The sequence below is a fragment of the Micromonospora sp. NPDC049102 genome (assembly GCF_043197485.1).
Lineage (GTDB): Bacteria > Actinomycetota > Actinomycetes > Mycobacteriales > Micromonosporaceae > Micromonospora.
On sequence record NZ_JBICTE010000020.1, the window covers coordinates 56,817 to 112,794 of the forward strand.

The following is a 55,978-nucleotide window of genomic DNA, read 5'->3' on the forward strand; positions in this document are numbered from 1 at the left end:
GGAGTACGACAGCGCCGACGAGCGGTACGTGGTGCGGGCCACCACCGGCGGGTCCGAGACCGTCGAGTACCGGGGCCGGCACCTGGTGCTCGGCACCGGCACGCCGCCGCACCTGCCGGCCGCCGTCGCCGGGCTGCCCGGGGACGCCGTGCACAACTCGCGCTACCTGGAGCACCGGGACGCGCTGCGGGCCAAGCGCAGCATCACCGTCGTGGGCAGCGGGCAGAGCGCCGCCGAGATCTACCACGACCTGCTCGGCGACATCGACAGGTACGGCTACCAGCTCAACTGGGTCACCCGCTCGCCCCGGTTCTTCCCGCTGGAATACACCAAGCTGACGCTGGAAATGACCTCACCGGACTACGTGGACTACTTCCACGCGCTACCGGAGGAGACCCGCTACCGGCTGGAATCCGAGCAGAAGGGCCTGTTCAAGGGGATCAACGCCGACCTGATCAACGACATCTTCGACCTGCTCTACGCGCACAGCGTCCACGGCCCGGTGAACACCCGGCTGATCACCAACACCGAACTGGTCAACGCCGCGCACCGCGACGGCGAGTACACGCTCGGGTTGCGACACGTCGAGCAGGAGCGGGACTTCACCCTGCGCACCGAGGGTCTGGTCCTGGCCACCGGTTACCACTACCGGGTGCCGACGTTCCTCGAACCGGTCCGCGACCGCATCCGCTGGGACGCGCACGGCCGCTTCGACGTGGCCCGAAACTACAGCATCGACCACGACGGGCGCGGCATCTTCCTGCAGAACGCGGGCACCCACACGCACAGCATCACCTCGCCCGACCTGGGCATGGGCGCGTACCGCAACTCCTGGATCATCCGCGAACTGCTCGGCCGGGAGCACTACCCGATCGAGAAGAGCATCACCTTCCAGGAGTTCGGAGTGGTCTCGTGAGCGTCGTCTTCACCCGCGTCGACGACGGGCTCGGTGAGTTCGCCCTGCGTACCCTCGATCCGGAGGCCGACGCCGCGCTCCTGCGCCGCTGGGTGACCCACCCGAGGTCGGCGTTCTGGCTGATGCAGGACGCCGACGAGGCGCAGGTCGTCGAGGAGTACCGGCGCATCGCCGCGCACCCGCACCACGACGCGTACCTCGGTCTGTGGCGGGGGAGCCCGGCCTTCCTGGCCGAGCGCTACGACCCGGCCCACGTCGAACTGGTCGGCCTCTACGACCACCAGCCCGGTGACGTCGGCATGCACTTCCTCTGCGCGCCCGCGGGCACTCCCGTGCACGGCTTCACCCGCGCGGTGATCCGTACCGTCATGGCGTGGCTCTTCGCCGACCCGGCCACCGCGCGCGTGATGGTCGAGCCGGACGTGCGCAACACCGCCGTGCACGCGCTGAACGCCGTTGTCGGCTTCGAGGTCGTCGGCCCGGTCACCAAGCGGGAGAAGGAGGCGCTGCTCAGCGCCTGCACCCGCGCCCAGTTCCTGGCCGCCACCGAGCCGGCCGCCGCCACCGCAGAAGAAGGAGCCCTGGCGTGACCACCACCGCCGTCCCCACCTCGCCGACCGTCGCCGGCCCGGCCATCCCGGGCGACCCCGTCGCGCACCTCACCCCGCAGCGCTGGGTGCGGGCCAACCGGATGCTGGTCCGCAAGGCGCTCGCCGAGTTCACCCACGAGCGGCTGCTCACCCCGGTGCCCGTGCCGGGCCACGACGACCGCCAGTGGTACGAGGTCCGCAGCGACGACGGCACCGTCACCTACCGGTTCGCCGCCCGGGTGCTCGCCCTGGCCCACTGGCAGATCGACGCCGACAGCATCACCCGACACCGCGACGGCACGTCGGTGCCACCCGACGCGGTGGACCTGATCGTCGAGCTGCGCGACACCCTCGGGCTGTCCGCGCGGGTGCTCTCGGTCTACCTGGAGGAGATCACCTCCACCCTAGCCGGTACGGCGTACAAGCTGTCCCAGGGTGCGCCGAGCGCCGCCGACCTGGCCGGGGCCGACTTCCAGACCATCGAGACATCCATGACCGAGGGCCACCCCTGCTTCGTGGCCAACAACGGCCGGCTCGGCTTCGGCGTCGACGAGTACCACCGCTACGCCCCGGAGACCGCCACTCCGGTACGTCTGGAGTGGCTGGCCGCGCACCGTGACCACTCGACGTTCAGCAGCGCCGCCGACCTCGACTACGACACCCTCGTCGAGAGCGAGCTGGACGCCGAGACCCGAGCCCGGTTCGCCGCCACGATGGCCGACCTCGGCCTCGACCTCGCCGACTACCACCTCATCCCGGCGCACCCGTGGCAGTGGTGGAACAAGCTGGCCGTCACGTTCGCAGGGGAGTTGGCCGAGCGCCGGCTGGTGCACCTCGGCCCCGGTCCCGACTCGTACCTGGCGCAGCAGTCCATCCGTACCTTCTTCAACGTCACCGAGCCCGGCCGGCACTACGTCAAGACCGCGCTGTCGGTGCTGAACATGGGCTTCATGCGCGGGCTGTCGGCCGCGTACATGGCCGCCACCCCGGCCATCAACGACTGGCTGGCCGATCTGATCGCCGGCGACGAGGTGTTGACCGGCACGGGCCTGACCGTCATCCGGGAGCGGGCCGCGGTCGGTTACCGACACCGGCAGTACGAGGCGGCCACCGAGCGGACCTCCCCGTACCGCAAGATGCTCGCCGCGCTGTGGCGGGAGAGCCCGGTGCCGAATCTGGCCCCGGGGGAGCGACTGTCCACGATGGCCGCGCTGCTGCACGTCGACGACGACGGCGGCTCGCTGGCGGCGGCGCTGATCGACCGATCGGGCCTCGCGCCCGAGGTGTGGCTGCGCCGCTACCTGGACGCCTACCTGACTCCGCTGCTGCACAGCTTCTACGCCCACGACCTGGCCTTCATGCCGCACGGCGAGAACGTCATCCTGGTCCTCGACGAGCACCACACCGTCCAGCGGGTGATCTTCAAGGACATCGCCGAGGAGATCGCGGTGTTGAGCGCCGACGTCGAGTTGCCGGCCGAGGTGGAGCGCGTCCGCGTGGACGTGCCCGACGACACCAAGCTGCTGACGATCTTCACCGACGTGGTCGACTGCTTCCTGCGCCACCTCAACGCCGTCCTCGTCGAGGCCGGGGTGCTCACCGAGGCTGCCTTCTGGGGCACTGTCGCGGTCTGCTCCGCTGACTATTTCGAGCGGGTGCCGCACCTCGCCGAGCGCGTACGCCACTACGACCTGTTCGCCCCCGAGTTCGCGCTGTCCTGCCTCAACCGCCTTCAGCTCCGCGACAACCAGCAGATGATCGACCTGGCCGACCCGTCGGCGGCTCTGCAGTTCGTCGGCACCATCACGAATCCGCTCGCCGCGTACGCCCCGGCCCGCTGAAGCGGCGGATGTACGCGTGCCCGCGCGGTGGACGCCGCCGCGCGGGCCTCGCCGGCCCTCCCGGTAGTCGGCGCAGATCCGGCGCTGCACGCCGTCGACGGTTACCGGGCCGCCGTGCGGGAGGATCCACTGCGGCCTGGTGTGGCCGAACGGAACGCCGACGCAGACGACCGCCTCGGGGTTGTAGCGGTGCACCGCGTCGACGGCGGCCAGGAGACCGCGTTCACCCAGCGCGCGGATGATCCAGCCGACCTCGCGCGCCGGCAGGAGCTCCTCCGACGTCTCGATGATCAGCACGCCGCCGTGCAGGATCTCCGGCCCGAACGGGAAACGTCCCGCCGTGAGGATCCACTGGAGGACCTCCAGGCAGCCACCCCAGGTGGGACCGGTGACCGCGCGGCGCGGGCCGTGCCAACTCCACGGCTCGGTCGGCTCGCGTTCCCCGTACGACTGCAACGCCCGCGGGTCGGCCCAGTCGACCCCGATGTCCTCGGACTCTCCGGGGTCGGTGATCTCCAACCGCTCGCCGGTGAGCAGCGCGGCCCGCAACGACCGGGCGTGGATGTCGTCCACGGCGGGGCCGGGGCCGAGGTGCACCTGGGACGACCCGCCGTAGAAGCTCGCGATGCCGAGCCCCCAGAGCCACTGGTGCAGGTTGGTGTTGTCGCTGGTGCCCAGGAACGGCTTCGGGTCGGCGCGGGCCAGGTCGGCGTCCAGATCGGGGATGACCGTGATCTGGTCCTCGCCGCCGATGACGGCGAGGATGGCGCGTACCCGGGGGTCGGCGAAGGCCGCGTTGATGTCCGCCGCGCGCGCCTGCGCGGTCGCGCCGACCGTGCGGGTGGTGGGGTACTCGACCGGGACGAGGCCGGTCACGTCGGCGAGCCGCCGCATGGCCTGCTCGTGGATCTCGGGAAAGGCGCCGGCCGCGGCGAAGGACGGCGACAGGACCGCGATCCGGTCGCCGGGACGCGCCTTCGGGGGACGAACAAGATCGTGCTTCATCCCGGGATTCCACCAGCGACACCCGTCGGCGCGCACCCCGTTTCGGGGGCCGGTGTTATCGATAACACGAGGCGACCAGCCATCCCACCCTCTCCTCGTCGCACCTGATCTCCCTGATCAGAACAGGTGCACAGCGAGCTGTAATAGTTAGAACCTTGAATTCGTGCGCCATCGAGCCGTAACATGCCGAACACGGATGTGAACGCTAACGTTCGGACCCCTGCATCCTGCCGAGCCCGTCCCGCCCGGTTGTCGTCCCATCGCCGGTAGCGCTCATTTGGAGGTCCCATGTCGTCCCTGCCCCTCAGCCGACGCCGCGTGTTGCAGGCCGCCGGCGCCACCGCCGTGCTCTCCGCGACCGGCGCCACGACGCTCGGCGCGGGTCCCGCCGCCGCCGCGGTGGTGCCGCCAGCGCGGGCGGACATCGGCGTCGCCGCCTACGCCTTCGACCCCGGTCAGGTGCGACTGACCAGCGGCCGTTGGTTCGACAACCAGAACCGTACGTTGAACTACCTGCGCTTCGTCGACGTCGACCGCATGCTCTACAACTTCCGCGCCAACCACCGGCTGTCCACGAACGGCGCCGCCACCAACGGCGGGTGGGACGCGCCGAACTTCCCGTTCCGCACCCACATGCAGGGGCACTTCCTCACCGCGTGGGCGCACGCGTACGCCGTGCTGGGCGACACCACCTGCCGGGACAAGGCGAACTACATGGTCGCCGAGATGGCCAAGTGCCAGGCGAACAACGGCGCGGCCGGCTTCTCGGCCGGCTATCTGTCCGGCTTCCCGGAGTCGGACTTCGCCGCGCTCGAGGCGCGGACGCTGTCCAACGGCAACGTGCCCTACTACTGCATCCACAAGACGCTCGCCGGCCTGCTGGACGTGTGGCGTTACACCGGGAACACCCAGGCCCGTACGGTGCTGCTGGCCCTCGCCGGCTGGGTCGACACCCGCACGTCCCGGCTCAGCTCCAGCCAGATGCAGTCGATGCTGGGCACCGAGTTCGGCGGCATGAACGACGTGCTGACGGACATCTACCAGATGACCGGCGACAGCCGTTGGCTCACGACGGCCCAGCGGTTCGACCACGCCGCGGTGTTCAACCCCCTGGCCAACAACCAGGACCAGCTCAACGGTCTGCACGCCAACACGCAGGTGCCCAAGTGGATCGGCGCCGCCCGCGAGTTCAAGGCGACGGGGACCACCCGCTACCGGGACATCGCCAGCAACGCGTGGAACATCACCGTGGGCGCGCACTCCTACGTGATCGGCGGCAACAGCCAGGCCGAGCACTTCCGGGCGCCCAACGCGATCGCCGGGTACCTGAGCAACGACACCTGCGAGCAGTGCAACACCTACAACATGCTCAAGCTGACCCGCGAGCTGTGGCTGCTCGACCCGAACCGGGTCGACTACTTCGACTTCTACGAGCGCGCGATGATCAACCACCTGATCGGCGCGCAGAACCCGGCCGACAGTCGCGGTCACATCACCTACTTCACCCCGCTCAAGCCCGGCGGACGGCGGGGCGTGGGCCCGGCGTGGGGCGGCGGCACCTGGAGCACCGACTACAACTCGTTCTGGTGCTGCCAGGGCACCGGCCTGGAGATCAACACGAAGTTGATGGACTCGGTCTACTTCTACAACGGCACGACCCTGACGGTGAACCTCTTCGTGCCGTCGGAGCTGAACTGGTCGCAGCGCGGCATCACGGTCACCCAGAGCACCACGTACCCCGTGAGCGACACCACCACCCTCACGCTCTCCGGCACGATGAGTGGCTCGTGGAGCATCCGGGTGCGCATCCCGGCGTGGACGAGCGGCGCGACCATCAGCGTCAACGGTGTGGCGGAGTCCGTCACCACGACACCGGGCAGCTACGCCACCATCACCCGCACCTGGGCCGCCGGCGACACCGTCACCGTTCGACTGCCGATGCGGGTGGTCATGCGGGCCGCGAACGACAATCCCAGCGTCGCCGCCGCCACGTACGGCCCGAGTGTGCTCTGCGGCAACTACGGCAACACGACGCTCAACGCGTTGCCGTCCCTCGTGGTCTCGTCGGTCGCGCGGACGAGCACCAGCTCGCTCGCGTTCACCGCCACCGCGAACGGTTCCACCGTCAACCTCGCGCCGTTCCAGGACGCCCACGGCTACAACTACACGGTCTACTGGAACACCAGCGGTAGCAGCGGTGGAGGCAGCTACCGGCTGGTCAACGTCGGCAGCGGGATGGTCCTGGGCATCCAGAACATGTCGACCGCCGACGGTGGGCTGGCTCTGCAGTGGGACGACAGCGGCACCGCCGACCACAACTGGGTCATGATCACCGACGGCAACGCCGTCCGGTTCCGCAACGTCAACAGCGGCAAGGTCCTCGGTGTGGAGAACATGTCCACGGCCGACAACGCCCGCGTCCTGCAGTGGTCGGACAACGGCACCGCCGACCACCGGTGGACCCTCGTCGACAACGGCGACGGCACCTACAAGATCCGCAACGTCAACAGCGGCAAGCTGCTCGGCATCCTGAACAACTCGACCGCTCGGGGCGCGCAGGCCGTGCAGGACCCGGACAACGGCAGCGCGGACAACCGCTGGCGGTTGGTGGCTAACGCCTAGACGGCGGGACTGGCCCACCCTGCCACCATGTCGAGGAGCGGTATACCTCAGCGGAATATACATATTCCGCTGAGGTATACCGCTCACCACCGCGTCCGCCCCCGAACGAGGTGACCGACGGTGACCGCGCTCAGTCGGCTGCTCCCGCGCGCCGGAACGCGCGGGCCAGCTCGGTCAGGTCGAGGCCCTCGAAGTGGCGCAGGAACCGCCGACGTACGGCCGCCAGGTGGCTGGGCCAGGACTCCTGAAGGCGGGTGAAGCCCGCGTCGGTGAGCACCGCGTTCCAGCCGCGGGCGTCCTCCTCGCACCGTTCCCGCTTGACCAGCCCCTGGCTCTCCAGCCGGATGATCGTCCGGGTCATGCCGCTCAGCGAGAGATAGCAGGCCGTGGCGAGTTCGTGCATCCGCATCCGCCGGTCCGGGGCCTCGGAGAGGTTCATCAGGGCGGTGTATTCGGTCAACGGCAGCTGGCGATCGCCGACCATGTCGGCGTCGATCGTGCGTGGCACCACGTACATCACCTGGCCCAGGGCGCGGACCAGCGCCTCCTCGTCGGGTTCGAGGGGTAGCAGAGCCTCGGGGCGGGGATCGGGCATCTTGCAAGCATAGTTGCTTGATTGAGCAATTGCTTACTCAGCGTGTGAGCACGGTTATGGGAAGCCCATTTGCTTGACGAAGCAAGGAGGGGCTAGCGTTCCCGCGTCAGGTTCGGACAACAACCGAAAGGCGCAGCCATGACCAGGATCGGGATCATCCTCGGAAGCACCCGCCCGGGGCGCAACGGCGAAGCCGTCGCCCGCTGGGTCCACGAAATCGCCCAGCAGCGCACCGACGCGCAGTTCGAGCTGATCGACCTGCTCGACTACAAGCTGCCGCACCTCGACGAGGCGATGCCGCCGGCGATGGGCCAGTACAGCCAGCCGCACACGCAGCGCTGGGCCGAGACCATCGCGTCGTTTGACGGTTTCGTGATGGTGACGCCGGAGTACAACCACTCGACCTCGGGCGTCCTGAAGAACGCCATCGACTTCCTCTACAACGAGTGGAACAACAAGGCCGTCGGGTTCGTCAGCTACGGCTCCCTCGGTGGCGCCCGCGCCGTGGAGCACCTGCGCCTGATCGCCGGTGAGCTGCAGATGGCCGACGTGCGCTCGCAGGTCGCGCTCTCGCTCTACACCGACTTCGAGAACTTCAGCACCTTCAAGCCCGGCGACCAGCACCTGCAGGCGCTGACCACCACCCTCGACCAGGTCGTGGCCTGGAGCGCCGCTCTCGCGCCGCTGCGCCAGGGCTGACCCTTCTCGGTACGCCTCGAGACGGCCGCGGGACTCGCTCCCGCGGCCGTCGGCGTACCCACCGCCGGCGCCGCGCACGATAGCCTCGGCGGGATGAGCAACGCGCCCCGGCTGGGCCGGGCCCCGCTGTGGCGGGACCGCTCCTTCGGCACGTACTGGATCGCGCAGTCGCTCTCCGCGGCGGGCGACGCGTTCGCCTACCTGGCGGTGCCACTGCTGGTGTTGCAGGCGACCGGATCGGTGGCGCAGATGGGCCTGCTCACCGCCGTCGCGGGCGCGGCGTCCGTGGCGGCCGGCGTCTTCGGCGGGGTGCTGGTCGACAGGTACGACCGCCGTACGCTGATGATCGTCGCGGACCTGGTCCGGCTGGTCCTCTACGGTCTCGTGCCCCTCGTCTGGCTCGCCGGCCCGCGCGTCTGGCTCCTCTTCGTCGTGCTGCCGATCTGCGAGGCGGCCGGCATGCTGTTCCAGGTCGCGGCGGTGACCGCCGTCCGCAATCTCGTCGACGCCGACCGGATCACCGAGGCCAACGGCCGGCTCCAGGCGACGTTCGCGGCCACCGCCGTCCTCGGGCCGCTGCTCGCCGGAGTGGTGTCGGCCCGCTTCGGCCCGGCCACCGCCATCGCCGTCAACGCGGCGAGCTTCGCGCTCTCGGCTGCCGGCCTGCGGCTGGTCCGGCTGCGCGCCGCCCGGCCAGCCGACGCCCCGGAGGTGCCCCGGGGCAGCCCGCTTGTCGAGTTCCTGGCCGGAGCGCGCTTCCTGTGGCGACAGCCCGTGCTCCGCGCGCTGACCGTCCTGCTGTCGGTGTTCGTCTTCCTGGTCTACGGCTTCACCGACGTGCTGATCTACCACGTGACACACGACCTCGGCGGGAGCGAGGGGACGGTCGGCACCGTACTCGGCCTGGCGGCGCTGGGCACGGTCGCCGGGGCGCTGCTGGTGGCCCCGCTGCGTCGTCGGCGCGGCTTCGGCACGACGTGGATCGGCGCGCACGCCGTCTGCGGGTTCGCGGTGGCGGGCGTCGGCGCGGCGACGACGGTGCCGGCGGTCACCGCCCTGACCGCCGTGTACCTGTGCTGCCTCAGCATCGGTGGGATCTGCTCGATGTCCCTACGCCAGGAGATCACTCCCGACCATCTGCTCGGCCGGGTCACCTCGGCGTTCTGGAGTACGCACTACGCTCTCGGGCCGGCCGGCGCGGCGATCCTGACCTGGACGGCCGGCCGGTACGGCGTACCGGCGGTGGCGCTCGTCGCCGGAGCGGGTTGCCTGCTGGTGGCGGTCGGCGGGCTGTTCACCCCGATCCGCCGCGCGGGCGCCGAGCCGGCCGCCGACCCACGCGGGCTCGGACCGACACCGGCCGTCGGCACGACCGGCGGCTGAGGCGCGTTGTCGGCGGGGAGTCAGAACTCCAGGTACATGACGTGCAGGCCGACCCGGCCGAGGGTCCGGTGGCGGAACGCGCCCGGCACGGTGCCAACCACGTCGAAGCCCTCGCGCCGGTACAGCTCGACCGCCGTCCGGTTCGTCTCCACCACGGCGTTGAACTGCATGCCGGCGTACCCCTGGTCGCGCGCCCAGGTCAGGGCGTCGCGGCACAGCGCGGTGCCCACGCCCCGGCCACGCGCGTCGGCGGCGACCAGGAAGCTGGCGGTGGAGACGTGCGCTCCGGGCCCGGGCCGGTTGGCGCCCATCTTCGCGCTGCCGAGCACCCGCCCGCCGTCCACCGCGACGACGGTCCGCCCGGGCGGGGTCTCCACCCAGATGTCGTACGCCTCGTCAGCGGTCATCCGGGGGTCGTAGGTGAAGGTCTCCTGTGCCCGGATGACGTCCCCGACGATCGGCCACACCTGCGACCAGTCCTGTTCGGTGAACGTACGGATCAACACGGGCGCAGGCTACGCAGGACGGGCTGGCGGAGCAACGGGTTTGCGCGGCCCAGGTCGGCCGGCCCCGTCACGAGGCGGTGCCGGCTCGCCGGGCGCGGGGTGTCGACGTCGCCGTGTCGCGCGGTCGGCCCGCCACCGGCCCGGAGGTGTCCCGGCGGATCAGCTCGGCGGGGAGCACCTCGATCCGGGGCGTCGGCGCAGCCGTCCCGAGCACCAGCGACATCGCCCGCACTCCCATGTCGACGAGGGGGAGCCGCACCGTCGTCAACGCGGGCGTGACGTCGCGGGCGATCGGCATGTCGTCGAAGCCGACGACGGAGATCCGCCCCGGTACGGCGAGCGAGCGGGCCCGCAGGGTGGCGAGCGCGCCGATGGCCATCGAGTCGTTGAGCGCCACGATCGCGGTCAGCTCCGGATCGGCGTCGAGCAGCCGGGCGGTGGCCTCCGCGCCGCCGTCGCGGTCGAACTCGGCGTACCGGACCCGCCGTTCGGGCAGGTCGAGGCCGTACGCGGTGAGGGCCTGCCGGAGCCCGGCCAGCCGATCGGTGGTGGTGGTGAGGATGCGCGGGCCGGCGACCACGCCGATCGCCCGGTGGCCCAGCTCGCAGAGTTCGCGGCCGGCGAGGTGGCCGCCGGCCCGGTTGTCGGGCATGACGGCGTCGCCGGAGTGCTCGTGGCGGCCGATGACCGCGACCCGCCCGCCGGTCGCCTCGTACGCCGCCAGCTTCTCGTTGAGCTGTCGGGTGAAGGCATCGTCGTGGTAGCCGGACCCGGCGAGGATCAGCGCCGCCACCTGGTGACCGCGCAGCAGTTCCACGTACTCCAGCTCGCGATCCGGGTCGCGGTAGCTGTTGCAGATCATCAGCAGCCGGCCCTGGTCGGTCGCGACCCTCTGCAGGCCGCGCGTTATCTCGGCGAAGTACGGGTCGGAGACGTCGTGCACGATCACGCCGACCGCGCTGCGGTGCGAGCGGGCCAGCAACTGGGCGTGCGCGTTCGGCACGTACTGCAACTCGGCCACGGCCGCGAGGACGCGCTCGCGCAGCTCGTCGGTGACGGGCTTGCTGCTGCCGTTGATGACGCGTGAGGCCGTGGCGGGTGAGACGCCCGCGCGCCGCGCCACGTCGGACAGGGTCGCCATGGCCCGCCCCCTCGGTCTGTTGACGGCGTTTCGCCGCGCCCGCTAGCGTCACCGTACCGTAGAGAAAGCCCTTTCCCGCAGGGAGGCCGGCCATGTTGGATCGCTTCGCGGCACTGCCCGGCGGGATCGGTGTCTCCCGGCTGCGCGTCTACGACACGGCTGCGCCGGACGGCGTGGTCGGTGGTACGCCGCACGTGCACCTCTGCTGCACCGAGGGGTACGTGGTGACCGGGGGCGAGGGTGCGGTGCAGACCCTGACCAGCGCCGACGGCTTCTCCGAGACCCCGCTGCGTCCGGGCGCGGTGGTCTGGTTCGAGCCGGGCACCGTGCACCGTCTGGTCAACGGCGGTGGTCTGACCATTGTGGTGCTCATGCAGAACAGTGGCCTGCCCGAGGCCGGTGACGCGGTGCTGACCTTCCCGCCGGAGGTGCTCGCCGACCCCGAGGCGTACGTCGCGGCGGCGGCGCTACCGGACGGGGGAGCGCCGGGGACGGACGTGCGGGCCGCGTACCGCCGTAGGGATCTGGCGGTGACCGGCTTCGCGGCGCTGCGGTCCGGTGGTCCGGCGGCGCTGGCGGCCTTCCACGCGGCGGCGGCGGCGCTGCGCCAGCCGCTGCTGGCGGCCTGGCGGCGGCGGTGGGCCGCCGGCGCGGGTCGGGCCGCCGCCGGCACCGGCGCCCAGTTGGACGCCCTGGAGCGGGGCGACTGCGGACATCTGGGCGAGGCTGGCGTGTACGCGGTGGACGCACCCGCGGAGCGCGGCCGACTGGGCATGTGCGGCCTGCTCGACACCTACCCGGCTGCCGGCTGACGCCGCGAGCCCCGCGTGGTCCGGTGCGGACCTTGAGGGTGGTGCTCGCCTCGGGTTCAGGGAAGTCGCGGTGTCCGAGGGCGAGGAAAGGCCCCCGGTTTCCAGGAGGCCGGATTCCACCTCGGGCGACGCCTTCACCTGGCGGCCCGGCTGGCGTCGAATAGATCGAGGAAAGGCCTTGCCTGCCGTCTGGACGCCGCCTACGCTCCAGGAAAGCGTTTGCCTGACCCGCCGACTGGCCCGGCTCCCGGGTGCCGCGCCGGGCCCCGAGGAGGTTCGCGTGACGGAGAACTCTTTGGACACCGCGGGCCGGCGCGCCGCTGCTGACCAGGCGAGCGGTGAGCGGGAAGGCGATTCAGCCGCCACGGCTCAGTCCTCGCCCGGATCGGCCGAAGCTCCGGATCGCACCGACCGCGCACCCCGATCCACAGTGGTCGCCTCGCCGGTCGGCGGCGGTGGCCGATCACCCCGACCCACGCTCGGCCGCCGCGCGGCGTCGGTTGCCGACTCGATGTGGCGCCCAGCGCTCGTGCTGGCGGCCTTCGTCCTCGCCTGGTGGTTCGTCGCCGCCCGGGAGTACGTGCCGAACTACCTCGTGCCCACCCCCGGCCAGGTCTGGACCACGATGACCGACCAGTGGTCCGAGTTGGCGCGACACACCCTGGTCACCCTCTACGAGACCGTGCTCGGCTTCGTCCTGGCCGCCGCGCTGGGACTGGCCACCGCGGTCGCCATCGCCTACTCGCGCACCCTGGACAAGGCGCTCTACCCGATCGTCCTGTTCGCGCAGGTCATCCCGAAGATCGCCATCGCGCCGCTGCTGGTCGTCTGGTTCGGCCTGGGTCTCACCCCGAAGATCATCCTGGCGGTGCTCATCGCATTCTTCCCGGTGGTCATCTCCGGCGTGGCCGGCCTGCGCTCGACCGACCCGGAACTGCTCGACCTCTCCGCCACGATGGGCGCCGGGCCGTGGCGTACCTTCCGCAAGATCCGCTTCCCGAACGCTCTACCGCACCTGATGGCCGGTCTGAAGGTGGCGGTCACCCTCGCGGTGGTCGGCGCCGTGGTCGGCGAGTTCGTCGGCGCCAGCGAAGGGCTCGGCTACGTCCTGTTGCTGGCCAACGGCAACCTCGACGCCCCGCTGCTGTTCGCCGACCTGATCCTGATGTCCGCCATCGGCATCGTCCTGTTCGTCCTGGTCGAGATCGCCGAGGCGCTGCTCATCCCGTGGCACGCCAGCCGCCGCGCCGGCGTGTCCCTCACCACCTCCTGACCGACCCCATCACGGAGGCATTGATGAAACGCACCGCCACCACCATTCTGGCCACCGCCGCCCTGCTGCTCGCCGCCACCGGCTGCGGCGACAGCGACTCCGCCGGCAGGACCGGCACCGACGGAAAGAAGCAGGTCACCCTGACCCTCAACTGGGTGCCGTACGGCGAGCACGCCCCCTTCTACTACGGCCTGCAGAAGGGCTACTACTCCGCCGAGGGCATCGACCTGAAGATCCTGCCCGGCAACGGTTCCGGCAACACGGTCAAGCAGGTCGCCCAGAAGCAGACCGACTTCGGATGGGCCGACAGTCCCGTCCTGCTCAAGTCGGTGGCGAGCGGGATGCCGGTGCGCAGCCTCGGCGCGTACCTGGAGAAGGGTCCCTCCTCGGTGGAGTTCTTCACCGAGAAGAACATCAAGACCCCGGCGGACCTGAAGGGCAAGACCGTCGGCGGCACGCCCGGCGACGCCCTCTACGCGACCTTCCCGGCCTGGTTGGAGAAGAACGGCCTCAAGAAGGACGACGTCAAGGTGGTCAACGTGGACGCCGCCGGCAAGATCGCCGCCCTGGCCGAGGGCAAGGTCGACGCCATCATGGGCTTCTTCCACGACCAGGCACCCACCATCGAGAGCAAGACCGGCAAGAAGGTCGACGTGCTGCTCTTCGCCGACTACGGGATGAACCTGCTCGGCACCGGCCTGATCGCCAACACCCAGACCCTGCAGAAGGACCCGGATCTGGCCCGCAAGTTCGTGCGCGCCACCCAGAAGTCCTGGGCCGACGCGGCGCGCGACCCGGCCGGCGCGGTGAGCGCCATGGTGGCGCTCGCCGAGAACGAGCCCGCCCCCGAGGTACTCACCAAGCAGCTCACCCTCAACCTGTCGCTGCTCGGTGCCGACGGCCCGCCCGGGGTGAACACCGACGCCCAGTGGTCCGAGACCATCGACCTGATGTCCCGCTTCGCGGAGCTGAAGGAACCGGGCGCGCCGGACGCGTACTGGGACTCCACCTACGCGGCCAAGGGGTGACGGGGTGAGCGCCGCGCCGGCGACCACCGGCACCGCCATCGGGATGTCCGGCGTGACCGTCCGATTCACCACCCGACGGTCGCGGACCACCGCCCTCGACGACGTGTCCCTGCACATCGAGCCGGGGGAGTTCGTCACCATCGTCGGCCCGTCCGGCTGCGGCAAGTCCACCCTGCTGAAGATCGTCGCCGGCCTGGTGAAGCCCACCAGCGGAGAGGTCTCACTGCTGCGACAGCCGGTACGCGGCCCACAGAAGGAGATCGGCTTCGTCTTCCAGAAGGCCGCGCTGCTCGAGTGGCGTGGCGCGCGGGCCAACATCCTGCTCCAGGCCGAGATGCGCGGCATGGATCGGGTACGGGCGGCCCGCCGCGCCGACGAGCTGATCGAGATGACCGGCCTGACCGGCTTCGAGAAGGCGCTCCCGCACGAGCTGTCCGGCGGCATGCAGCAGCGGGTGGCGTTGTGCCGCGCGCTGCTGCACGCCCCGCCGGTGCTGCTGATGGATGAGCCGTTCGGCGCCCTGGACGCGCTGACCCGCGAGCAGATGAACGCCGAGCTGCACCGCATCTGGCGGGAGACCGGCACCACCGTCGTGCTGGTCACCCACTCCATCGCCGAGGCGGTCTTCCTCGGCACCCGGGTCGTGGTGATGAGCGCCCGGCCCGGCCGGATCATCCGCACCTTCGGTGTCGAGCTGCCGGCGCACCGCGACTACGCGCAGGTGATGTCGGACTCCCGCTTCGACCGGCTCGCCACCGAACTGCGTGGGTTGCTCGGCAGCGCGGCCGCCAACCACTGAACGACCAGCACGACGAAAGGGATCACCATGACCCGCAGGTCGATCGGCATCATCGTCAACGGCGTGACCGGACGCATGGGCTACCGCCAGCACCTCGTCCGCTCCCTGTTGGCCATCCGCGAGTCGGGCGGCGTGACGGTGGCCGACGGTACGACCATCTGGCCGGAACCGGTCCTGGTGGGGCGCAACGAGACCAAACTCCGCGAGCTCGCCGAGCGACACGGCCTCACCGACTGGACCACCGACCTGACCTCCGCGCTGGCCCGCGACGACGTCGAGATCTACTTCGACGCCCTGGTGACCCAGCAGCGGGAGAAGGCGATCCGCCAGGCGATCGAGGCCGGCAAGCACATCTACACCGAGAAGCCGCTCGCCGAGGACACCGCCGCCGCGCTCGACCTGGCGCGCGCCGCCGACGCGGCCGGTGTCCGCACCGGTGTCGTGCAGGACAAGCTGTTCCTGCCCGGGCTGCGCAAGCTCAAGCGGCTCGTCGACGGCAACTTCTTCGGCCGGATCCTCTCGGTGCGCGGCGAGTTCGGCTACTGGGTCTTCGAGGGCGACTGGCAGCCCGCCCAGCGCCCCTCGTGGAACTACCGCGCCGAAGCCGGCGGCGGCATCACCTCCGACATGTTCCCGCACTGGCACTACGTGCTCCAGGAGCTGTTCGGCCGGGTCACCGCGGTCTCCTGCGTGACCCGCACCCACGTGCCCGAGCGGGTCGACGAGGACGGCCGCACCTACGCGGCCACCGCCGACGACGCCGCGTACGCCATCTTCGAACTCGAAGGCGGCGTGATCGCGCAGATCAACTCGTCGTGGGGTGTGCGGGTGTACCGCGACGAGCTGGTGGAGTTCCAGGTCGACGGCACCGAGGGCAGCGCCGTCGCGGGGCTGCGCGACTGCCGGGTGCAGCACCGGGCGGTCACCCCGAAACCGGTGTGGAACCCGGACCTGCCGGTCACCGAGAACTTCCGCGCCCAGTGGACCGAGGTCCCCGACAACGAGGAGTTCGACAACGGCTTCAAGGTGCAGTGGGAGGCCTTTCTGCGGCACGTCGTCGCCGGCGAGCCCTTCCAGTGGGACTTCCTGGCCGGCGCGCGCGGTGTACAGCTCGCCGAGCTGGGGCTCCGCGCGGCCCGCGAGGGCGTCCGCGTCGAGGTCCCGGAGCTGCACGCATGAGGGTCACCGAGGTGGTCCTGCCCGGCGGTCGGCGACACCGGCTGGCCGGGGCGGGGGGCTTCGGCCGCCCGGCCGCCCCGGCGACCGGCCGGATCGCGTACGCCGCCGCGCACGTGGTCGCCGACCCGGGGGCGGAGAACGTGCCGGGCGCCCCGGCGGTGGTGGACTGGGACACCACGCTCGCCTTCCGGCGGCACCTGTGGTCGTACGGACTGGGTGTCGCCGAGGCGATGGACACCGCCCAGCGGGGCATGGGGCTGGACTACCCGGCGACCCGGGAGCTGATCCGGCGCAGCGCCGCCGAGGCCCGCGTCGTGGGCGGCCGGATCGTCGCCGGCGTCGGCACCGACCAGCTCCCGACCGGCCCGGCCACCCTGGCCGAGGTCACCGCCGCGTACCGCGAGCAGCTCGACGACGTCCGCGCCGCCGGCGCCCGGCCGGTGCTGATGTGCAGCCGGCACCTGGCGGCGGCCGCCCACGGCCCCGAGGACTACCTACGGGTGTACGACGAGCTGCTGTCCGCCGCCGGTGAGCCGATGGTGCTGCACTGGCTGGGCCCGATGTTCGACCCGGCGTTGACCGGTTACTGGGGGTCCGCCGACCTGGACCTGGCCGCCGACACGGTCCTCGAACTGATCAAGGCGCACCAGGGGACCGTGGACGGCATCAAGGTGTCGCTGCTGGACGCCGACCGGGAGGTGGCGTTGCGCCGCCGGCTGCCAGTGGGCGTACGCCTCTACACCGGCGACGACTTCCACTATCCGGAGCTGATCCGGGGTGACGAGGTGGGCCACTCCGACGCGCTGCTCGGTGTGTTCGCGGCCATCGCGCCGGCCGCCGCCGCCGCGCTGTCCGCCCTCGACCGGGGGGACCTGCCCACGTACGACGAGATCTTCGCCCCCACCGTGCCGCTGGCCCGGCACCTCTTCGCGGTGCCGACCTGGCACTACAAGACGGGCATCGTGTTCCTGTCGTGGCTGGCCGGGCACCAGGACCACTTCACGATGGTGGGCGGTGCGCAGTCCGGCCGGTCCCCGGCGCACCTGGCGACCCTACTCACCCTCGCCGACGCGGCCGGGCTGCTGCCCGACGCCGAGCTGGCCGCCGCTCGTGCCCGGGCGTTCTTCACCGTGGCAGGGGTTGTCCAGTGAGCGCGAGGAGTGAGCCGGTTTTGCGAGCCCCGCAGTCGCGAACAGGGCAGGCACAGTGAGCGCGAGGAGTGAGCCGGTTTTGCGAGCCCCGCAGTCGCGAACGAAGGGCAGCCCAGTGAGCCTCGCCCGTTTCTCGTTCAACCAGGCGACCGCCCAGCACTGGCCGCTGCCCGAGGTGGTTGCCGGTTGTGTGGCGGCCGGCGTACCGGGCATCGGGCTGTGGCGGGAGCCGGTGGCCGGGTACGGGTTGGCCCGCGCGGCGAAGCTGGTCCGCGACGCGGGGCTGACCGTCACCTCGCTGTGTCGGGGCGGCTTCTTCTCCGCCGACGACTGGCAGGCGGACAATCTGCGCGCCATCGAGGAGGCGGCCACGCTGGGCGCGCCCGAGCTGGTACTCGTCTCCGGCGGACTGCCGGCGGGCAGCCGGGACGTCGACGGGGCCCGGAGTCGGGTCGCCGACGCCATCGGTGAGCTGGCGCCGCACGCGGCGGCGGCCGGCGTACGGCTGGCGATCGAACCGCTGCACCCGATGTTCGCCGCCGACCGTTGCGTGATCGCGACCCTCGGCCAGGCGCTCGACATCGCCGAACGGTTCGACCCGGCGGTGGTCGGCGTGGTCGTGGACGCGTACCACGTGTGGTGGGACGACACGGTGTACGCGCAGATCGACCGGGCCGGCGCGCGGATCGCCGCGTTCCAGGTCTGCGACTGGGTGACGCCGCTGCCGGAGGGCGTGCTGCTCGGACGCGCCCTGCCCGGCGACGGGTGCATCGAGCTGCGACGGCTCCGCGAGGCGGTGGACGCGGCCGGCTACCGGGGTCCGATCGAGGTGGAGGTCTTCTCCGCCGAGGTCTGGGCACGGCCGGGCGCGGAGGTGCTCGACGCCGCGATCGCCGGCTACCTGCGCCACGTCGTCTGACCACCGCGACGGGTACGGGCCCTGGGCCGATGCCACCCGGCGGTAAGGTCGTCCGCGTGGATCTGTTCGAGACCGCGGCCCTGCTCGGGGCACCCGTCGAGGCCGTCGAGCGTGTGCACCGGCTCGCCGGCGACCGGCCCTCGGCCCCGCTGCCCGCCAAGGCCGACGTGCCCGCGATCCTCGATCGGCTCGCGGTACCTCCGGACGACGTCGCCGAGATCATGGCAGGCTGGCCGGACGACGGGTCACCACTGTGGACGCCCGAGCTGCGCTGGCTGCTCGACCGTTCGATCGCGCTGGTCCGCGCGGATCTCGGCGGCTACGCCTGGCTGCCACCCGGCCCGGAGCTGCCGCTCGACCGTGGCCCCGCCTGGCGGCATCTCTACGTGTACGCGTACCTCGCCCTGGTCGAGGTCGTGCGGGGCTACCACCACGACCACGGCGTTCCCGACGCCGTGTCCTGGGCGACCCTCGCCGACCTGGGCCGCAACCTGGCGGTCGACCGGCGGATGCGCGGCGAGGGTTGGCCGGTCATGCAGAGCTGGTTGACGCTGCACGTGCGCGGCGCGGTCTACGAGTTGGGCCGGTTGCAGCACCACCGCGGCGACGGCGCCATCGGGCTGCACATACCCGACGCGGGGCCGCTGACCCCGGAGGCGGTCTCGGCGTCGCTCGACGAGGCCCGCGTCTTCTTCGCGCGCCACTTCCCGGACGAGCACTACACGGCGTTCTCCTGCGGCTCGTGGCTTCTCGACCCCCAGTTGCGGGAGTACCTGCCCGAGGACTCCAACATCATCCGGTTCCAGCGACGGTTCGAGCTGGAACCCTACGAGGAGCCGGAGGGGCTGGACGCCGACGTCGAGGTGCTGCGGTTCGTGTTCCGTACGCTGACCACGCCGCTCGGCGAACTGCCGCGCCGCACCGTCCTGCAACGCGCGATCGTCGACCACCTGTCGTCCGGCCGGCACTGGCAGTGGCGTCAGGGTCGCTTCCCGGTCTGAGCCTCGTTGACGCTGCCGGGCTGGTCCGGGTGTGCGAGGACCCCGGGTCCCGGGTCCGCCGCACCCGCCGGAGTCCGCTGGCCGGAGTGGCTGATTCTTCCTCAGTCGTGGCGAAGAAAACATGATCTAGGCACGGTCGAAACATCGTGATCTTATGTGCACCGGCGATCCGTAACACCGTTCGAACCCTCGATTAACCGTCGCGGGCTTAGGTGGGGGAGCGCTCCCATGCGGGTCGCGGTCAACAGGGAAGCTCCACACAGGAGCGATGGAAGGGAGTCTCGTGTCGACGAGCACGAGCGGGAACAACCTGCGAAGACTGGCGCTACCGACGCTGGTCATCGCGATGATCACCGGCACAACCGGTGTCGCGGGATCGGCGTCGGCGGCCCCCGCGGCCCGGCCGGCCAGCGGTAGCACCGGCTACTTCACCAACGGATCCGACAGGCGCACCACACTGACCGACGGAGCCGACCGTCGCGCCGACGCCGACGGGACCAACCCGAAGAGCGCCGTGGACGCCAACGGCTCCGGGGTCTACGTCGTCGAGCTGGCCGAGGAGCCGCTGACCACGTACGTCGGCGGGACGTCGGGGCTGGCGCGGACCCGCCCGACGCCGGGCAACCGGCTGGACGTGACGTCGGCACCGTCGCAGGCGTACCGCCGGCACCTCGACGCGCAGCGGTCCGCCGTCACCTCAGCGGCTGGTGTCCAGGTCAAGACGGCCTACACCGCCGCCTTCAACGGGTTCTCGGCGACGCTGACCGCGAAGCAGGCGATCGCGTTGCGGGCCGACAAGCGGGTCCGCGCCGTCACCGCCGCACGGGCACTGGGCACGCGCTCGGCGACGCCGCTCCCGGCCTCCCCGAACGCCACCGCCGCCGGTACGCCGACCTCTTCCGCGGTCGCTCCGTCCACCACGGACGACGCCGCCAAGCCCACCGCCCCCGCCAAGCCGGTCAAGCCCGGCCCCGGCACCGGAGCGGGCATGGTGGTCGGCGTCCTGGACACCGGCATCTGGCCGGAGAGCGCCTCGTTCGCCAAGACGATGCCCGCGCCCAAGACGTGGCACGGCACGTGCCAGACCGGCGTGGCCTTCGTGGCGGAGCACTGCAACGGCAAGATCGTCGGTGCCCGGTACTTCGCCGACACGTGGCTCGCCGGCGGCGGCTCGGTGCCCGAGGGTGAGGTGCTGTCCCCCCGCGACATGTCGGGACACGGTACGCACACCGCGTCCACGGCAGCCGGTCTGCCGGTTCGGGACGTCACGATCGACGGCCGCTCCTTCGGTTCCGTCTCCGGTGTCGCGCCGGACGCCCAGATCGCCGTCTACAAGGTGCTCTGGGCCGGGATGGGCTACGACGCCGACATCATCGCCGGTATCGACGCGGCAGTCTCCGACGGTGTGCAGGTCCTGAACTTCTCCATCGGCAGCGACCTCGGCGACTGGGAGGCCAACACCCCGATCGGCGTCGCCTTCCTCAACGCCACGCTGTCCGGGGTCTTCGTGGCGGCGTCGGCGGGCAACACCGGCATCGTGAGCGGTGCCATCAGCAACGCGGCGCCCTGGGTCACCACGGTGGGCGCGGCGGTGACCAAGCCCAACGAGGCGACGGTCAAGCTCGGTGACGGCACGAAGCTGGTCGGCGGTTCGCTGGACGCGCTGCCCGGCGACGCCTCGCGGCCGATGCTCTTCGGCGACCAGGCCGGCTCGCTGGAGCAGGGCTCGGCGTACTGCGAGCCGGGCAGCCTGGACCCGGCCAAGATCAAGGGCAAGGTGGTCGCCTGCGCGCTGTCGACCCCCTTCAACTCCGCGCTGGAGGTGAAGGAGAAGGGCGGTGCGGCGATGGTCCTGTTCGACCCGAGCGGCAACTACCGCGTCAACTCCATCTACAACTTCCCGGTGGTCTACCTGAACACTGAGAAGCAGGCCGGCGCGCTGTTCAACTACCTGATGCGCCACCCCACCGACGCCAGGGTGTCGCTGCGCACCGGCGGCGACGGCTCCAGCGTCGCGGGCGTACCGAGCGTGGCGGACTTCTCCTCCACCGGCCCGGACCAGGTGACCCTCGGCGTCTTCAAGCCGGACCTGGTCGCACCGGGTACGGACATTGTCGCCGCGGTCTCGCCGGCGGGTAACTTCGGCCGGAACTACGACGCGTACTCCGGCACCTCGATGGCGTCGCCCTATGTGGCCGGCGCGGCGGCGATCCTGCGGGCCACCCACCCGACCTGGTCGCCGGGGACCGTCGCCTCGGCCCTGCGGACCACCGCCACCGACACCCGCGGCACCAGCAACCCGTTGGACCAGGGCAGCGGTTTCATCAACCTGGCCGGGGCCAAGGACCCGGGTCTGGTCATCGAGCCGACCGCCGCCGAGCTGGTCACGTTCAGCGAGACGGCCCAGCCCGACGGCAAGGAACTCAACCTTCCGGCCATCTCGCTGCGCGAGTACGACGGCACCCGCCCGGTGACCCTCACCCGCACGCTCACCAACGTGGGCAACACGCGGGAGACGTACCGGTCGTCGGTGTCCGGCCTGCCCGGTATGGCGGTCACGGTGTCGCCCGCGTCGGTGACGCTCGCGCCCGGTAAGTCCGCGACGGTGACCATCACGTTGCGCCGGGGCAGCGCCCCCTGGGACCGGTACGTCACCGGGTCGATCACCTGGAAGGGCAAGGCCCACAGTGCCCGGATGCCCGTCGCCGCCCGCCCATGGGGAATCACCCCCCGGCCGTACGCCGACGACGGCGAGGAGTTCGGTCGGATGACCAGCGGCTCGTTCGGCTACGCCCAGCCGGGCTTCACCGGGCCGCTCACCGGACGCAGCACCGGCTACACGCCGATGCGCCGGGAGTCGTACTCGATGCCGGCCGGCGTGTACGGCGGCGTGTTCGACCCGAGCGCGTCCGGGGTGAAGAAGGTCGACTTCACGGTGCCGGCCAACACCGCCGGCATCATCGTCGAGGCCAACACCGAGGATCCGAACACCAACCTCGACCTGTACCTGTACAAGGGCGACAAACTCGTCTACAGCAGTGACAGGTACTGGACCAGCGCGGAGCAGGCGTACAAGTTCCTGCCCGAGCCGGGGCGCTACACCGCGTACGTGTTCGCTCAGGTGCCCGGTGGCCCGGTCGTGGACTTCCAGTTGAGCCACGCCATCATCGGCCGTAACGCCACGTACGCGCCGGCCACGCTGACGTTGCCGTCGACGACGGAGCGCGGTCAGAGCCTCACCTTCACGTTGAAGCCCAACCGGCCGCTGCCCGCGGGTGACTTCTGGGCGTACACCGAGTACCGCACCAACGGCACTGTCGTCCCCGGCAACCTCGTCTCCACCCAGCAGAGCGCCTGGGAGGAGTAGCCGTACGAAACAGTGGGGCGGCGCCGTCGTGCGCTGCCCCACTGTTCTTTCTAGCGCTGCCAGGCGTCGATGGCGTGCACGGCGTCGCGCATGGTCCGGTCCAGGATGGTCGGGTTGCCGCTGCTGCCCTCCCAGCCCTGGTCGTCGAACACCGTCACGACCCCGTCGACCCGGGCCACGGCGATCTGGCTGGAGCCGGCACCGCCCGTGCGCTCACCGTTCATGCTCGTCGCGCTCCACGTCCGGGTCACGAGCAACGCGTCGTCCCCGACACCGGTCACCGCCTTGCTCTCGACCGTGACCTTGCTGCCCTGCTGGTCGAAGGAGGGGCACGCCCGCACCGCATCGCCCACGCGCCGCAGGTAGTCGGTGGCGCCGTCACCGTCGAAGGTGAAGATGGTCTGGTGGATCATGCCCTGCGGTGTGTTGCTGTCGGGCTCGCCGGCCTTCTTGTACGTCACCGTCATCGCCGCGCTGGCGGTGACCTGTCGGCCCCCGGTGCCGAATTCGTTGGCGCAGAGCTTCGGCAGGGCTTCGGCGACGGGCGTCGACCGGCGGGGAGACTTCCGCAGCTCGGACGGTAGCTCCACGAAGGCCGATGTCGGGATCGTCGTCGGCGCGCCGGCGCTCCCGGACGGCTGGTCGGCCGGACTCGGCGCGGCCGCCGTCGTCGGCGCGGCCGACGACGCCGCGTCGGACGTGCCGTCGCCGGTCGTGCAGGCGGTGCTCAGCGCGACGGTGCCCAGCAACGGCAGGATCAGTCCGAGCGCCCATGGCGCTCGGGTGGTCGACGGCGGTGCGTATCGGCTCATTTTTCCCTCACCTCGTCCGAAGCAGTTCCCCGCGTCGAGTCCACGGAAACGATCAGTGCCGTCGGGCCAGCGGGTGCCGGACGGCCGTCGCTTACGCGGCAGCCGGATCGACGGCCTCGACGACCGATTTCCGACTAAAGTGGCGAGACGGCCTAATTAGCTCGGGGACCGGGAGCGCGCGATGGGGCAGGGGTACACCGAACGCACCTACCAGGCCCGACGCCTGGACATCAGCGTCGATCGACCGTACGAGGAGTTCCGGCGGCAGTACGAGCAGGCCGTCCCGCCCTACGACGCCGCCGCGTTCGACGCCCTGGTGGCCCGCGACGCCCCCTGGGACGACGTGCTCGCCCTGATGCGCGAGCGTGCGCCTCACGACTTCCTCATCTACTGGAGCAGCGGCGATCTGCGGCCGATGATGAGCCTCGCGGGTGACGCCGGCAACCCTGTCGAGTACCTGATGGGCAACCACACCATCGCCGAGAAGATGTACCAGCACGACCCGACCGCCATGCTGTACGCGCCGTTGCGCACGATGATCGGCGACGGGCCGGGCGGTGGGGCGCGGTTCGTGATCGAGCAGCCCAGTCGTATGTTCGGCTCGTTCGGCGTGGACGCGATCCACGAGGTGGGCGTGCAGCTCGACAGCGAGGTCGCCGCCCTCCTCGCGCACCTCGGCGTGCCCGTACCGGAAGAGCTGTCGAATTAGCGGCGCCGGCTCACTCAGGCGCAGATCTTGGACAGTTTCCGTCAACAGCTAACGGAAACTGTCCAAGATCTCGAAGCTCGACCGCTGATCAGCTCACGGTGACGGTCAGGTTGAGCGAGCGGGTCTCCCCGCCGGTGTAGGTGACCGTCACCCGGGCGGTGAAGGTGCCCTTGCGGGAGTAGCTGTGACTCGTCGACCGCAGCGTCGTACCGTGCGTCACGGCGCTGTTGTCGCCGAAGTCCCACGCGTAGTCGGTGATGCTCTGGCCCGACGGCGCTGTCGCCGTGGCCGTCAGGCTGGTCGTCAGTGGCGCGACGCCGCCGGTCGGGTTGGCGGCGATCGACAGGGTCCCGCCCGGCTCCTGCTTGACGCCGGCGCCGTTGAACCGCATCCAGTCCAGCGACATCAGGTCTGGCGTGCCGCCGACCTGGGCGGCGTTGACGAACTTCGCGTACAGGGTGGTGGTGCCGGTCGGCTTGTTGCTCAGGGTGACGGTGGGGGACACCAGGTTGTCCCACCCTCCGGTCGAGCCGATGGCGGCGGTGCCGATCAGGGTGCCGGTGGGCGAGCCGGTGCGCAGCTCGATGGTGCCGCCGAGGCCACCGTTGGTCACGCCGAGCGTCACCGAGCCGATGTTGCGCAGGTCCACCGGCCCGTACGCCGCCCAGTCGTTGTGGTCGACGTCGCCGAGCCGCTTGCCGGCGCGGGCGGTGGTCCGGTCGTTGACGATGAGGCCGGACTGGGCGCTGAAGTGCTCCGACTCCTTGCTCTTGGGCTGCAACTGGACCCGGGTCGAGCCGGTCAGCGCCGGTACGCCGCCGGCCGCCCCACCGTCGGTGTACTGCGCGGTGATCAGGGTGTAGAGGTTCTGCCCCGGCCCGTGCCCGTCGCCGGCGTCCGCCTCGGTGGCGAGCAGCCCCGAGCAGCCGGTGTAGACGTCCAGCGGGTGGGCGTGCGTGTCGTGGCCGAGCTGCGTCTGCACGGTCACCTTGGCGCAGTCGATGGTGGTGTCCTCCGGGTCGGTGACCGTCACCGTGTACGGGATCTTGTCGCCGAAGTCGAAGAACCCGCCGTTGGGCACGGTGATGGTGACCGTCGGCCTGGTGTTGCCGACGACGACGTCGGTCACGGCGGTGGCGGTCAGCCCGTTGCCGCTGTTGCGCACGGTCAGTCGGGCGGTGTGTGTCCCGGCGGTCGGGTAGGTGAAGCTCGGGTTGGCGGCGGTGGAGTCGGTGGTGCCGTCGTTGGTGAAGTCCCAGGCGTAGCTGAGCGCCGTGCCGTCACCGGCCGTCGTGCCGGTCGAGGAGAAGGTGACCGTGAGCGGTGCGCGCCCGCTGTCCGGGGTGGCGGCGATCTTCGCGGTCGGTGGTCGGCCGTTTGCCACGTAGTCGATCCGGTAGATGCCGGCGCCGGCGTTGCTGCCGCCGCGACCGCTGCCGGTGCCCTCGCCGAAGTCGATGACGTAGAGCGAACCGTCCGGGCCGAACTCCGCCTCGAAGGGCTGGATCCAGCTCATGTTCTCGAAGATCCCGTTGATCGACTGGAGGTCGCCGACGGCGGTGGGACCGAAGTGCGAGTTGGTGAAGGTCTGGGCCGTCCGGTGGATCGAGAGCGTCTTGAACCACTTGCGGGTGAACTCGTACGTGATCCACTTGCCGTCGAAGTACTCGGGGAACTTGCTGGTACGGGTGTTCGCCGGGTCGTAGTCGTAGACCGGGCCGCTCATCGGGCCGCCCCCGCCGGTGCCCACCTCGGGGAACTGGGTCGAGGCGGAGTAGGCGTACCAGACCAGTGCCGGCTTCGCCGCCGGCAGCGTGGTGAGGCCGGTGTTGTTGGGGGAGTTGTTCGTCGGTGCCGCGCAGTTGAACTTCGCCCCGGAGGTGCTGGTGGCGAAGTTGTAGTCGTTGAACGGGATGTTGTTGCCCACGCAGTACGGCCAGCCGTAGTTGCCGGGGGCGGTGATGCGGTTGAACTCGACAGTCCCCTCCGGGCCACGGTTCGCGTCCGCGGCGCGGGCGTCCGGGCCGTAGTCGCCGACGAGCACCGCGTTCGTTCCCGGCTCGATGGTGATCCGGAACGGGTTGCGCATGCCCATCGCGTAGATCTCCGGCCGGGTCTTCGCCGTACCGGCCGCGAAGAGGTTGCCGCTCGGCACGGTGTACGTACCGTCGGCCTGCGGGGTGATCCGCAGGATCTTGCCGCGCAGGTCGTTGGTGTTGCCGGCGGTGCCCTGGGCGTCCCAGGCGGCCCGGCCGGACTGCTCGTCGATGGGGGTGTACCCGCTGGACGCGAACGGGTCGGTGTTGTCGCCGATCGCGGCGTAGAGGCGACCGGCCGCGTCCATGGCCAGCGACCCGCCCATGTGCGAGTTGGCCCGACCCACGCCCCGGTACGTCGGGACGGTCAGTAGCCGCTTCTCCGAGGAGAGCGCGACGCTGTTGTTCGCCACCGTGAACCGGGACAGGTTGAGCTGTTTGAGGGTCTTGTCGGACCAGAGCAGGTAGACCCAGCCGTTGCTGGCGAAGTTGCGATCCAGGGTCATCCCGAGCAGTCCGTCGGACTGGTCGGTCATCGCCGAGGTGTAGGCGAAGTCGAGCAACGTGGTGACCTGGAGCGTGTTCGAGTCGACCACCTTGAGCGCGCCGGTCCGCTGGATGTAGTAGACCCTGCGGTCGGGGGCGACGGCCAGCTCGAAGGGGTCGGCCAGGTTCTCGGTGACCAGACCCACCCGCTCGAAGGTGCCGGTCCCGGTCGCCGAGCAGTCGCCGGCGACCGCGCCGGCGGCCCACTCGATGCCGTAGCGCAGATGCTCCAGGAACGCCGGCTCGCTGAACCGGGAGCTGGCGTGCCCGCCGGCGGTGAACCAGGACCGGCCGCCGTCGTAGCGCTGACACCAGGAGTACGCGTGGTCGACGCCCTCGTCCAGGCCGTTGATCCCGTCACGCACCTTGATCTGGGCGAGGGTGTGCACGTTGCCGGTGGGGTTGGTCCGCCAGTTGTACCACTCCTCGCTCTGCTCCCACAGCTCCGGCAGGTTGCGGGTGGAGGGGTGGGCGCGGTCGAGGACCTTGACCCGACCCGGGTACGTCCCGCCGGTGGCCGAGAAGTCGGGGTGGTAGTCGAAGATGGTGCCGACGAGGCCCTCGTACCAGGGCCAGTCCCGTTCACTCGCCGAGGCGGCGTGCAGCCCGGCCCAGCCGCCGCCGTTGCGGATGAACGTCTGCAGCGCCGCGCGCTGGCTGGCGTTGAGCAGGTCACCCGAGGCGGGGGTGGAGTTGGTGTTGTTGAAGACCAGGGCGTCGAAGGTGGCGAGGTTGGCGTCGGTGAAGGCGGCCGCGTCGGTGGTGGCGACGACCTCGAAGTTGTGCGCGGTCCCGAGCTGCTGGATCGCGGCGACGCCGGCCGGGATCGAGTCGTGGTAGAAGTTGGTGATCTTCGAGAAGACCAGCACCCGGAAGCGTGGGGCAGCCTCGGCGGGCAGGGCGGTGGTGGTGCTCAGGACGGTGGCGACGGTGAGCAGGGCGAGGCAGATCGCGCGCAGGTGTTTGGGCATGGGGGCGCTCCCTGTCGGACGGTGAGGGTCGGAAAGCGCTTTCTCGCTGCCCGCATCACGGTACTGACAGCTAGTTACGAGCGTCAATAGAGCAGAGGTAAGCGGTTTCCTGCTGCCGCCGGATCGCCGGCTGCCGGTGGGACGGCGCTCGATCCGGAGGTGGTACGCCAGTTGCTGGCGGCGCCGTCGGTGGACGCGGGCGTAGCCCGGCTCAGCGAGCGGGAACGTAGCCGGGGGCGCACCTCGCTGTTCCCGAAGGACGAGGGCCATGTCCTTCCGCTGCGGGACTCGGTGCGCGACAAGGAGGGCATCGCCCTCGACGACGTCGTGCACATCCGCCTCGCCGTCCGGCCGCGGTAGCGCGGCTCGCCCGCACGCCCTGGTCGGACGCCGAGCCGCAGCGTCCGACCAGGGGCGGCCGCTAGAGGTACGGGCGCGTGATCAGTTCGATCGCGTGTCCCGCCGGGTCCTTGAAATAGAACCCTCGGCCACCGTGTTCGGTGTTTGTCTCTCCCGGCCGCTTCATGTGCGGGTCGGCCCAGTACGTGATGCCTCGTTCCTGGATGTACGCCAGGCCACGCGCGAACAGCTCGTCGTCGACGAGGAACGCGTAATGCTGCATCTGGATGTCCACCGGCGGCTCGGCGAACTGGAGCAGCACACCCTCGTCCAGCAGGACGTTGACGAACGGCCCCCACGAGGGCGCCTCCGGGAGTCCGAACAGTTCCCGGTAGAAGGCCGCCGACGCGTGCTTGTCCGTCGCGGCGATGATGGTGTGGTTGAACGTGACTGTCACGCGTACCCGTCTTTCGGTCGATCCGAAGACCCGACCGGAAGCACACGGCGTCCAGCAGCCGTACTGATTGACAGACCCCGAAGGCAGCAATGCCCCGGACCCATGCGGGAGACGCGTACGCGTCGATCTCGGCATGGCGGCTGAAGTAGCCAGAACCTCCGGGGGTAGGCCCATCTGGGGCGCACGAGCAGGCTAACACGACGTCCTGTCACGGGTCCTCGACTGTTCGCCGAGGCGAGTGGCACTTCGGCTATGCGCTCGGCGGGCGGGCGACCACGGACGTCTGGATCCTGCCCGGGGTCGAACACGGTGTCAGCGTGCGATTTCCCGACCCCTCGGCCGGTGCTGGGATCTGGCGCTCGACGTGGGTGGGCCCGACCCGGCGGTGGACGCACACCTTCCTGGCGTCGCGCGTCGCTGACGAGATCGTGCTGAACGGCGGCGACCTGCGGTGGACCTTCTCCGATATCGGCTCGGACGAGTTCCGCTGGCGCAACGAGGCACGGCAGCCCGATGGCGTGTGGCGGCTCCAGCAGACGTGCCAGGTGTGGAGGCGGTCCTGAATGCGCCGACGGTGAACGGCGGGGATGCGCGCCTGCCGGAGACGTGGTGCGTCCCGGTGATCCGTGCCGACGTCAACTCGCTCGACAGGCCCGGACGGCGTCTTCCGGGGTTTCTGAGCAGGCGGCGGAACGCTCGGTCGCGGCGCGGAGCCTACGGCCGAGCGGGTGGCAGGAGCAGCGCCTCCGCGCCGACCGGGCGGAACCCGGCCGCCTGGAAGGCGCGCACACTGCGGGCGTTGCCGGCGGCCTGCTGAGCCCAGACCGGTTGCCCGTCGGGTACGAGATGCCGGGCGGCCGTCGCCAGCGCCCGTCCCAGGCCCCGGTGACGGCACCCCTCGTCGACCTCGATCGCCGTCTCCCAGCGACCCGCCACCCCTCGACCCAGGACGACCACCCCACCGTCGGCAGCCCAGACCCGGACGTCGTCGCGACGCCGACGCGACCGGCCCACGCGGCCGTGCCCGCTGTTCGTCACTTCGCGCAGCGTCACCGGGGGCGCGCCGGAAAGAGGGCCCGCGACCGTCAGGAGGTCGATGGTGTCGGTGGAGCGCCCGGTGCGGTCGAGCAACGCGGCGAGGAAGCGCGGGTTCATCGTGGCCGCCAGGCCGTCGCAGTCGAGAGTCGCCAGGGTACGACGTACCCACTGGGGGTCTTCGTCGGTGAACACCACGGAGTGCGCGGTGAACGCGATGACTCCGGCGTCGCGGTGGCACGGCTGCGGTACGACCGTGGTCCCGCCGTCCGCCGGCGGGAACTGCCCGTTCGCTGCGGCTTGCAGGATCTCGGCCAACGTGGTGTCGGCGATCGTCGTCTCCTCGGGAGGGGGCGGAACGCGCTCGACGGCCGGCGCGTGCAGCGCCGGCCGCCGAGGACGAGTCGATGTCAGCTGCCGGTGCAGGTGGCGGCGGCTCCGCTGCCGTTTCCGGTGCCCTGGAATCCGAAACTGGTGCTCTGACCCGCGGCCAACCGTCCGTTATAGCTCTGGTTCGTGACGGTGATCGTCCCGCTGCTGCCGGTCGCGACGCCGTTCCACAGCGAGGTGACCGAGGCGCCACTCGGCAGGTTGAGGGTGACCCGCCAACCGCTGAGTGCGGTGCTCCCGGCGCTCACGGTGACGTTGGCGACGAATCCGCCGTTCCACTGGTCCTGCACGGCGTAGGTGGCGGTGCAGGCGTCGCCGGTCGGCGGGGGCGTGGTGGGCGGAGGCGTGGTCGGCGGTGGCGTGGTCGGCGGTGGGGTGGTCGGCGGCGTGCCGCCGTCGAGCGTCAGGTTCTTCTGCTGGACGGTCCACTGCGTACGGCAGAGACCGCAGTTGGTTCCGACGAAGTTGGCGCCGGCGGTGGTGTCGCCCTTGAGGCGCCACTTGAGGTAGAGCACCGCGACGCGGCCGAACTCACCGCCGTTGGCCTGGTCGTAGGTGCCGCCGTGCCCCACGTTGAGGTTGCCCATGAAGGCGGGCAGCCCGGACGGCAGCTTGCCCCAGTCGTCGATGGCGTTCGGGTAGGCGATGTCGCTCGGGCCACCGATGATGTAGGCGATCGGCTTGGTCAGTCTCCTGAGTTGGTAGTCGTCGGCGTCGTTGAGCAGGCCACTGCTGAAGATGCCGGTCGTGGTGACGCGTGGGTCGTTGGAGACGGCGTACGCCTCCAGTCCGCCGCAGGAGAAGCCCGCGACCGCGACCTTTGTCGTGTCGATCTTGTTGAAGTACTTGCTGCCCTGGCGGGAGTTCTCCGCGATGGCCCAGTCGATCGACTGGGTGAGCATCTGGGAGTTGGTGGAGCCAGACCCGTTCGGGGCGCCGTTGGCGATGGCGAGGAAGCCGTGCGAGGCGATCTCGCGCAGGAAGTTGCCCTGGGAGAGGCCGTTGGCCGAGCATCCGCCATTGCCCCAGACAAAGATGGGCAGGCGTTCGGACGGGAGCGTCTGGGGCCGGAAGATGGTGTGGTTGGCCAGACTCGCCGAGGTCTCGTAGTCGGCGGGATAGGGGCCGGAACCGCCGACGGCGGCACCTGCCGGTGTCGCGCCGAGCGCGATGATCACCGAGGCGACCGGGACGACGGCGGCGGCCAAGCCCGCGTAGATCTTCGCTCTTCTTCTCATGCACCCCTCCAACGGATGTCACGTGGGGCTCCCTGCGGCGGCGGTGGCGGCTGTTCGTTCGCGCAGCGACCGGTGGTCGGCGCAGGCCACGGGCCAGGTCGATGTGTACGCGTCGACCACCCGGCGGGGTCCCCACAGGCGATCCGATTGGGAGCGGTGTGCAGTTACTATCACTGCCGTAACGAAAAGTGTCAATGTCCCGTCTGTCCTGCGGCCGCCCACCGACGCTGTCAGCCCGCGCGCCGACCGGCGGTCGTTGCCGGCGCCGAGAGGTCGTCCGACGCCTCGAAGTGGGTGATCCAGGCGGCGGCGTCCGGCCAGTGCGGCGTCGCCACCTCGACCAGTCGGGCCTGCGCGAGCGCGCCGAGCGCGGTGTGGATCTCCAGGAAGGTCTCCCTGGCCTTCCGGCGGGGCCACGGCGTCGGCAGCAGATGATCGGGCAGGTCCGGGTCGATGTCGGCGAACCTCCGCCAGGAGTCCATGGCCGAGGTCCGGGCCACCAGAGCCCGTGCCGCGCCGACCGCGTTGTCGCGCACTGCGATCCGCAGCGGCGCGTACCGCTGGATGAAGGTCGCGTACGCGGACGCGAGCGCGGCCAGGTCGTACGCGGCAGCCGGTCCGTGCGGTCCGGACTCCTCGTCGAACCGGACGTGCATGACCGACCACCGGGCGCCCTCGACGTGGCTCAGCAGTTCCCTCAGCACGCCCCTGGCGGGTGCGGCGTCGGACCCCGGCCGGATCCACACGCTGTCGTACAGGCCCGCGAAGCGCAGCGCGCCCAGCGCCCTGCGCACGGCGTGCCGCGACGCCTGACCGGAGCTCGGGATCGAGAAGGAGGCCAGCACCCAGTCGCCGGTCCAATGCGGCGGCTGTGCGCCGAACGTCAGGAACTGCCGCATCCGCGCGCGGTGCCGGGCGATCGCCTCGGGCGTCAGGTGGTAGACCGGTGGTCTCCGGCCCGCCCTCGTCGCGATGAGGCCCCGCTTGACCAGGCGGGACAGGGCGGCACGAGCGCTGGACTCGCTGACGCCGAACTCGCGCAGGATCGCGATGACCGCCGCGGACGGCAGGTCGGCGTCCGTCGAGTCGAGATACTCGCCGAGCACTGTCGCCAGAAGGTGCTGCGGGCTGGACCCGGCCTGGGCGCGAGGGGCTCGCACGTCGTCACCGTTCACACCACCAGACTGCCCCACCGGATGACACACGGACCTCAGCCCAGCGTGGCCGCCCTGCGCAGCAGCACGGCCCGTTCGCGCTGGTTCGCACAGAGCCGGGCTGCCAGTTCCAGCTCGACGCGGGCTTCCGCCGAACGGCCGAGCCGGGCCAGCAACTCACCGCGCACGGTCGGAACCCCACGGAGGGCGCCGCCGCGTGCGTGGCGGCGATCGCGGCCTGTAGAGCGTAGGGACCGGAATTCCAAGGTGACGCCCTGTTCAGCGCGGCCAGCCCCCGACGGATCGCCGAGCTGTCCCACAGTCGCCGGTCCTGATCCTCGAGCAGGACCGGCGTACCGTCCGGGTCGGTCCGGGCCGGAAAACGCGCGGCTGTCAGCTCGCAGAGCGCGAGCAGACCGTGCACCTCGGCCTCGTCGGGTTGCAGAGCGGCCAGCGTACGGATCAGCTGGATCGCCTCGTACGCCACGTCCGGGCGCAGCAGGTGGTCGCCCGAGGTGGCCGTCGACCCCTCGGTGAGGATCGCGTACAGGACGTGGAGCACCGGGTGGCAGCTGACGAACATCAGGGCCAGGAGGTCGTCGTCGATCCGGTCGGGGTCGACGTCCTCGGCCAGTCCGAGATCGCCGGTGAACCGGGTCAGGGCGGCGCGTCGACCGGACGGTCGCCCCGCCCGGGCGACAGCGCCCAGGACGGGCGCCACGTCGCCGCGGGCGACGGCGCCAGGCCCGCGCAGTGGTCGATCACCGCGCGTAGCGCCGGGTGCGGGTTCGCGCGGCGCAGGATGAGCGAGAGGGGGTACGCGAGCGTCGGGCCCGCGATCGGGATGCGGCGCAGGTCGTGGCCGGGCGGCCAGAGATACCGGTCGCGCGCGCCGACGAGGGTCGCCACGTCGGCGGATGCCGCGAGGATGTCGATCAGCACCTCGTTGCCGAAGTTCGGGCCGGCGGCGTCGATCCGCAGGTCGAAGGTGGTGGTGAGCTGGTCGTAGAAGTCCGCCCACTCGCTTCCGGGCGCGATGCCCGGCACCCAGATCCGGTGCCCCCGCAGTCGGGCCGGTGTCAGCGTGCGCGCGGCGGCGAGCGGGTGCCGTGGGCCGACGAGCAGTTCCAGCGGCGAGTCGAACGCGTGGACCATCCGTACGTCGCGCGGCAGCGTCGCCGGGTCGGTGACCGACCGGAACGAGGCGTCGACGTCGCCCGCCTGGACGGCGGCGACCGCCTCGCGCGGGTCGGTGACCCGCAGGGTCACCACGTCGAGATCGATCTCCGGATGTGACCGCCAGTAGTCGTGCAGGACGACCGCCTGCGCGGAGCGCAGGCCGAGCACGTCGATCCGCAGGGCCCGCGAGCCCGGCCTGATCGCGGCGACCGCACGGTCCACCCCGGCGACGATGCCCCGGGCGTGCGGGAGGAACGCCTGGCCGTCGAGTGTCAGCTCGACCCCTCGGGGGGTACGCGTGAACAACCGCACGTCGAGGGCGCGTTCGAGGGCCGCGATCCGCTTCGACACGGCCTGCTGCGTCACCCCCAGCTCGTCGGCCGCGTGCTGCAACTGCCCGAACTCGGCCGCCCGCACGAACGACCGCACCGCCTCGGTATCCACCGGCTCATCATCCACCCGCACAACCGACGGTTGTGACGCGCCCGACGGTCAGTTGTTTGCGCTCACGTCGGTGCCGTTGGTGTGCTGCCCGGACCCGAACATCGGTTGTCACGAGGGGGGCGGATGGGCGCGCGGTTGGGGCCCGGTTTCGGTTGGCTGTGGTCGGCCTACGCCGTCAGTACGTACGGCACGTGGATCGCCTTCGGCGCGTTCCCGCTGATCGCGGTTCGCGTCCTGCACGCACCGGCGTTCGCCGTGTCGATCCTGGCGGCGGCCGGACCGGCCGTCGCGGCGGTCGTGGCGTTCTCGCTCGGACCGTGGGTCGAGAGCCGGGCGAAGCGTCCGGTGCTGGTCGCCATGGACCTGCTCCGGTTCGTGGCCATGGCGAGTGTCCCGCTCGCGTACGCCTTCGGTCTGCTGTCCTACGGCCAGTTGCTGGTGGTCTCGGTCCTCTCCGGGACCGCGAGCATCGCCTTCGCCACCGCGTCCGGCGCGTACCTCAAGTACCTCGTCCAGGGCGATCACCTGCTGGTGGCGAACGGGCGGTTCGAGGCCACGAACTGGGCGGCGACCGCGGTGGGCCCACCCCTCGGTGGCGCGCTCGTCGGGCTGCTCGGTCCGGTCGTCACCGTCGCGGCCGACGCCCTCAGCTACCTGCTGTCGGCGCTCGCGGTCCGGCGCATCCGCGGTGGCGACGTCGCGTCACCCCGGGCACGTGCCGGCCGTCCGCGCGGCGCCGATCTCCTGGTCGGCTGGCGGTTCATCCTGCGCGACCGGGCCCTGCGAGGGCTGTTCCTGAACTCGATACTGGTCGGCGGCCTGATCATGGCCACCGCGCCACTGCTGGCCGTGCTCCTGCTGGGCGAGTACCAGCTTCCGGCGTGGCAGTACGGTCTCGCGTTCGGCCTCCCGGCGTTCGGCGGTCTGGTGGGTGCCCGCCTGTCCGCGCGCCTCGTGGCCCGCCACGGTCGACACCGGGTCATGATCGTCTCCGGGTGGTTGCGCTCGGTCTTCCCCCTCGGTCTGTCGTTCGTCCAGCCGGGCATCCCCGGACTCGTCACCGTGATCGTCGTCGAGGGACTGCTGATCACCTGCATGGGCGTCTTCAACCCGATCTACGCGACCGAGCGACTGCACCGCACCCCGCTCGGCCACGCCGCACGCGTCCTCAGTACGTGGAGTGCCGTCAGCAGACTCGTCCAGGCGGTCCTGGTGGTGGTCTGGGGCGTCCTCGCGACCCTCACCAGTCCGCTTGCCGCGATCACCATCTCCGGCGTTCTCCTGCTCGCCACCCCGCTCCTGTTGCCCGGGCGGACACCGTCGGTGGCCACCGAGCCCACCTCGTCCGAGCGGGGTGTCCGGGTCGGATGACGCATCCAGGGACCGCTGCCTTTATATTTTAGTTCGTCGATGTTAACGTTAACTTAACTCGGCTGTCTGCCGGTCGGCATGACCGTCGGCGGGGCCTCGTGAGATCGGAGAACGCTTATGACCACACCCCGCAGGGTCCTTCGCGTGCGCCCGATGGCCGTGGTGACGGTGTGTGCTCTCGTCGCCACGGTCTCGCTGGCCTCCCCGGCGTCGGCATCAGCGACCATCACGGTGGCCGCCGACGGCAGCGGCACCTTCACGACCGTCCAGGCGGCGATCGACAGCGTCGCGGCGAACAACGGCGTGCCGGTCACCATCACCATCAAACCCGGCACCTACCGGGGTGTGGTCACCATTCCCGCCAACAAGCCCTACCTCACCCTGGTCGGCACCGGCAGCTCCGCCGCCCAGGTGGTGATCGTCGAGGGGCACGCATCCGGCCAGACCAAGCCCGGCGGCGGTACGTACGGCACGTCCGGCAGCGCCTCGGTGTTCGTCAACGCCAACGACACCACGATCCGAAATCTGACCATGTCGAACGACTTCAACGAGGCCGCCAACACCCTCGACGCCGAGCAGGCCGTCGCTGTCAACACCTCCGGCGACCGGGTGCAGTTCGACAACGTCCGCATCCTCGGCAACCAGGACACCCTGCTGGTCAACGCGCCCAGTGTCAGCTCGGTCCGGCGTCTCTACGTCCGCAACTCCTACGTGGAGGGGGACGTCGACTTCATCTTCGGGCGGGGCACCATGGTCTTCCAGAACGGCACCGTGCACTCGCTCACCCGGGGCTCGTCGTCGAACAACGGCTACCTCACCGCCGCGGCCACCGACATCAACAACAAGTTCGGCTTCCTGTTCTGGGGCACCACACTGACCAGCAACGCTCCGGCCAGGACGGTCTACCTCGGCCGGCCCTGGCACCCCAGCGGCGACGTCAACGCCCGCGGTCAGGTCCTCTACCGGGGCGTCGCGATGGGCGCACACATCCGCACCGACCCCTGGACCGACATGTCCGGCTTCTCGTGGAGGACCGCCCGGTTCGCCGAGTACAGCAGCACCGGGCCGGGTGCCGTCATCAACGCCGACCGGCCCCAGATGAGCGCCTCCACCGCCACCCAGTACACACCCACCGCGTACCTGGCGGGCAGCGACGGCTGGAACCCCATCCGATGAGGCGGATTCGTTCCCCGCGTACCGCGGCCCTCATCGCAGTCGTCGCCGGAGTGCTCGCCGCGGGTCTGCCGGTCCTCAGCGCCGAGGCCGCGGTCGGTGACGGCACGCCGACCGACTCGAACATCAGCTTCGTCGGCCGGTGGAACACGACGAACGCCTCGGCCTACGTGCCCTACTGGGCCGGCGCGTACCTGCGGGTCGGGTTCACCGGCAGAACGGTGAAGCTCCGGCAGCGCAACACCATCCAGCTCTGGGCCAGCATCGACGGTAGGGCGTTCACGTCCTTCACCGGCTCCGGCACGGTCAACCTGACGCCGACCGCGCTGGCGGCCGGCAACCACACGTTGATCGTCAGTTACCGGCAGGTGGCCGGCTCCTACACCGGTGACGCGGTCTTCCAGGGGCTGATCCTGGACTCGGGCGCGGGCACGTTCAAGCCGCCAGCCCGCCCCAAGCTGGTCGAGTTCATCGGTGACTCGATCACCGCCGGTGCCACGAGCAGTCAGCTCGCCGTGACGGACTACGGCTTCAAGGTCGGTGAGCGGCTCGGCTACGACCACACCCAGATCGCGATCGGTGGCATGTGTCTGGCCGAGACGACCGATGGGTGCTGGGCGCAGGCGACACGCTACTGGATGTCGTCCGGTGGCCAGGTCGGCACCGATCCGTGGGACTTCTCCCGCTATGCGGCCGACGGTGTGGTGATCAACCTGGGGACCAACGACAAGAGCCATGGTGTGAGCGCTGCGGCCTTCCAGGCGACGTACACCACCTTCCTGACGAGGATCCGGGCCAAGTTCCCGAACGCCAAGCTCTTCGCCCTGCGGACGTTCATCGGTCGCTATGCGACCGAGACGGAGGCGGCGGTGCGGGCGCGCAACGCCGCGGGTGACGCCAACGTGTTCTACGTGGACACCACCGGCTGGCTGCCGTCCGGGGGCCTGAGCGACTCGGTGCACCCGAACGACGCGGGTCATCAGGCCATCACCGACAGGCTGGCCCCGATCCTCAGCGCACGACTCACCACGACCCCGGAACCGACGACGCCGGCCCCCACGACGCCTGCGCCGACGACGCCTGCGCCGAGCACACCCGCGCCGACCGCTCCTGGGGCCGGCGCCTGCACGGTCACCTACCTCAAGACCGGTGACTGGGGTACGGGTGCGCAGTTCGACGTGACGCTCGGCAACACCTCCACCGTCGGGGTCAACGGGTGGACCCTGACCTGGTCCCTGCCGGGCAGTCAGAGGATCACGCAGTCCTGGAATGCCACCGTTACCCAGTCGGGCGCTGCGGCCACCGCGGTGAACGCCGCCTGGAACGCGGTGATCCCGGCCGCCGGTTCGACCAGCTTCGGAATCATCACCGACAGCCCGCTCGGCGGAGCGACCGGCTTCGCCCTCAACGGTTCCCCGTGCGCCGCCGTCGCGTGAAGGCGAGCGTCTCCGATCGAGGCAGGAGTAACCCGATGACGGTTCGCCGATCGCGTCTCGTGGTCCTGGCGGCAACGGTCCTGACCGTCGTGGCCGGCGGGCTCGGCATCGCCACCGCCCAGGCCGCCACCCCGGCCTGCGCTGTCGACTACCGGATCACCAGCCAGTGGGCCGGCGGGTTCGGGGCGGATGTCGTCGTCACCAACCTCGGCGACGCGGTGACCGGTTGGAGCGTCGCGTGGAGTCTTGCCCCTGGGCAGGGCGTGCAGCAGGCGTGGAACGCCACCGTCACGGTCACCGGTTCGGCGGTGGCGGCCACCAATGTGAGCTACAACGGCGCCGTCGGCTCTGGCGCATCGGTCAACTTCGGCTTCACCGGCTCGTGGAGCGGCAGCAACCCGGTGCCGTCGTCGTTCTCGTTCAACGGCACCACCTGTGCCGGCTCGCCGCCAGCAACGCCCACCGCGCCGACGCCGACTGCCCCCACGCCGACGCCCACTGCGCCGACGCCGGAGCCGACACCCTGCACCGGCCCGAGCACACCGTCGGCCAGCCCTTCCCCGTCACCGACACCAACGCCGATCAGGGTGTGGATGGCCGGCGACTCCACTATGATGAACGCCAGTTCCTGCCCGATCGGCTGGGGTAGCCAGTTCGCGCCCTACTTCACGTCGGCGGTCACCGTGCAGAACAGTGCCGTCGGCGGTCGCAGCATCCAGACGTGGCTGTACGAGGGCAACGTGACCTCCACCAAGAACTCCGCCGGCGAGTGCACGCTCAGCTCGACTGCCTACAGTGCGCGGTGGGCGGCGATGCTGGACACCGGCAGCGGCTTCAAGACCGGTGACTATCTGATCATCCAGTTCGGCATCAACGACGGTGACTCGGCCTGCCCGCGACACGTCGGGACCAATCGCTTCAAGGAACTGCTCGGCGTGATGGCGGCGGCCGCCAAGGCCAGAGGGGTGAAGCCGATCTTCGTCACCCCGGTCGCGGCGATCACCTGCAGCGGCGGCACCGCCGTCGGCAACCGCGGTTTCGTCGCCGAGACGACGGCTGCGGCCGCCGCCAACGGCGTACCGGTCATCGACCTGCACGCGAAGAGCGTGGCGCTCTACAACTCGCTCAGACTGTGCCCGAACAACGGTGACTACTCGACGGGCGCGGTCGGCGCGTTCTTCTGCAACGACCACACCCACTTCGAGGCCGCCGGCGCCAGACAGATCGCCGGCCTGATCGTCACCGCCCTCCGGGCGCAGAACATCCCGCTCGCCGCCTACCTGAGGTGACAGCCGCCAGCTCACGCCTTGTCGCGGTCGTCCGCCTCGCGGTCGCCGGTGCTGCGGTCGTCCGCCTCACGGCGCTCCTCCTGGAGCTTCACGAGGGCCTTGACGATCTCGGCGATGTCGGCCTCGTCGGCGCCCTCGACCCGGACCGTCCTGCCGTCCATCGTCACCTCGACGGTGCTCTGCGCCGGTCGACCACGACGAGCCCGCAGCAGGGCCGCGACGGTGTTGGCGACCGCACCGGTAGCGGTCAACCCGCCGACTGCGATCAGCAGCGCCTCGAACACCGTCACCACCTCTCCGAGAGCACCACGTTGGCCACGCTGGTGACGATCGCGAAGAGCAGCACCCACATGGAGACGTGGGTGATGCGGTTGCGGCGGTCCTCGGCCGTCTCGGCGGCGGCCGCCAGCTGCGGACCCGGCGACTCCGGTGGTGTCCCGAGATCCTCCGGTGCTCGTGCGCCGATCGTCGCCGGTGCGCCGCCCACGACCGTCACGCCACCGATCGCATCGGGCACCTCGGGGGCGTTCGCGCCGACGGACTTCGGTAGCCCCGTGGCGCTCGGTGAAGCGGCGAACGCGGTGGCCGGACCGGACATCTCGTCCACGGTCTTTGCCGCCCCGTAACCGACGGCCGCCAGCGTGATGATGATGAGCGCCGAGGCGATGGCGAGGCCGTGGGCGATGTCGGCGTGCCCGTCGATCCTGCGGTCGAACACGAGATCGCCCACGGCCGCCGTGGACAGGCCCACGGCCAGGAAGAACAACTCGCCGTCACCGAAGACGTCGATGGCCTCGGACGTGTTGCCCTGGAGCCACAGGACGCCGGTCTGGCACACGATCGGCAGGACGCCGAGGAGCAGGCCGAAGAAGAGCCATTTGCAGAGTTTGCGGACCATCCGCTGACCTGCGGTCATTCCCGTGTGGATGGAGACCTGCGTTGGCGTCATGGACCCTCCCGGCCGCCGGGCTGTCCCGACACCCTACTGGGTGGCCTGGATGAGTGAGTCCCCACTCAAGACAGGGGGGTCTCTCAGACCAGCGGCGCCTGCGCGGATCGGCCGCCGTCGCCGGCTGCGCGGGCGCCCTCGGGAGCGGTGATCGGTGCGGCGATGATCCGGCTCGGCAGCACCGGCGCGTCCCGGCCGGTGCCCCGGCGCGCGCCGTCGTCGGTCGACTGTTCGTGGTAGTCCTGCTCCACGTTCACCGACCAGACGTCGTGCGTGCTGCCGGTGACGATGTTCTCGACGGTCAGCATCGCGGTGAGCATGGAATGGTCCTGGTTGTTGTAGCGGTGCATGCCGTTGCGGCCCACCGGGTGCACGTTCGGCACGGCCTCGGCCAGCCAGGCCCGGAGCACGTCCACGTTGTGCTGGTAGCGCTCGTCGTACACCGGGTAGGCCTTGGGCATGCGCACGACGTGCCCGGCCTCGACCACATCCGGGCGGACCAGGCCCAACCGCTCCAGCTCCGCGGTGGCCAGGGCCACGAGATCGACATCGGGGGTACGCCACATCTCGTCGTCCTCGAAGACGAAGTACTCCAGGCCCAGGCAGGTGCGACCGTCCTTGACGAGGTACGGCGACCAGGAGCCGAAGTTCTGGATCCGGCCCACCTTCACCGCCGGGTCGTGCACGTAGATCCAGTTGTCGGGGAACGAGAACTCGGCCGGCACCACCAGGGCGACGGTCAGGAAGTCGCGGTAGCGCAGGTCGGCGGCGCAGGCCAGCACCTCCGGAGGCGCGGGCGGGCGGAGTGCGGCGACCAGCTCCGAGATCGGCATCGACGAGATCACGTCGTCGGCCGGCTCGGTACGCTGCCCGCCCGCGCCGTTGAGCGTCACGCTGATCGCCCGACGTCGTTTCGGGTCGCGGTGCACGGCGGTCACCCAGGTGCCTGTCGACACCTCCCCGCCGCGTCGGCGCACCTCTTCGGCGCAGCGCTCCCACATCATCCCCGGCCCGTACTTCGGGTACTGGAACTCCTCGATCAGGCTGGTCACGTCGGTGCGGCGGCGGCGCGGCAGCACCGCGTTGCGGATCGCCGTGGCAAGCGACAGGTTCTTGATCCGCTGCGCGGCCCAGTCGGCCCGCAGCCGGTCCGCCGGCATACCCCAGACCTTCTCGGTGTACGTCTTGAAGAAGATCGAGTACAGCCGCCACCCGAACCGGGCCGAGACCCAGCCCTCGAAGTGCGACTGGTCGCGGGGTGGCCGCAGCCGCGCCCGGGCGTACGAGCCGAGGCAGCGCACCGCCTCCGGCAGTCCCAGGTTGCGCAGGGCGTTCGTCGCGCTGAGCGGATAGTTGAACAGGGCCCCCCGGTAGAAGATCCGGCTCATCCGAGGTCGGGTCAGGAAGTCCTCGTCCGGCAGGATCTCGTGCCAGAACGCCTCCACCCGGGGGACCTTGGTGAAGAACCGGTGCCCGCCGATGTCGAAGCGCCACCCGTCGCGTTCCACGGTCCTGCTGATCCCGCCGACCACCTCGTCGGCCTCGAAGACCCGGACCGGCTGGCCGTGGCGGAGCAACTCGTACGCCGCCGTGAGCCCCGCCGGGCCCGCACCGATGACCACCGTGCCGTGCTGCTCGCTCATGCCCCCGTACTCCCTGCCACTGGTCGAGGCGGCACGCCTACCCGTTATGCCCGATTTGTCACCTCCTGGTCCTGGCGGGTTTCTCCTCCCGCGGGGTCCTTCGGGGCGTACAACGAGAAGGGCGGGCGGTTCGGCGGACCGGGGGAGCGGGGCGGATGCACCGGTGGCGGAGCGGCCTGCGGCGCGCGACGGCGCTGGCCGGGGTCGCCGGGCGGCTGGTCCGCCGGGTGCCGCCGCCCTGGTCGTACCTCATCGGGCTGTTTCTCGGCGCGAAGCTGGTGCTGACCCTGCTCGGCCTGCTGGTCCTGCACGCCTGGGACGGCATACCCGGCGCGCCGCCGCCGGACGAGGCGCTGATGTGGGCGCAGCAGCGCGAGGTCTCCGGGCATCGGTGGATCTCCTTCTGGTTCGCCTGGGACGCGCTGCTCTACCTACGGCTGAGCGAGCTGCCGCTGACCGGGCGGCCGTGGGGGGACTTCGGCTTTCCGCTGCTCTACCCCTTCCTCGCCCGGCCGGTCGGCGCGCTGCTCGGCGGTGACAACGCGCTGGCCCTGCTGTTGATCAGCAACGTCGCGTTCCTGGGCGCGCTGGTGTACGGCTACCGGCTGGCCGAGCTGCTGTTGGGCGACGCGGACGCGGCCCGCCGCTTCACCCGCTACCTGGTGCTCCTGCCGACGGCCTTCCTGTTCCAGGCCGCGCTGACCGAGTCGCTGTTCGTCTGCCTCGCGCTGGCCGCGTTCTACTACGCCGAGCGTCGCCGGTGGCTGCTGGTCGGGGTGGTCGGCTACTTCCTGGCGATGAGCCGATCTCTCGGACTGCTCGTCGCCCTGCCGTTGGCGCTGGTGCTGCTGCGCCAGCACGACTGGCGGCTCGGTCCACGCGCCCTGCTCGCGTACCTGCGGACCGGCTGGCCCTTGCTGCTGCTGCCCGCGGGGTGGTTCACCTTCATGGCGTTCTGCCGGTGGCGTGGCGGGGACTGGTTCGCCTACCAGCACGCCCAGAAGGCCGGCTGGGGGATCGAGGTGCAGAACCCGGTGCCGGTGGTGGTGGACGCCCTGGCCGGAGAGCCGCGCCACGCCGGACGGGTCCTCTTCGCCCTGGTCGTGCTGGCTGTGCTGGCCGCCGGGTTCCGTCGCCGGGAACTGCCGTATCTGGTCTACGGTGTGCTCATGGTGCTGGTGCCGCTGTCGATGGGCCCGCCGGTCTACAAGAGTCTGCTGCGGTACCTGCTCGCCGTGTTCCCGGTGGCCCTGGTGCTGGCCCGCTGGGCCCGTCGCGCGAGTGTCGACGTGTGGCTGACGGCGGTGCTCGCGGTCGTGCAGGGCGCGCTGTTCGTGCTCTGGCTGACCTACTGGACCCACATGATCATCTGATGCCCTGCGGACGTACCTGCCGGTCTGAGGACTCAGCCGGGCTGTGGGACGCTGCTACCCGTCGTCGCCAACTTCGGGGGAGGCCCGGTGTTCGCCCTGCCGCTCACCGACGAGGTCGAACTGCGCCCGCTGGAGCCGTGGCGGGCCGAGGAGTTCCTCGCCAACCTCGACCGGTCACGGGAGCACATCCGGCCCTGGGTGTCGCCGACCTTCGTCGCCACCGACCTGCCGTCGGCCCGCGCGGTGTTGCAGCGCTACGCCGATCGCTGGGCCAGCGACAGCGGCGGCATCTGGGGACTGTGGTGGCACGGGACCCTGATCGGTGGGGTCATGTTCGTGTCGTTCGACGTCACGCTGGGCATTTGCGAGGTCGGCTGCTGGCTTGAGCCGGACGCGCAGGGGCGGGGCCTGATGGCCTCCGCGATCCGCCGGATCATCGACTGGGCGGTCCGCGAGCGCGGCATCCAGCGGGTCGAGTGGCGCACCAACGCGGCCAACACCCGCAGCATCGCCCTGGCCCGCCGGCTCGGCCTGCGCCACGACGGCACCCTGCGGCAGGTCTACCCGAACCCGCGCGGGCGGGTCGACCTGGAGATCTGGTCCGTGCTGGCCGACGAGTGGCTGGCCCAGCCCACACCGGTACCGCCCACCATCCACTGACGACAGCGGATTTCTGTCGTACCCGGGCGGCATTATCCATTCATGGCCATCCCCGCGCTCACCCCGCATCCCGACCCGCCGCGTTCTGTGCCGCTGCGCGAGGCGCGCACCCGGTTCAGCCAGCTCGTCGCGTTGGCCGAGCTGACCGACGCGGTCACCGTCGTCACCCGCGACGGCGATCCCCGCCCGGTCGCCGCCATCGTTCCCGCCGCCGCTGCCCGCAGCGCCGCCCAGGCCCGCGCCGACGCCGACCGGCTCGCCGCGGTCACCGCCGGCTGGGCCCGCCGCCTCGACGAGCAGCACCGCCGCAGCAGCCAGCGGCACGCCGCCGAGCTGGGCGCGGTCCGCGCGGCGCTGGCCGAGGTGTGGGCCGAGCTGGACCGTCGGGTCGTCCCGGGCAGCGACCCGGCGCTGGCTCGGCTGCGCGCCGCGCACGCCGACCTGCTCGCCGACTGACCACCCGCGCGCCGCAGGCCGACACCGCCGCGAACACACCGAAGCCGAGGTGGCGGCAGCGTCAGGTCGTGGCGGGGTAGGCGTGTGTCTCGGTCGCCTTGACCGCCACCCAGACACGCTGGCCAGGAATCAGCCGAAGCTGGGCCGCCGCAGCCGGCGTGACGTCGGCGGCGACGCCGACCGGCCCGTCCACCTGCACCCGCACGTTGTCACCGTGTCGTTGGACACCGGTCACCGTCCCCGCCCACGTGTTGCGAGGGCTGCCCTCGGGCCGTGACGGGTGCAGGGCCACCGCCGCCGGGCGGAACGCGACGAACGCGTCGCCGTCGAGGCGGTCGGCCACGCTGAGGGTCAGCTCCGGCGCGACACGTACCCCGTGGCCCTCGGCCCGCCCCCGATAGAGGTTCAGTCCGACCAGGCGCGCCACGTAGTCGGTGCGCGGGCGTGCCGTGACGCTCGGGCCGTCGCCCTCCTGGACGACGCGCCCACCCTCGACGATGACCAGGCGGTCGGCCAACGCCAACGCGTCCAACGGATCGTGGGTGACCAGTACCGTGGCGCCCGGGTGCGCGGCCAGGTGACGGTGCAGCTCCGCGCGGGTCTCCAGGCGGGTACGGGCGTCCAGGGCGGCCAGCGGCTCGTCGAGCAGCAGCAGCGATGGTCCGACGGCGAGGGCACGGGCCAGCGCCACACGCTGCGCCTGCCCGCCGGACAGCTGGCGGGGCTTACGGCGCGCCTGGTCGGCGAGGCCCACCCGGTCGAGCCAGTCCTGGGCCGTGGTCCGCGCCGCTCTCCGGTCGACGCCGTGCCGGCGTGGCCCGAAGGCCACGTTGTCCAGCGCGCTGAGGTGCGGAAAGAGTAGGTAGTCCTGGAAGACCACGCCGATCGGCCGGCGCTCGGTCGGCACCCACCCGCGTGTCGCCGGCCGGTCCAGGTCGACACCGCCGAGGGTGACGTGACCGGCGGTGAGCGGGTGCAGCCCGGCCAGCGCACGTAGCGCGGTGGTCTTGCCCGCCCCGTTCGGTCCGAGCAACGCGACGACCTCGCCGGGCTCGACCCGCAGCGGCACGTCGAGCCGGAAGTCGCCCCGGTCGACGACCAGCCGGGCCGCCAGCAGCGGCGTGGTCACGGGCCGGTCGTCCAGCGGCGGCGTGGTCACGGAGCAGCCATCCAGCGGTCCCGCAACGCGGCAAGGATGCCCACCGAGACGATCAGCAGCACCAGGCTGAGCACGATCGCGGACTCCAGGTCGGTCTCCAGCGCCAGGTAGACGGCCAAGGGCATCGTCTGCGTACGTCCCGGATAGTTGCCGGCGAAGGTGATGGTGGCCCCGAACTCGCCGAGCGCCCGCGCCCAGCACAGCACCGCACCGGCGGCGAGCCCGGGCGCCACCAGCGGCAACGTGACATGGGTGAAGGTGGTCCACCGGCTGGCACCCAGAGTCGCGGCGGCTTCCTCGTAGCGGTGGTCGGCGGCGCGTAACGCGCCCTCCACGGCGATGACGAGGAACGGCATGGCGACGAACGCCTCCGCCAGGACGACGCCCGCGGTCGTGAAGGGCAGGGTGATGCCGAACGTGGCGTCGAGCCAGCCGCCGAGCAGCCCGCGCCGGCCGAAGACCAGCAAGAGCGCCACGCCTCCGACCACCGGCGGCAGCACCAGCGGCACGGTGACCAGGGCGCGGACCAGCCGGCGGCCGGGAAACCCGACCCGGGCCAGCAGCCATGCCAGGGGTACCCCGAGCAGCAGGCAGAGCAGCGTGGCCAGGGTGGCGGTCTGCACCGACAGGCGCAGCGCCGTCAACGCCCCCGGCGCGGTGAGCCGCTGCGGCAGCGTCGTCCACGGCGCCCGGACCACCAGCCCGGCCAGCGGCAGGACGAGGAAGAGCAGGCCCAGCCCGGCCGGGATCAGCAGCCCCGCCGGCACCCGCCCCCGTCGTCGGGCAGTGGTGTGATCGCGGACCAGGTTCACGAAGCCGCCTGGAACCCCGCCTCGGCGAGGACCGCCTGTGCCGACGCCGAGCGGACGTACGCGACGAAGGCCCGCGCGCCAGCCCGGTTCGGCGCGCCCTTCAGCGCGACGATCGGATAGTCGTTGATCGCCCGCGTCGACTCGGGGAACTCGACGCCGGTGACGTCGGTGCTCGCGGCGTGGGCGTCCGTGCGGTAGACGAGGGCGGCGTCGACCTCGCCGAGCTTGACCTTGGCCAGCGCACCCTTGACGTCCTGTTCGAGGGTGACCGGCGTCAACGTGATCCCGGCCGCGGTCAGGGCGGTACGCGCCGCCGCGCCGCAGGGCACCTGGTCGGCGCAGAGCGCGACCTTCACTCCCGCCCGGGCGAGGTCGGCGAGGCCGGTCACGCCCTTCGGGTTGCCGCTGGGCACCGCGATCACCAGTTGGTTGCGGGCGAAGACGAACGGCGTGCCGTCGGCCTCGCCGGCGTCCGTCACGGTCGCCATGTTCTTCGGCGCGGCCGAGGCGAAGACGTCCGCCGGGGCGCCCTGGGTGATCTGGTTGGCCAGGGCCGAGCTGCCGGCCAGGTTGAGGGTGACGGTGACGCCCGGGTTGGCGGCCTCGAAGCCCCTGGCGATGCGGGTGAACGACTCGGTCAGCGAGGCGGCGGCGAACACGGTCACCGTGCCGGCGACGCGACCGTCCGGGGTGTCACCCCCGGTTGCCGGGTCGCCGGCTCGATCGCAACCGGCGGTCGCCAGCACGGCCACCACCAGTGCCGCCGCGACACATCGGGCCCGACGGTTCATCCGTGCACCCTCGCTCCGGAAGGGGCGGTGGGCGCGGGGCACTCCACCACCACCGTCGTCGACTTGATCACGGCGACGGCGACCGAACCGACCCGCAGGTCGAGGTCGTCCACGGCCTCCCGGCTCATCAACGACACGACCCGGAACGGGCCGGCCTGGATGTCGACCTGTGCCATCACCGTGTCCTTGCGGACGTCGACCACGATGCCGCGCAGGCGGTTGCGGGCCGAGGAGATCCCGACGCCCGGGTCCGGGTCGGCGGCCTGTGCCCGGGCGAACGCCGCGAGATCGACGCCGCCGATGACGCGGTGGCCGTGCTCGTCGCGCCCGGCGGTCAGCCGCCCGGCGTCCACCCAGCGGCGGATCGTGTCGGCGCTGACGCCGAGCAGGTCGGCCGCCGCGCCGATCCGGAAGGTCGTCACCGGACCACCATAGCGTCCGCATCTGCGAGGGCACAGGGCCGAGAAGGGCTGATTCTGCGCGTCAAAGAGGCGCTATCAGCCGCAGGTGCGAGCCGGCTCAGACCCGGCCTTCGGTCAGGGGCGGCGGGGGTGACCCTTGAGGTGTCGGCCCAGCTCCCGGGCGATCTCGCGGTTCGCGTCGCGCTCGGCGAGGGTCTGCCGCTTGTCGTACGTGCGCTTGCCCTTGGCCAGGGCCAGCTCGACCTTGGCCCACCCGTTGTCGAAGTACATCGACAGCGGCACCAGCGTCACGCCGCCCTCGCGGACCTCCTGGAGGATCTTGCCGATCTCGGAGCGGTGCAGCAGCAGCTTGCGGTTGCGGCGGGGCGCGTGGTTGGTCCACGTGCCGTAGCGGTACTCGGCGATGTGCAGCCCGTACAGCATGATCTCGCCGTCGCGCTCGTGCGCGAACGCGTCCACCAACGACGCCCGTCCCTCGCGCAGCGACTTCACCTCGGTGCCGACCAGCACGATGCCGGCCTCGTACGTGCGCAGCACGGCGTACTCGTGCCGCGCCTTCTTGTTCGACGCGATCAGTCGGCGCTCGGGCTGTCGGGACGGGCTCACCCGGCGACGATATCCGGCCACCGCCTCAACCCGTCGTCCGGTGCTCGGTGCGCAGGCGCGCCGTCAGGTCCCGTACCGCCTGCGTGAACTCCTCCTGCGACTCGCACGGCAGGTGAGCGAGGATGGGTGGCGGCACGCTGTCGCTGGGCGGCGGGACGACGCCCTGCGGGTCGGTCGACCGGCGGTCCACCGCGGCCTCCGGCCCGGCCGGCGTCGCGGTGTCCCCGGGCCGGTGCGGAGCGAAGATCCACCCACCGATCGGGTCGGTGTCGCGCCACAGGTTCACCCAGCGCCAGCCGATGCGCTCGCCGATGTCCCGCAGCACCCGCGTCTCGACGTAGGCGGGGAACAGCCGCGAGTACAGCCGGCTCAGCGGCGACCCGTAGGTGAGCAGTGCGACCCGGTCGGTGACCCGCCGCGGCAGTTGGAGCAGTGTGGCCGCGAGCAGCACCGAGCCGTGACTGTGTCCCGCCAGCAGCACCGCCTCGCCCTGGTCCACCAGGTAGGTGATCCGCTTGGTCAACTCCGGCACCGCCCGTTCGGCGTAGCAGGGCGGCGCGAAGGGATGCGCGCCTCGGGGCCAGAAGGTGCCCAGGTCCCACAGGACGCCCACGTACCGGCGGAACCCGGCCGTCCGGTAGGCGAAGATGCCGCCGATCACGAGCCCGATCAGGATCGCGGCGATCGCGTAGTTGCCCGCCCCGATGAGGAAGGTGACGAAGCTGTCGGGCACACCGAGGTACGCCTGGAACAGGTCGCCGGGATAGAGCTGCAACAGGCCGAGCAGGCTGGTGGCCAGCCCGACCGCGGCGAACCCGGCGTAGACCACGGCGAGGGGTTCCACGCAGTCGGTGAACCGGGCCCGGGCGACCGCCTGCTCGACCCGTCGCAGCCGCGTCGCCGCCTCCGGCGGCGCGTCCGGGAAGTCCGCGGCCACGATCGCCCGCGCGGCCCGCCACCGGCTGGCGCGGGTCGCGACCGTGACCAGCACGCCCACCAGCACCGCCGCCGCCACCGCCAGGAAGAACCCGAAAATCGCCCACTTGTACGCCAGTGGCGGGCCGAACGCGGACCGGCTGACGTGCCGCCCGTCGCGGTCCAACACGTCCGCCACGCGGTAGACCAACTCGGCGGAGAACGCGACCGCGAGTCCGGCGGCGACCGTGACGAAGACCGGCGCGCCCAGCGCGCGCAGCCGCGGGAGCCGTTGTCCGTCCGCACGCCGTCCGCCGCCGCGCGCCCAGAGCACCGTCGCCGCGAGGATGACCAGCAGGAAGGTCTGGCTGACGAACAACCAGGCCACGATGGCGCCGTAGCCGGGCAGCATCTCGCTGTGCGGCCAGGGCTCGCCACTGGCCAGGGTGTACGCGATCACCAGGATCGTCAGGCCGCAGGCGATCGTGCGGAGCCCGCGCGTGACGCCCTCCAAGCCGGGCACGGGTCTGGTCTGGTCCATACCCCGTACCCAGGTCAGCAGGACCAGGCAGGCGAGCAGCACCCCGCCCGTCGCCACCGCGAGGGCCGCCCGCACCCACGACGAGTTCTCGCTGTTCCAGGCGGCCAGCAGGCTGCCGTCCAGCGTGGCGAACGCCGCCGCGACGTGCACCGAACGCAGCCGCCCCACGACCGGAGTGCCGTCCCACTGGCCGACCGCGCTCAACTCCGAGACGGAGGTCTCCCGGACCGCGCCGGTGCGGAAGGCGTCGAACGAGTGGCTCGGCCGGGCGGCCAGCGACCACACGATCCCGATGGCCGCGACCGGCACCAGGGCCAGCACACCCAGGCGTACGCCGGGCGAACGTCCGCCGAGCCAGGACAGCCAGTTGCGTCCGTCCAGGCAGCTCGGCGTGCCCATGCACCGCCAGGCGGTGAGGTCCACCGCCACCCCGACGATGGACAGCACGTAGAGCATCGTGAGGGTGAGTGCGAGCACCCGACCCAACGCGACGACGGCGTGCTTCGCCGAATCGTTGGCCGGGCGCATCCAGAGCGCCACGTTGCAGAGCATGAAGGGCAGCAGGAACACCAGCGACAGCGTCCGTACGGCCGTGCCGGACGGAAGGTCACTCCAGCGGTACGCCTCCAGCGTCACGCCGTCCGTGCCGGTCGAGTCCGGGTAGCCCGGTCGAGGGCGGTAGAACCCGCCGCTGCGGTCTCCGGCGACCTGGTGGACGTGCGGCCGGTCGAGCACCTGGTCGGCGCCCGCGCCCGAGACGCCGTGCACCCGCAGCTCCACGATCCGACCGGTCGGTTCGGTCGGCGACGCGTCCGCCATGGGCCCTCCGCAGGTGTGCGACAGCCGGCGGTCGACGGCGTCGGCCGGCCGCGGCGACGCGGCTTACCCGTCCCGGACCGTGTCACGCCTGCGTCGCTGCCCACGCGGTGGTGCGATTCGACCTCGGGAGGTGGTTCTATTGGCGCCATGGCAAACCCGGTGATCCTGACCGTCGACGACGATCCCGCGGTGTCCCGCGCGGTGGCCCGGGACATCCGGCGCCGCTACGGCGACCGTTACCGGGTACTGCGCGCCGCCTCCGGCCCGGAGGCGCTGGACGCGCTGCGGGAGGTCAAACTGCGCGGCGAGCAGGTGGCGCTGCTGCTGGCCGACCACCGGATGCCGGAGATGACCGGCGTCGAGTTCCTCGAGGCGGCCATGGACATCTTCCCGGCCGCCCGCCGGGTGCTGCTCACCGCGTACGCGGACACCGACGCGGCGATCGAGGCGATCAACGTGGTCGACCTGGACCACTACCTGCTCAAGCCCTGGCACCCGCCGGAGGAGAAGCTGTACCCGGTCGTCGACGGTCTGCTCGAGGCGTGGTCGGTCACCCCGGACGCGACGAGCACCGAGATCCGGGTGGTCGGGCACCGCTGGTCGGCGCCGTCGTTCAAGGTCCGTGACTTCCTGGCCCGCAACCTCGTGCCGTACCGCTGGTTGTTGTCCGACGACCCCGAGGGCGCCCGGCTGCTCGACGCGGCCGGGGCCACCGAGGCGGACGTACCCCTGGTGGTGACCGCCGAGGGTAAGGCGCTGGTCGCCCCCAGCGAGGCCGAGCTGGCCGCGCTGGCCGGGTTGACAGTGGTGCCGGCTTCCGACTTCTACGACCTCGTGGTGATCGGCGGCGGTCCGGCGGGCCTCGGCTCGGCCGTCTACGGCGCGTCCGAGGGGCTGCGGACCGTGCTCGTCGAGCGGCGGGCCACGGGTGGGCAGGCGGGGCAGAGCAGCCGGATCGAGAACTACCTCGGCTTTCCGGACGGCGTCTCCGGCGCGCAGTTGACCGACCGGGCCCGCCGGCAGGCGGTGAAGTTCGGCGCGGAGCTGCTCAGCGCCCGCGAGGTGGTCGGCCTCAGCGAGGCCGGCGGCGCCCGGCTGCTGCGCTTCGGCGACGGCAGCGAGATCGCCGCGCACACGGTGGTGCTGGCGACGGGCGTGTCGTACCGGGTGCTCGACGCCCCCGGGCTGGCCGACTTCACCGGTCGGGGAGTGTTCTACGGCGCGGCCGCCACCGAGGCGCCGAGCTGCGTCAACCAGGATGTCTACATCGTGGGCGGGGCCAACTCGGCCGGCCAGGCGGCCGTGCACTTCTCCCGGTACGCCGCCCGCGTCCACCTGCTGATCCGTGGCGCGGACCTGACGGCGTCGATGTCGCGGTACCTGATCGACCAGTTGGAGCGCATCGACCAGATCACCGTGCACCCGCACACCGCGGTGGTCGGGGCGACCGGCGACGACCACCTGGAACGGCTCACCCTCTGCGACACCCGCACCGGGCAGAGCCGAACGGTCGACACCTCCTGGTTGTTCATCTTCATCGGCGCCGAGCCGCGTACCGAGTGGCTGGACGGGGTGCTCGTGCGCGACGGGCGGGGCTTCATCGTCACGGGCCCGGACCTGCTGGCCGGTGGTCGGCGCCCGGCCGGCTGGTCGTTGTCCCGCGACCCCTACCACCTGGAGACCAGCGTGCCGGGGGTGTTCGCCGCCGGTGACGTCCGCGCCGAGTCGGTCAAACGGGTCGCCTCGGCGGTCGGCGAGGGTGCGATGGCCGTGTCGCTCGTGCACCGTTACCTCGAGGCCCAGTGAGCGCGAGGAGTGAGCCGGGTTTGCGAGCCCCGCAGTCGCGAACGAAGGAGATGCCGTGACCAGCGAATCCGATCGGCTGACGCCGGCGCAGCTACGTGACCTGTTCCTGTTCGAGGCACTCGACGACGCACAGCTCGACTGGCTGGCCGAGCACGGCCGTGTGGAGCAGCGCGCCGGCGGCACCCTCGTGTACGGCGAGGGTGAGGCTGCCACCTGCTTCTTCGTGCTGCTGCACGGCGCGGTGTCGCTGAGCCGTCAGGTCCGTGGGGACGACGTCGAGGTCAGCCGCACCGACCAGCGTGGCGTGTACGGCGGCGCCACGCAGGCGTACCTCGGTGACCAGGTCGAGCAGACGTACCGCAACAGCCTGCGCGCGGTGGTCGACGCCGAGTTCTTCGTGCTGCCGGCGGAGGACTTCGCGCACGCCCTGCGGTCCTGGTTCCCGATGCCGATGCACCTGTTGGAGGGGCTGTTCTTCGGCATGCGCGACAGCCAGACCATCGTGGGCGAGCGGGAGCGGCTGCTGGCGCTCGGTTCGCTCTCGGCGGGGCTGACCCACGAGCTGAACAATCCGGCCGCGGCGGCGGTGCGGGCGACGTCGGTGCTGCGCGACCGGGTAGCGGGTATGCGGCACAAGCTCGCGATGATCGCCGACGGGCGGCTGGACGGCCGGGCGTTGCACGGGCTGGTCGCGTTGCAGGAGGAGGCGGTCGCCCGGGTGGCGACAGCGCCGAAGCTGAGCCCGGTCGCCACCGCCGACGCCGAGGACCTGCTCACCGACTGGCTGGAGGAGCACGGTGTCGGTGGCGCGTGGGACCTGGCACCCATCCTGGTCGCCGGCGGTCTGGACGCGGCCTGGCTCGGCCAGGTGAAGGCGGCCGTCGGCCCGGCGGACCTGGAGGCCGCGGTGCGCTGGCTGTCGTACACCGTCGACACCGAACTGTTGATGCGCGAGATCGGCGACGCGGTGACCCGGATCTCGGGCCTGGTGGGCGCGGCGAAGCAGTACTCCCAGCTGGATCGCGCGCCGCACCGGGTGGTGGACGTGCACGACCTGCTCGACGCGACGCTCGTCATGTTCAAGGGCAAGATCCCCGCCGAGGTCAAGCTCGTCCGCGAGTACGACCGCAGCCTCCCGCCCATCCCGGCGTACGCGGCGGAGCTGAACCAGGTGTGGACCAACCTCATCGACAACGCGCTGGGCGCGATGGGGGAGAAGGGCGTGCTGACCGTCCGCACCGGGCAGGTCGGTGACCTGCTGGCGGTGGAGGTCACCGACACCGGCCCCGGTATCCCGCCGGAGGTGCGCCCCCGCATCTTCGAGCCGTTCTTCACCACCAAGCCCGTCGGGGCGGGCACCGGACTGGGGCTGGACATCTCGTACCGGATCGTGGTCAACAAGCACCATGGCGACATCCGGGTGGAGACCGAGCCCGGGCACACCACCTTCCGGGTCCTGCTGCCGATCACCGAGGACGTGACCGCGCTGCCCTGACACGCCGACTACCTAAAGACATCGAGCGGTTGCGGGCAGTAGTCTCGGGCGGCGTCCGTGCTTCCCGCCCCCCGAGGAGCGTCCGTGGACTCGATGGCCCGCCCGCGTACCGCGCCCCACGACGACCAGCCGGTCGACCCTCTCGACGACGGCTCCGTGCTGCCGGAGCTGGAGGACGCCGTCTGGATGCATCACGCGAAGACGTTCGCGCACACCAGTTTCTGGGCGGTGGCCCGGCGGCTGCCGAGGTTGGTGCGTGAGGCGGTCGCTCTGGCCTGGGCCACCAACCGCGTGGACACTGTCGCCTCCATCGGCCTGAACGTCGCGGCCGGGGTGATGACGACCTTCGGGCTGCTCGCCACGACCAGCGTGCTGCGGGAACTCTTCGCGGCCGGACCGACCCCGGACCGGGTGCGCTCCGCCCTGCCGGCGCTGATCGTGGCCGCGACGGCGGTGTCGTCGCGCGGCGGCCTGACGATCGCCGCCGGTTGGGCACAGGCCCGGCTCACCCCTCAGATCAACTACCAGGTGGAGCTGCGGCTGTTCGAGGCCACCACGGCGGTGGACCTGGCCGCGTTCGACGACGCCGGGTTCGCCGAGGAGATGGACCGCGTCCGCGACCGGGGAATGGGCGAGGCGGCGTGGATCGTCGACCACACCGTCAACCTGGTCACCGGCGTCGTCGGGATGCTCGCCACCGCCGTCGCGGTGACCGTCATCCAGCCGTTGCTGCTGCCGTGCCTGCTGCTCGCGGCGGTGCCCCAGGCGATCACGGCCGTACGGATGGCCCGCCGGGAGTACCTGGCGATGCTCGCCCGGATCACCCGACGGCGGCGGATGTGGATGCTCGCCCACCTGATGGCCAACCGGCACACCGCCGCCGAGGTGCGCGCCTACCAGATGCGTGACTTCCTGCTCGCCGAGTACCGGGGCGTGATGGCCGTCGAGACTCGCGCCCAGCTGCGGCTGGTGCGTTCGCAGACCGGCACCCGTGTGGCCGGCGCCACCGTGGCGGGCCTGGCCACCTTCGGCGTGTACGCGGTGCTCGGCGGCCTGCTGCTCGCCAACATGGTCGCCCTCGCCGCCGCGGCCACCGCCCTGCTCGCCCTCCAGTCCGCCCGGACCAGCCTGGGCGTCGCGGTCGTCGCCACCAACTCGCTGTACGAGGACGCCCTCTACTACCAGGACTACCGGGATTTCCTGACCCGGGCGCAGGAGCGCGTGCCCGTCGGCGGCAGCCGGACGGTCGACGGTGTCGACACGATCGACCTGCGCGACGTGAGCCTGCGCTACCCCGACACCGACGCCCCTGCGGTCGACCGGGTCAGCCTGGCGATCCGGCGCGGCGAGGTGATCGCGCTGGTCGGCGAGAACGGCTCCGGTAAGACCACCCTCGCCAAGCTGATCGCCGGGCTCTACCAGCCGACCGGCGGAACGATCCGCTGGGACGGCGTCGACGCCGCCGAGCTTGATCCGCGTACGCTCGGCGCGCAGGTCGCCGTGATGACGCAGGAGTACTGGAAGTTCCCGTTCACGGCGGGTCAGAACATCCGCGTGGGCCGGCACGACCGTACGCCCGACCGCCCCGGCCCCAGCGTGCAGGAGGCGGCCGACGCGGCCGCCGCCCACGACATGATCGTCGGTCTGCCGCACGGCTACGACACCCTGCTCGACCGGGAGTTCAAGAACGGTCACGAGCTGTCCGGCGGGCAGTGGCAACGGCTGGTCGCCGCGCGGGGCCTCTACCGCGACGCCGCCCTGCTGATCTGCGACGAGCCGTCAGCGGCCCTGGACGCCCGCGCCGAACACGCCCTGTTCCAGCACCTGCGCCGTCGAGCCGACCGCGCGGTCGTCCTGATCACCCACCGGTTGGCGAACGTCCGGCACGCCGACCGGATCTTCGTGATGGACCGTGGCCGCCTCGTCCAGCAGGGCAACCACGACGAGCTGATGGCGGCCGGGGGCCTCTACCGCGAGCTGTTCGAACTACAGGCCAGCGGCTACCGCGCCAACACCGACGAAGCGCGCTCCCGCTAGGCCGTGTGTCAAAGCCCCTGGCCGGCCTGCGGAGGCCGAGAGGACCGGCCGTTTCGGCCGCTGGTGAACCGTCGCTCGCGGGCCCGTG

General features: G+C 71.2%; 48 protein-coding genes and 1 pseudogene (1 of these 49 running past the window's edge). 28 read left to right on the forward strand and 21 right to left on the reverse strand.

The features are described from left to right. From ACGFH9_RS19685 to ACGFH9_RS19695, 3 genes are all read left to right on the forward strand, one after another. A protein-coding gene (locus tag ACGFH9_RS19685; protein ID WP_393221174.1) for a lysine N(6)-hydroxylase/L-ornithine N(5)-oxygenase family protein crosses the window boundary here: on the forward strand, positions 1-916 show its 3' portion. The gene continues 362 nt to the left of window position 1, outside the view; 916 of the gene's 1,278 nt are visible here — the last part of the coding sequence; its start codon lies off the left edge, out of view; it ends in the stop codon at positions 914-916. After that, positions 913-1,506, forward strand: a complete 594-nt coding sequence (locus ACGFH9_RS19690) for a GNAT family N-acetyltransferase (RefSeq protein ID WP_393221176.1) — start codon at positions 913-915, stop codon at positions 1,504-1,506. Before ACGFH9_RS19685 ends, ACGFH9_RS19690 begins: the two co-directional genes overlap by 4 nt. Before the next feature lie 101 nt (positions 1,507-1,607). After that, a complete protein-coding gene (locus ACGFH9_RS19695; protein ID WP_393221298.1) occupies positions 1,608-3,347 on the forward strand; it encodes an IucA/IucC family protein in 1,740 nt (579 codons plus the stop codon). Positions 3,348-3,407: 60 nt separating this feature from the next. Here the strand turns inward: ACGFH9_RS19695 and ACGFH9_RS19700 are convergent. Further along, positions 3,408-4,352, reverse strand: a pseudogene (locus ACGFH9_RS19700) (LD-carboxypeptidase); the annotation flags it as partial. Positions 4,353-4,640: 288 nt separating this feature from the next. Between ACGFH9_RS19700 and ACGFH9_RS19705 the strand changes: the two are divergent. Continuing rightward, positions 4,641-6,974 (forward strand): beta-L-arabinofuranosidase domain-containing protein, encoded by a 2,334-nt coding sequence (locus ACGFH9_RS19705; protein ID WP_393221179.1) that lies wholly within the window; start codon positions 4,641-4,643, stop codon positions 6,972-6,974. Positions 6,975-7,104: 130 nt separating this feature from the next. On the opposite strand, the gene ACGFH9_RS19710 is transcribed toward ACGFH9_RS19705, so the two are convergent. Next, entirely contained in the window at positions 7,105-7,569 is a 465-nt protein-coding gene (locus ACGFH9_RS19710; protein WP_393221182.1) for a MarR family winged helix-turn-helix transcriptional regulator, read from the reverse strand. Positions 7,570-7,707: 138 nt separating this feature from the next. On the opposite strand from ACGFH9_RS19710, the gene ACGFH9_RS19715 reads away from it, so the two are divergent. Both ACGFH9_RS19715 and ACGFH9_RS19720 read left to right on the forward strand, forming a co-directional pair. Continuing rightward, entirely contained in the window at positions 7,708-8,268 is a 561-nt protein-coding gene (locus ACGFH9_RS19715; protein ID WP_355246621.1) for an NAD(P)H-dependent oxidoreductase, read from the forward strand. A gap of 93 nt (positions 8,269-8,361) precedes the next feature. Continuing rightward, positions 8,362-9,651: an MFS transporter gene (locus ACGFH9_RS19720; protein ID WP_393221186.1), complete on the forward strand. Its 1,290-nt coding sequence runs from the start codon at positions 8,362-8,364 to the stop codon at positions 9,649-9,651. A 20-nt stretch (positions 9,652-9,671) separates the two neighbouring features. Here ACGFH9_RS19720 and ACGFH9_RS19725 read toward each other — a convergent pair whose 3' ends face one another. Next, positions 9,672-10,157 carry a GNAT family N-acetyltransferase gene (locus tag ACGFH9_RS19725; RefSeq protein WP_393221189.1) on the reverse strand — a complete coding sequence of 162 codons (486 nt, stop codon included), beginning with the start codon at positions 10,155-10,157 and terminating at the stop codon, positions 9,672-9,674. A gap of 67 nt (positions 10,158-10,224) precedes the next feature. Beyond that, entirely contained in the window at positions 10,225-11,298 is a 1,074-nt protein-coding gene (locus ACGFH9_RS19730; protein ID WP_393221192.1) for a LacI family DNA-binding transcriptional regulator, read from the reverse strand. A gap of 92 nt (positions 11,299-11,390) precedes the next feature. Between ACGFH9_RS19730 and ACGFH9_RS19735 the strand changes: the two genes are divergently transcribed. From ACGFH9_RS19735 to ACGFH9_RS19775, 9 genes are all read left to right on the forward strand, one after another. Then, positions 11,391-12,110: a cupin domain-containing protein gene (locus tag ACGFH9_RS19735; RefSeq protein WP_393221194.1), complete on the forward strand. Its 720-nt coding sequence runs from the start codon at positions 11,391-11,393 to the stop codon at positions 12,108-12,110. A 511-nt stretch (positions 12,111-12,621) separates the two neighbouring features. Then, the gene (locus tag ACGFH9_RS19740) at positions 12,622-13,383 is read left to right on the forward strand and encodes an ABC transporter permease (protein WP_393221197.1); all 762 of its coding nucleotides are present in this window, start codon (positions 12,622-12,624) and stop codon (positions 13,381-13,383) included. 23 nt (positions 13,384-13,406) lie between these two features. Continuing rightward, a complete protein-coding gene (locus ACGFH9_RS19745) occupies positions 13,407-14,411 on the forward strand; it encodes an ABC transporter substrate-binding protein (RefSeq protein ID WP_393221200.1) in 1,005 nt (334 codons plus the stop codon). 43 nt (positions 14,412-14,454) lie between these two features. After that, positions 14,455-15,210 (forward strand): ABC transporter ATP-binding protein, encoded by a 756-nt coding sequence (locus tag ACGFH9_RS19750; RefSeq protein WP_393221301.1) that lies wholly within the window; start codon positions 14,455-14,457, stop codon positions 15,208-15,210. Between the two features lie 27 nt (positions 15,211-15,237). Continuing rightward, positions 15,238-16,389 carry a Gfo/Idh/MocA family protein gene (locus ACGFH9_RS19755; protein ID WP_393221203.1) on the forward strand — a complete coding sequence of 384 codons (1,152 nt, stop codon included), beginning with the start codon at positions 15,238-15,240 and terminating at the stop codon, positions 16,387-16,389. Then, on the forward strand, positions 16,386-17,540 hold the full coding sequence (locus ACGFH9_RS19760; protein WP_393221206.1) for a dihydrodipicolinate synthase family protein: 1,155 nt from the start codon (positions 16,386-16,388) through the stop codon (positions 17,538-17,540). The genes ACGFH9_RS19755 and ACGFH9_RS19760 overlap by 4 nt, the downstream gene beginning before the upstream one ends. A gap of 115 nt (positions 17,541-17,655) precedes the next feature. Continuing rightward, positions 17,656-18,459 carry a sugar phosphate isomerase/epimerase family protein gene (locus ACGFH9_RS19765; RefSeq protein WP_393221209.1) on the forward strand — a complete coding sequence of 268 codons (804 nt, stop codon included), beginning with the start codon at positions 17,656-17,658 and terminating at the stop codon, positions 18,457-18,459. Between the two features lie 56 nt (positions 18,460-18,515). Next, entirely contained in the window at positions 18,516-19,460 is a 945-nt protein-coding gene (locus ACGFH9_RS19770; protein ID WP_393221212.1) for an acyltransferase domain-containing protein, read from the forward strand. Positions 19,461-19,743: 283 nt separating this feature from the next. After that, on the forward strand, positions 19,744-22,827 hold the full coding sequence (locus ACGFH9_RS19775; protein ID WP_393221215.1) for a S8 family serine peptidase: 3,084 nt from the start codon (positions 19,744-19,746) through the stop codon (positions 22,825-22,827). A 50-nt stretch (positions 22,828-22,877) separates the two neighbouring features. On the opposite strand, the gene ACGFH9_RS19780 is transcribed toward ACGFH9_RS19775, so the two are convergent. Continuing rightward, complete coding sequence (locus ACGFH9_RS19780) at positions 22,878-23,639, reverse strand: hypothetical protein (RefSeq protein WP_393221218.1); 762 nt, start codon at positions 23,637-23,639, stop codon at positions 22,878-22,880. Between the two features lie 181 nt (positions 23,640-23,820). On the opposite strand from ACGFH9_RS19780, the gene ACGFH9_RS19785 reads away from it, so the two are divergent. Next, a complete protein-coding gene (locus ACGFH9_RS19785) occupies positions 23,821-24,348 on the forward strand; it encodes a hypothetical protein (protein ID WP_393221221.1) in 528 nt (175 codons plus the stop codon). 88 nt (positions 24,349-24,436) lie between these two features. Here the strand turns inward: ACGFH9_RS19785 and ACGFH9_RS19790 are convergent, their stop codons facing one another. Then, entirely contained in the window at positions 24,437-27,901 is a 3,465-nt protein-coding gene (locus ACGFH9_RS19790; RefSeq protein WP_393221224.1) for a ThuA domain-containing protein, read from the reverse strand. A gap of 159 nt (positions 27,902-28,060) precedes the next feature. Between ACGFH9_RS19790 and ACGFH9_RS19795 the strand changes: the two genes are divergently transcribed. Continuing rightward, positions 28,061-28,261 carry a DUF1905 domain-containing protein gene (locus ACGFH9_RS19795; RefSeq protein ID WP_393221227.1) on the forward strand — a complete coding sequence of 67 codons (201 nt, stop codon included), beginning with the start codon at positions 28,061-28,063 and terminating at the stop codon, positions 28,259-28,261. A 61-nt stretch (positions 28,262-28,322) separates the two neighbouring features. Here ACGFH9_RS19795 and ACGFH9_RS19800 read toward each other — a convergent pair whose 3' ends face one another. Continuing rightward, positions 28,323-28,697, reverse strand: a complete 375-nt coding sequence (locus ACGFH9_RS19800; protein WP_355246684.1) for a VOC family protein — start codon at positions 28,695-28,697, stop codon at positions 28,323-28,325. Between the two features lie 317 nt (positions 28,698-29,014). On the opposite strand from ACGFH9_RS19800, the gene ACGFH9_RS19805 reads away from it, so the two are divergent. Then, positions 29,015-29,260 carry a hypothetical protein gene (locus ACGFH9_RS19805; RefSeq protein ID WP_393221230.1) on the forward strand — a complete coding sequence of 82 codons (246 nt, stop codon included), beginning with the start codon at positions 29,015-29,017 and terminating at the stop codon, positions 29,258-29,260. Between the two features lie 151 nt (positions 29,261-29,411). Here ACGFH9_RS19805 and ACGFH9_RS19810 read toward each other — a convergent pair whose 3' ends face one another. The 5 genes from ACGFH9_RS19810 to ACGFH9_RS19830 all read right to left on the reverse strand — a co-directional run bounded on the left by ACGFH9_RS19810 (position 29,412) and on the right by ACGFH9_RS19830 (position 34,137). Continuing rightward, entirely contained in the window at positions 29,412-30,050 is a 639-nt protein-coding gene (locus ACGFH9_RS19810) for a GNAT family N-acetyltransferase (protein ID WP_393221233.1), read from the reverse strand. Positions 30,051-30,142: 92 nt separating this feature from the next. After that, positions 30,143-31,360, reverse strand: coding sequence for a cellulose binding domain-containing protein (locus ACGFH9_RS19815; RefSeq protein WP_393221236.1), 1,218 nt, complete (start codon positions 31,358-31,360; stop codon positions 30,143-30,145). A gap of 230 nt (positions 31,361-31,590) precedes the next feature. Next, a complete protein-coding gene (locus tag ACGFH9_RS19820; protein ID WP_393221238.1) occupies positions 31,591-32,520 on the reverse strand; it encodes a PaaX family transcriptional regulator C-terminal domain-containing protein in 930 nt (309 codons plus the stop codon). 4 nt (positions 32,521-32,524) lie between these two features. Beyond that, complete coding sequence (locus ACGFH9_RS19825) at positions 32,525-33,235, reverse strand: DUF6596 domain-containing protein (RefSeq protein WP_393221240.1); 711 nt, start codon at positions 33,233-33,235, stop codon at positions 32,525-32,527. Beyond that, complete coding sequence (locus ACGFH9_RS19830) at positions 33,172-34,137, reverse strand: LysR family transcriptional regulator (protein WP_393221243.1); 966 nt, start codon at positions 34,135-34,137, stop codon at positions 33,172-33,174. The genes ACGFH9_RS19825 and ACGFH9_RS19830 overlap by 64 nt, the downstream gene beginning before the upstream one ends. 123 nt (positions 34,138-34,260) lie before the next feature. On the opposite strand from ACGFH9_RS19830, the gene ACGFH9_RS19835 reads away from it, so the two are divergent. The 4 genes from ACGFH9_RS19835 (at position 34,261) to ACGFH9_RS19850 (ending at position 39,406) form a co-directional block, all read left to right on the forward strand. After that, the gene (locus tag ACGFH9_RS19835) at positions 34,261-35,508 is read left to right on the forward strand and encodes an MFS transporter (protein ID WP_393221246.1); all 1,248 of its coding nucleotides are present in this window, start codon (positions 34,261-34,263) and stop codon (positions 35,506-35,508) included. A 153-nt stretch (positions 35,509-35,661) separates the two neighbouring features. Then, positions 35,662-36,684, forward strand: coding sequence for a pectinesterase family protein (locus ACGFH9_RS19840; protein ID WP_393221303.1), 1,023 nt, complete (start codon positions 35,662-35,664; stop codon positions 36,682-36,684). Beyond that, the gene (locus ACGFH9_RS19845; RefSeq protein ID WP_393221249.1) at positions 36,681-38,117 is read left to right on the forward strand and encodes a cellulose binding domain-containing protein; all 1,437 of its coding nucleotides are present in this window, start codon (positions 36,681-36,683) and stop codon (positions 38,115-38,117) included. The genes ACGFH9_RS19840 and ACGFH9_RS19845 overlap by 4 nt, the downstream gene beginning before the upstream one ends. Before the next feature lie 35 nt (positions 38,118-38,152). Continuing rightward, positions 38,153-39,406 (forward strand): cellulose binding domain-containing protein, encoded by a 1,254-nt coding sequence (locus ACGFH9_RS19850; RefSeq protein WP_393221252.1) that lies wholly within the window; start codon positions 38,153-38,155, stop codon positions 39,404-39,406. 11 nt (positions 39,407-39,417) lie between these two features. Here the strand turns inward: ACGFH9_RS19850 and ACGFH9_RS19855 are convergent, their stop codons facing one another. From ACGFH9_RS19855 to ACGFH9_RS19865, 3 genes are all read right to left on the reverse strand, one after another. Further along, entirely contained in the window at positions 39,418-39,696 is a 279-nt protein-coding gene (locus ACGFH9_RS19855) for a hypothetical protein (RefSeq protein ID WP_393221255.1), read from the reverse strand. After that, complete coding sequence (locus ACGFH9_RS19860; RefSeq protein WP_393221257.1) at positions 39,693-40,355, reverse strand: hypothetical protein; 663 nt, start codon at positions 40,353-40,355, stop codon at positions 39,693-39,695. The genes ACGFH9_RS19855 and ACGFH9_RS19860 overlap by 4 nt, the downstream gene beginning before the upstream one ends. 83 nt (positions 40,356-40,438) lie before the next feature. Beyond that, complete coding sequence (locus ACGFH9_RS19865) at positions 40,439-41,998, reverse strand: NAD(P)/FAD-dependent oxidoreductase (protein ID WP_393221260.1); 1,560 nt, start codon at positions 41,996-41,998, stop codon at positions 40,439-40,441. Positions 41,999-42,153: 155 nt separating this feature from the next. Between ACGFH9_RS19865 and ACGFH9_RS19870 the strand changes: the two genes are divergently transcribed. The 3 genes from ACGFH9_RS19870 (at position 42,154) to ACGFH9_RS19880 (ending at position 44,487) form a co-directional block, all read left to right on the forward strand. Further along, complete coding sequence (locus ACGFH9_RS19870; protein ID WP_393221262.1) at positions 42,154-43,371, forward strand: hypothetical protein; 1,218 nt, start codon at positions 42,154-42,156, stop codon at positions 43,369-43,371. Between the two features lie 87 nt (positions 43,372-43,458). After that, positions 43,459-44,031: a GNAT family N-acetyltransferase gene (locus ACGFH9_RS19875; RefSeq protein WP_393221265.1), complete on the forward strand. Its 573-nt coding sequence runs from the start codon at positions 43,459-43,461 to the stop codon at positions 44,029-44,031. 42 nt (positions 44,032-44,073) lie between these two features. After that, positions 44,074-44,487: a type II toxin-antitoxin system prevent-host-death family antitoxin gene (locus ACGFH9_RS19880; RefSeq protein WP_393221268.1), complete on the forward strand. Its 414-nt coding sequence runs from the start codon at positions 44,074-44,076 to the stop codon at positions 44,485-44,487. Between the two features lie 61 nt (positions 44,488-44,548). On the opposite strand, the gene ACGFH9_RS19885 is transcribed toward ACGFH9_RS19880, so the two are convergent. The 6 genes from ACGFH9_RS19885 to ACGFH9_RS19910 form a co-directional block, all read right to left on the reverse strand. Beyond that, positions 44,549-45,616, reverse strand: coding sequence for an ABC transporter ATP-binding protein (locus tag ACGFH9_RS19885; RefSeq protein ID WP_393221306.1), 1,068 nt, complete (start codon positions 45,614-45,616; stop codon positions 44,549-44,551). 26 nt (positions 45,617-45,642) lie between these two features. After that, positions 45,643-46,458: a molybdate ABC transporter permease subunit gene (modB, locus tag ACGFH9_RS19890; RefSeq protein WP_393221271.1), complete on the reverse strand. Its 816-nt coding sequence runs from the start codon at positions 46,456-46,458 to the stop codon at positions 45,643-45,645. Then, the gene (gene modA, locus ACGFH9_RS19895) at positions 46,455-47,249 is read right to left on the reverse strand and encodes a molybdate ABC transporter substrate-binding protein (RefSeq protein ID WP_393221274.1); all 795 of its coding nucleotides are present in this window, start codon (positions 47,247-47,249) and stop codon (positions 46,455-46,457) included. The genes modB and modA overlap by 4 nt, the downstream gene beginning before the upstream one ends. Further along, positions 47,246-47,671 carry a molybdopterin-binding protein gene (locus ACGFH9_RS19900; RefSeq protein WP_393221277.1) on the reverse strand — a complete coding sequence of 142 codons (426 nt, stop codon included), beginning with the start codon at positions 47,669-47,671 and terminating at the stop codon, positions 47,246-47,248. The genes modA and ACGFH9_RS19900 overlap by 4 nt, the downstream gene beginning before the upstream one ends. 114 nt (positions 47,672-47,785) lie before the next feature. Then, positions 47,786-48,277: an SsrA-binding protein SmpB gene (gene smpB, locus ACGFH9_RS19905; protein WP_355246748.1), complete on the reverse strand. Its 492-nt coding sequence runs from the start codon at positions 48,275-48,277 to the stop codon at positions 47,786-47,788. A 25-nt stretch (positions 48,278-48,302) separates the two neighbouring features. Next, a complete protein-coding gene (locus tag ACGFH9_RS19910; RefSeq protein WP_393221281.1) occupies positions 48,303-50,552 on the reverse strand; it encodes a hypothetical protein in 2,250 nt (749 codons plus the stop codon). 147 nt (positions 50,553-50,699) lie between these two features. On the opposite strand from ACGFH9_RS19910, the gene ACGFH9_RS19915 reads away from it, so the two are divergent. The 3 genes from ACGFH9_RS19915 to ACGFH9_RS19925 all read left to right on the forward strand — a co-directional run bounded on the left by ACGFH9_RS19915 (position 50,700) and on the right by ACGFH9_RS19925 (position 55,890). Further along, a complete protein-coding gene (locus tag ACGFH9_RS19915) occupies positions 50,700-52,358 on the forward strand; it encodes an FAD-dependent oxidoreductase (RefSeq protein WP_393221284.1) in 1,659 nt (552 codons plus the stop codon). A 55-nt stretch (positions 52,359-52,413) separates the two neighbouring features. Beyond that, positions 52,414-53,853 (forward strand): ATP-binding protein, encoded by a 1,440-nt coding sequence (locus ACGFH9_RS19920; protein WP_393221287.1) that lies wholly within the window; start codon positions 52,414-52,416, stop codon positions 53,851-53,853. A 93-nt stretch (positions 53,854-53,946) separates the two neighbouring features. After that, a complete protein-coding gene (locus ACGFH9_RS19925; protein ID WP_393221308.1) occupies positions 53,947-55,890 on the forward strand; it encodes an ABC transporter ATP-binding protein in 1,944 nt (647 codons plus the stop codon). The last annotated feature ends 88 nt before the right edge of the window (positions 55,891-55,978 follow it).

Excerpts from the sequence above, each read along its gene's own strand:
- ACGFH9_RS19715 (WP_355246621.1), top strand. The coding sequence starts at position 7,708 with ATGACCAGGATCGGGATCATCCTCGGAAGCACCCGCCCGGGGCGCAAC.
- ACGFH9_RS19860 (WP_393221257.1), bottom strand. The coding sequence starts at position 40,355 with ATGACGCCAACGCAGGTCTCCATCCACACGGGAATGACCGCAGGTCAG.
- ACGFH9_RS19785 (WP_393221221.1), top strand. The coding sequence starts at position 23,821 with ATGGGGCAGGGGTACACCGAACGCACCTACCAGGCCCGACGCCTGGAC.
- ACGFH9_RS19755 (WP_393221203.1), top strand. The coding sequence starts at position 15,238 with ATGACCCGCAGGTCGATCGGCATCATCGTCAACGGCGTGACCGGACGC.
- ACGFH9_RS19730 (WP_393221192.1), bottom strand. The coding sequence starts at position 11,298 with ATGGCGACCCTGTCCGACGTGGCGCGGCGCGCGGGCGTCTCACCCGCC.
- ACGFH9_RS19745 (WP_393221200.1), top strand. The coding sequence starts at position 13,407 with ATGAAACGCACCGCCACCACCATTCTGGCCACCGCCGCCCTGCTGCTC.
- ACGFH9_RS19865 (WP_393221260.1), bottom strand. The coding sequence starts at position 41,998 with ATGAGCGAGCAGCACGGCACGGTGGTCATCGGTGCGGGCCCGGCGGGG.
- ACGFH9_RS19740 (WP_393221197.1), top strand. The coding sequence starts at position 12,622 with ATGTGGCGCCCAGCGCTCGTGCTGGCGGCCTTCGTCCTCGCCTGGTGG.
- modA (WP_393221274.1), bottom strand. The coding sequence starts at position 47,249 with ATGAACCGTCGGGCCCGATGTGTCGCGGCGGCACTGGTGGTGGCCGTG.
- ACGFH9_RS19880 (WP_393221268.1), top strand. The coding sequence starts at position 44,074 with ATGGCCATCCCCGCGCTCACCCCGCATCCCGACCCGCCGCGTTCTGTG.
- ACGFH9_RS19760 (WP_393221206.1), top strand. The coding sequence starts at position 16,386 with ATGAGGGTCACCGAGGTGGTCCTGCCCGGCGGTCGGCGACACCGGCTG.
- ACGFH9_RS19780 (WP_393221218.1), bottom strand. The coding sequence starts at position 23,639 with ATGAGCCGATACGCACCGCCGTCGACCACCCGAGCGCCATGGGCGCTC.
- ACGFH9_RS19835 (WP_393221246.1), top strand. The coding sequence starts at position 34,261 with ATGGGCGCGCGGTTGGGGCCCGGTTTCGGTTGGCTGTGGTCGGCCTAC.
- ACGFH9_RS19815 (WP_393221236.1), bottom strand. The coding sequence starts at position 31,360 with ATGAGAAGAAGAGCGAAGATCTACGCGGGCTTGGCCGCCGCCGTCGTC.
- ACGFH9_RS19705 (WP_393221179.1), top strand. The coding sequence starts at position 4,641 with ATGTCGTCCCTGCCCCTCAGCCGACGCCGCGTGTTGCAGGCCGCCGGC.
- ACGFH9_RS19840 (WP_393221303.1), top strand. The coding sequence starts at position 35,662 with ATGGCCGTGGTGACGGTGTGTGCTCTCGTCGCCACGGTCTCGCTGGCC.
- ACGFH9_RS19735 (WP_393221194.1), top strand. The coding sequence starts at position 11,391 with ATGTTGGATCGCTTCGCGGCACTGCCCGGCGGGATCGGTGTCTCCCGG.
- ACGFH9_RS19915 (WP_393221284.1), top strand. The coding sequence starts at position 50,700 with ATGGCAAACCCGGTGATCCTGACCGTCGACGACGATCCCGCGGTGTCC.
- ACGFH9_RS19720 (WP_393221186.1), top strand. The coding sequence starts at position 8,362 with ATGAGCAACGCGCCCCGGCTGGGCCGGGCCCCGCTGTGGCGGGACCGC.
- ACGFH9_RS19710 (WP_393221182.1), bottom strand. The coding sequence starts at position 7,569 with ATGCCCGATCCCCGCCCCGAGGCTCTGCTACCCCTCGAACCCGACGAG.
- ACGFH9_RS19910 (WP_393221281.1), bottom strand. The coding sequence starts at position 50,552 with ATGGCGGACGCGTCGCCGACCGAACCGACCGGTCGGATCGTGGAGCTG.
- ACGFH9_RS19870 (WP_393221262.1), top strand. The coding sequence starts at position 42,154 with ATGCACCGGTGGCGGAGCGGCCTGCGGCGCGCGACGGCGCTGGCCGGG.
- ACGFH9_RS19845 (WP_393221249.1), top strand. The coding sequence starts at position 36,681 with ATGAGGCGGATTCGTTCCCCGCGTACCGCGGCCCTCATCGCAGTCGTC.
- ACGFH9_RS19925 (WP_393221308.1), top strand. The coding sequence starts at position 53,947 with ATGGCCCGCCCGCGTACCGCGCCCCACGACGACCAGCCGGTCGACCCT.
- ACGFH9_RS19790 (WP_393221224.1), bottom strand. The coding sequence starts at position 27,901 with ATGCCCAAACACCTGCGCGCGATCTGCCTCGCCCTGCTCACCGTCGCC.
- ACGFH9_RS19850 (WP_393221252.1), top strand. The coding sequence starts at position 38,153 with ATGACGGTTCGCCGATCGCGTCTCGTGGTCCTGGCGGCAACGGTCCTG.
- ACGFH9_RS19695 (WP_393221298.1), top strand. The coding sequence starts at position 1,608 with ATGCTGGTCCGCAAGGCGCTCGCCGAGTTCACCCACGAGCGGCTGCTC.
- ACGFH9_RS19750 (WP_393221301.1), top strand. The coding sequence starts at position 14,455 with ATGTCCGGCGTGACCGTCCGATTCACCACCCGACGGTCGCGGACCACC.